The 57,671-nt window shown below is 38.6% G+C and carries 43 protein-coding genes (1 of these 43 running past the window's edge); 4 read left to right on the top strand and 39 right to left on the bottom strand.

Translation table 11 applies throughout. From position 1 onward, the window contains the following. The 39 genes from ACXJY6_RS14715 to ACXJY6_RS14525 all read right to left on the bottom strand — a co-directional run. On the bottom strand, positions 1-947 hold the 5' portion of the coding sequence (locus ACXJY6_RS14715) for a glycosyltransferase family 2 protein (protein ID WP_458768783.1). The gene continues 76 nt to the left of window position 1, outside the view; 947 of the gene's 1,023 nt are visible here — the first part of the coding sequence; the start codon lies at positions 945-947; its stop codon lies beyond the left edge, outside the window. A gap of 349 nt (positions 948-1,296) precedes the next feature. After that, the gene (locus ACXJY6_RS14710) at positions 1,297-2,700 is read right to left on the bottom strand and encodes an undecaprenyl-phosphate glucose phosphotransferase (RefSeq protein ID WP_458768782.1); all 1,404 of its coding nucleotides are present in this window, start codon (positions 2,698-2,700) and stop codon (positions 1,297-1,299) included. 564 nt (positions 2,701-3,264) lie between these two features. Further along, positions 3,265-3,732 carry a GDP-mannose mannosyl hydrolase gene (locus ACXJY6_RS14705; protein ID WP_458768781.1) on the bottom strand — a complete coding sequence of 156 codons (468 nt, stop codon included), beginning with the start codon at positions 3,730-3,732 and terminating at the stop codon, positions 3,265-3,267. 2 nt (positions 3,733-3,734) lie between these two features. After that, positions 3,735-5,858, bottom strand: a complete 2,124-nt coding sequence (locus tag ACXJY6_RS14700) for a right-handed parallel beta-helix repeat-containing protein (RefSeq protein WP_458768780.1) — start codon at positions 5,856-5,858, stop codon at positions 3,735-3,737. 249 nt (positions 5,859-6,107) lie between these two features. Next, positions 6,108-7,073, bottom strand: coding sequence for a GDP-L-fucose synthase (gene fcl, locus ACXJY6_RS14695; RefSeq protein ID WP_458768779.1), 966 nt, complete (start codon positions 7,071-7,073; stop codon positions 6,108-6,110). 127 nt (positions 7,074-7,200) lie between these two features. After that, positions 7,201-8,325, bottom strand: coding sequence for a GDP-mannose 4,6-dehydratase (gene gmd / locus ACXJY6_RS14690; protein WP_458768778.1), 1,125 nt, complete (start codon positions 8,323-8,325; stop codon positions 7,201-7,203). A gap of 59 nt (positions 8,326-8,384) precedes the next feature. Next, positions 8,385-9,629, bottom strand: coding sequence for a WcaI family glycosyltransferase (locus ACXJY6_RS14685; protein WP_458768777.1), 1,245 nt, complete (start codon positions 9,627-9,629; stop codon positions 8,385-8,387). After that, positions 9,626-10,177 (bottom strand): putative colanic acid biosynthesis acetyltransferase, encoded by a 552-nt coding sequence (locus tag ACXJY6_RS14680; RefSeq protein WP_458768776.1) that lies wholly within the window; start codon positions 10,175-10,177, stop codon positions 9,626-9,628. Before ACXJY6_RS14680 ends, ACXJY6_RS14685 begins: the two co-directional genes overlap by 4 nt. Positions 10,178-10,191: 14 nt before the next feature. After that, a complete protein-coding gene (locus ACXJY6_RS14675; RefSeq protein WP_458768775.1) occupies positions 10,192-11,103 on the bottom strand; it encodes a glycosyltransferase family 2 protein in 912 nt (303 codons plus the stop codon). Positions 11,104-11,136: 33 nt separating this feature from the next. After that, complete coding sequence (locus ACXJY6_RS14670) at positions 11,137-11,679, bottom strand: CatB-related O-acetyltransferase (RefSeq protein WP_458768774.1); 543 nt, start codon at positions 11,677-11,679, stop codon at positions 11,137-11,139. Continuing rightward, positions 11,669-12,793: a glycosyltransferase gene (locus ACXJY6_RS14665; protein WP_458768773.1), complete on the bottom strand. Its 1,125-nt coding sequence runs from the start codon at positions 12,791-12,793 to the stop codon at positions 11,669-11,671. The genes ACXJY6_RS14670 and ACXJY6_RS14665 overlap by 11 nt, the downstream gene beginning before the upstream one ends. A gap of 92 nt (positions 12,794-12,885) precedes the next feature. Continuing rightward, on the bottom strand, positions 12,886-14,004 hold the full coding sequence (locus ACXJY6_RS14660) for an acyltransferase family protein (RefSeq protein ID WP_458768772.1): 1,119 nt from the start codon (positions 14,002-14,004) through the stop codon (positions 12,886-12,888). A gap of 153 nt (positions 14,005-14,157) precedes the next feature. Further along, positions 14,158-15,345, bottom strand: coding sequence for a hypothetical protein (locus tag ACXJY6_RS14655; RefSeq protein WP_458768771.1), 1,188 nt, complete (start codon positions 15,343-15,345; stop codon positions 14,158-14,160). 70 nt (positions 15,346-15,415) lie between these two features. After that, entirely contained in the window at positions 15,416-16,369 is a 954-nt protein-coding gene (locus tag ACXJY6_RS14650) for a hypothetical protein (RefSeq protein ID WP_458768770.1), read from the bottom strand. 40 nt (positions 16,370-16,409) lie between these two features. Continuing rightward, positions 16,410-17,111, bottom strand: coding sequence for a CatB-related O-acetyltransferase (locus tag ACXJY6_RS14645; protein ID WP_458768769.1), 702 nt, complete (start codon positions 17,109-17,111; stop codon positions 16,410-16,412). Continuing rightward, on the bottom strand, positions 17,108-18,454 hold the full coding sequence (locus ACXJY6_RS14640; RefSeq protein ID WP_458768768.1) for a lipopolysaccharide biosynthesis protein: 1,347 nt from the start codon (positions 18,452-18,454) through the stop codon (positions 17,108-17,110). Before ACXJY6_RS14640 ends, ACXJY6_RS14645 begins: the two co-directional genes overlap by 4 nt. A gap of 136 nt (positions 18,455-18,590) precedes the next feature. Next, the gene (locus ACXJY6_RS14635) at positions 18,591-20,789 is read right to left on the bottom strand and encodes a GumC family protein (RefSeq protein WP_458768767.1); all 2,199 of its coding nucleotides are present in this window, start codon (positions 20,787-20,789) and stop codon (positions 18,591-18,593) included. Positions 20,790-20,891: 102 nt separating this feature from the next. After that, positions 20,892-21,461 carry a polysaccharide biosynthesis/export family protein gene (locus ACXJY6_RS14630; protein ID WP_458768766.1) on the bottom strand — a complete coding sequence of 190 codons (570 nt, stop codon included), beginning with the start codon at positions 21,459-21,461 and terminating at the stop codon, positions 20,892-20,894. Positions 21,462-21,546: 85 nt separating this feature from the next. Next, on the bottom strand, positions 21,547-22,950 hold the full coding sequence (locus ACXJY6_RS14625) for an undecaprenyl-phosphate glucose phosphotransferase (protein WP_458768765.1): 1,404 nt from the start codon (positions 22,948-22,950) through the stop codon (positions 21,547-21,549). 612 nt (positions 22,951-23,562) lie between these two features. After that, a complete protein-coding gene (locus ACXJY6_RS14620; protein ID WP_458768764.1) occupies positions 23,563-24,654 on the bottom strand; it encodes a right-handed parallel beta-helix repeat-containing protein in 1,092 nt (363 codons plus the stop codon). Further along, positions 24,623-26,056, bottom strand: a complete 1,434-nt coding sequence (locus ACXJY6_RS14615) for an oligosaccharide flippase family protein (RefSeq protein ID WP_458768763.1) — start codon at positions 26,054-26,056, stop codon at positions 24,623-24,625. Before ACXJY6_RS14615 ends, ACXJY6_RS14620 begins: the two co-directional genes overlap by 32 nt. Positions 26,057-26,129: 73 nt before the next feature. Beyond that, positions 26,130-27,125 (bottom strand): glycosyltransferase, encoded by a 996-nt coding sequence (locus tag ACXJY6_RS14610; protein WP_458768762.1) that lies wholly within the window; start codon positions 27,123-27,125, stop codon positions 26,130-26,132. A gap of 170 nt (positions 27,126-27,295) precedes the next feature. Next, positions 27,296-28,300 carry a glycosyltransferase gene (locus ACXJY6_RS14605; RefSeq protein ID WP_458768761.1) on the bottom strand — a complete coding sequence of 335 codons (1,005 nt, stop codon included), beginning with the start codon at positions 28,298-28,300 and terminating at the stop codon, positions 27,296-27,298. Then, positions 28,290-29,516: an O-antigen ligase family protein gene (locus tag ACXJY6_RS14600; protein ID WP_458768760.1), complete on the bottom strand. Its 1,227-nt coding sequence runs from the start codon at positions 29,514-29,516 to the stop codon at positions 28,290-28,292. The genes ACXJY6_RS14605 and ACXJY6_RS14600 overlap by 11 nt, the downstream gene beginning before the upstream one ends. A 1-nt stretch (position 29,517) precedes the next feature. Continuing rightward, entirely contained in the window at positions 29,518-30,414 is an 897-nt protein-coding gene (locus ACXJY6_RS14595) for a glycosyltransferase (protein WP_458768759.1), read from the bottom strand. Beyond that, positions 30,407-31,624, bottom strand: a complete 1,218-nt coding sequence (locus tag ACXJY6_RS14590; protein ID WP_458768758.1) for a polysaccharide biosynthesis protein — start codon at positions 31,622-31,624, stop codon at positions 30,407-30,409. The genes ACXJY6_RS14595 and ACXJY6_RS14590 overlap by 8 nt, the downstream gene beginning before the upstream one ends. Positions 31,625-31,758: 134 nt before the next feature. Further along, on the bottom strand, positions 31,759-33,972 hold the full coding sequence (locus ACXJY6_RS14585) for a GumC family protein (protein WP_458768757.1): 2,214 nt from the start codon (positions 33,970-33,972) through the stop codon (positions 31,759-31,761). A gap of 49 nt (positions 33,973-34,021) precedes the next feature. Beyond that, a complete protein-coding gene (locus ACXJY6_RS14580; protein ID WP_458768756.1) occupies positions 34,022-34,591 on the bottom strand; it encodes a polysaccharide biosynthesis/export family protein in 570 nt (189 codons plus the stop codon). A 463-nt stretch (positions 34,592-35,054) separates the two neighbouring features. Then, entirely contained in the window at positions 35,055-36,203 is a 1,149-nt protein-coding gene (locus ACXJY6_RS14575; protein WP_458768755.1) for a hypothetical protein, read from the bottom strand. A gap of 455 nt (positions 36,204-36,658) precedes the next feature. Continuing rightward, on the bottom strand, positions 36,659-37,396 hold the full coding sequence (locus ACXJY6_RS14570; RefSeq protein WP_458768754.1) for a WecB/TagA/CpsF family glycosyltransferase: 738 nt from the start codon (positions 37,394-37,396) through the stop codon (positions 36,659-36,661). Positions 37,397-37,566: 170 nt separating this feature from the next. Then, positions 37,567-38,832, bottom strand: coding sequence for an MATE family efflux transporter (locus tag ACXJY6_RS14565; RefSeq protein WP_458768753.1), 1,266 nt, complete (start codon positions 38,830-38,832; stop codon positions 37,567-37,569). Between the two features lie 15 nt (positions 38,833-38,847). Then, positions 38,848-41,043, bottom strand: a complete 2,196-nt coding sequence (locus tag ACXJY6_RS14560) for a GumC family protein (RefSeq protein WP_458768752.1) — start codon at positions 41,041-41,043, stop codon at positions 38,848-38,850. Positions 41,044-41,126: 83 nt separating this feature from the next. Continuing rightward, positions 41,127-41,696: a polysaccharide biosynthesis/export family protein gene (locus tag ACXJY6_RS14555; protein WP_456052076.1), complete on the bottom strand. Its 570-nt coding sequence runs from the start codon at positions 41,694-41,696 to the stop codon at positions 41,127-41,129. 45 nt (positions 41,697-41,741) lie between these two features. Then, positions 41,742-43,145: an undecaprenyl-phosphate glucose phosphotransferase gene (locus tag ACXJY6_RS14550; protein WP_458768751.1), complete on the bottom strand. Its 1,404-nt coding sequence runs from the start codon at positions 43,143-43,145 to the stop codon at positions 41,742-41,744. Positions 43,146-43,738: 593 nt separating this feature from the next. Continuing rightward, positions 43,739-45,145, bottom strand: a complete 1,407-nt coding sequence (locus ACXJY6_RS14545) for a phosphomannomutase (RefSeq protein WP_458768750.1) — start codon at positions 45,143-45,145, stop codon at positions 43,739-43,741. A 240-nt stretch (positions 45,146-45,385) separates the two neighbouring features. Then, a complete protein-coding gene (hldE, locus tag ACXJY6_RS14540; protein ID WP_458768749.1) occupies positions 45,386-46,816 on the bottom strand; it encodes a bifunctional D-glycero-beta-D-manno-heptose-7-phosphate kinase/D-glycero-beta-D-manno-heptose 1-phosphate adenylyltransferase HldE in 1,431 nt (476 codons plus the stop codon). A 63-nt stretch (positions 46,817-46,879) separates the two neighbouring features. Continuing rightward, positions 46,880-49,744, bottom strand: coding sequence for a bifunctional [glutamate--ammonia ligase]-adenylyl-L-tyrosine phosphorylase/[glutamate--ammonia-ligase] adenylyltransferase (gene glnE / locus ACXJY6_RS14535; RefSeq protein WP_458768748.1), 2,865 nt, complete (start codon positions 49,742-49,744; stop codon positions 46,880-46,882). Positions 49,745-49,849: 105 nt separating this feature from the next. Continuing rightward, the gene (locus ACXJY6_RS14530; protein WP_456052081.1) at positions 49,850-51,106 is read right to left on the bottom strand and encodes a methyl-accepting chemotaxis protein; all 1,257 of its coding nucleotides are present in this window, start codon (positions 51,104-51,106) and stop codon (positions 49,850-49,852) included. 339 nt (positions 51,107-51,445) lie between these two features. After that, entirely contained in the window at positions 51,446-52,960 is a 1,515-nt protein-coding gene (locus ACXJY6_RS14525) for a CYTH and CHAD domain-containing protein (RefSeq protein ID WP_458768747.1), read from the bottom strand. A 205-nt stretch (positions 52,961-53,165) separates the two neighbouring features. On the opposite strand from ACXJY6_RS14525, the gene ACXJY6_RS14520 reads away from it, so the two are divergent. From ACXJY6_RS14520 to ACXJY6_RS14505, 4 genes are all read left to right on the top strand, one after another. Beyond that, complete coding sequence (locus tag ACXJY6_RS14520; protein ID WP_456052083.1) at positions 53,166-53,846, top strand: TIGR00153 family protein; 681 nt, start codon at positions 53,166-53,168, stop codon at positions 53,844-53,846. A gap of 101 nt (positions 53,847-53,947) precedes the next feature. Then, positions 53,948-55,207 (top strand): inorganic phosphate transporter, encoded by a 1,260-nt coding sequence (locus ACXJY6_RS14515; RefSeq protein WP_456052084.1) that lies wholly within the window; start codon positions 53,948-53,950, stop codon positions 55,205-55,207. Between the two features lie 164 nt (positions 55,208-55,371). Beyond that, positions 55,372-55,980 (top strand): TIGR04211 family SH3 domain-containing protein, encoded by a 609-nt coding sequence (locus tag ACXJY6_RS14510; RefSeq protein ID WP_456052085.1) that lies wholly within the window; start codon positions 55,372-55,374, stop codon positions 55,978-55,980. A gap of 135 nt (positions 55,981-56,115) precedes the next feature. After that, complete coding sequence (locus tag ACXJY6_RS14505; protein WP_458768746.1) at positions 56,116-57,339, top strand: multifunctional CCA addition/repair protein; 1,224 nt, start codon at positions 56,116-56,118, stop codon at positions 57,337-57,339. Positions 57,340-57,671: the final 332 nt, after the last annotated feature.

Here is a 57,671-nt window from a genome sequence, read left to right as displayed (position 1 = left end):
AACAGAGCTTTAACGCCTCCAGCAATGCCATACACATGAAAGGGTAATAATGCCTTCATCATCCACTTTTTCATCAAGGTATTCGAAAAATTCTTATCGATAAAATATTGCAACGACCCATATTTCAAATCAGCTACGACTTTATTAAATCGATTCACCGTTCCCCAGCCATGCACATGAGTCACGGGATCACTGTTAATCACCCCAACTAAATAACCACGAGATTTCGCCATAATGCAAAGGTCTTCGTCTTCACCGTATAGAAAAATATTCTCATCGAATAAGCCATATTTTTCAATGTAACTCTGGCTAACAATCATCGCTGCACCGCTGATCCAGCCCACAGTTTCAACACTATAGTCATTGACCACCGCTTGGTGATTATCTAAATATGAACGGCAAATCTCAGAATAGGAAAACAGCCCCTTCACAAACCGCGACTTCGCTATTCCAGCTTTGACAACGTAATTCGCGCCAGCTAATAGCATCGCCCACTTCAGAGCACTAGAATGGCTAAATGATGAGGTTTGTGTGCTTTTATCGGGATATTGAAGTCGGGTGCCCATGATGGCGTAGCGCTCTTCATTTTCAACACAGCGATCGACCACTTTATCTAATGAAAAGTTATCCTCAATATACGCATCAACATTGAAAATAAAGTAAAAATCAGCCTTATGACTAAAACAACCAATGTTGTTCGCCTTGCCATAACCAAGGTTCTTACCATTGGCAATCACCTTAATTTTCTCGCCATATTGCGCTAATAATTCTAGCGTCTGATCCTTAGAACCATTATCAACGACGACAATATCAACCAGATGTTTACTCTGCACTCGGAGTAAAGAATCAATGCATTTTTCAATATGAGGGGCAGAGTTAAAGGTAACCAAAACAAAATTAACACGCTTCCCCTCAATGGGATGATCAAGTTTTAATTCTGCATTCATAAACTGCTACTCCATATTCCTACTCGAACTTTACGCTGAGTACCAAAGGACGTTGTTAAAATAAGGTCCGGATTTTTATAAATCAACCGATGACCTTTGTAAGCATAGAGTCAGGCTACAGTAAAACCTCTGACTTAAAAATAACAATTATAGCAGTTAATGAAAATGTCTTAGCATTTAGACGCGGTTTTCTGCTTCACTATTGTGAAACATCAGCTAGATGTTTCAGAACAGCGAGAGACAAGATAGAAGTGAGTGATAAATATAAAAAGGACAGTTTCGTTTGGGTCGATAAAACCCGAACAAAAACTGCCCTCACTTGTTACGCTAGACTGTGTTAGTGGCTGTGTTAGTAGGCTGTTTTACCAACAAAGCCTTTAAATACCGTTAAGAAGATGATTTTTATATCGAGCCACAAACTCCAGTTCTGAATATACACCAGATCAAATTCAACCCGTTTTTGCATCTTATCCAATGTTTCTGTTTCACCGCGTAAACCATTAATCTGAGCCCAACCGGTGATCCCAGGTTTTACATGGTGGCGCAGCATGTATTTGTTAATCAAGCTGCGGTACTCTTCATTGTGTGCCACTGCATGAGGACGCGGCCCAACAATCGACATTTGCCCGGTAATCACGTTAATGAACTGAGGTAATTCATCCAGTGATGTGCGACGAATAAAAGCCCCAAATTTGGTAATACGTGGGTCGCCCTTGGTTGCTTGCTTGACTACATCGCCATTGTCCATCACTTTCATTGAGCGAAACTTCCACACCAAAATCGGCTTGCCATCCAAGCCATAACGCTCTTGTTTAAAAATAATCGGCCCTGGTGACGACAGTTTTACGCCAAGTGCTACCGCACAAAGTACTGGGCTGATCATAACAGTAATGATAGAAGCAAACACCACATCTTCAATTCGCTTCACCATCGAGGTAAAACCATAAAATGGAGAATCGTAGACCGAGAGTGTCACCATATTACCGACATTCTTTAATCGCGATTGCATTAAGTCGAAGGTGAAAAAGTCAGGGACAACGTGAACGCGCGCATTGGCATCGGCGAACGCATTTAAAATCTGTTTGATACGCTTCGAAGCTTCCATTGGCAAAGCAATATACACCTCTTGTACCGCATGGCTTTTTGCTAACTCTAGGGCATCGTCAATACGGCCCCGAATCGGTGCTGGCAGACCAACTAAGCCAATTCGGTCTAAACCACGGTCGTCATAAAACCCGATTAAGGTTTCGGTTTGGCGGCCACGCAACTTAAGTTCATGTGCAAGTTGAATACCTGAATGCGTCGCTCCAATCACAATAACCTTACGCTTTCCCATTTCGGCAGGGAATAATAAACGGAGGATATAACCCACCCCTAAGCGCCAGGTAATTAATAATACAGGTGTTGCAGCAAACCAAGCCGCAACCACCACACGGAAGTAATTATCTAATACGTTAAAGACAACGCTAGCACCTAATGTGATAGTAATGCATATCGCCCAAGAAATAAGAATGGCGACAAATATGTCTCGTTGGGTAGAAAAGCGAAAGGTAAAGTAAACCCCTGCAACCTCAGCAATCAAATAAAAGAGAACCACAACAACCGCTAAGGTTAATTCGTAAATAGTTTCAAATTCACCGAGATAATAAATACACAATCCATAAAGAAGAGAAGTAATAATCGCAAGGTCAAAAAACTTAAAGGCTATGGCTGATTCTTCACCATGGTATTTAATACGACTTCCATGTTTCATAATTGTGGAATTTACCTATTTTTTATGGGTTTGGTTCGATTTTTAAGATTCAATTCAAAGCGTCTTCACGCAAGCGCCACTAGGTTACATTAACGCTCTAGGTGCTTCAATCCTAAACACTATTTACGCTATTGAAGATGTGGTTCAATATTCACGATCTTCAAACTTCCCGGTAAGATGCGTCACTTTTGAGCAATGCTTATCGATAAGTGCCTGTTCAATCACGTTATTATATTGGAAATATTCAGTCCATTAACATCGGATCTGGCAAATATAATACAAAATGATTTATCAAAAATTAGACGAACGAGCATTATTCACATCTAAAGCCATCAACACAATAGTAATATCATCGAAATCGACGTCATTATTTGCCCATCTTATGAATAAAACTAAAAATAACACTCGCTTTAATTGGCATATACCATGACTAAACGCAACGCTGAACATTACAAGGGAATGAACTCAGTATGTCATTTACAGGTTATGAAAGAGAAAGGAAAGCAGAAAAAGGTTAGAAAGTGTGAATGCGCTACAAAACCGACGCATCCCCGGCTTTGTAACTCAGTCACTAGATTTAGTCTCAAAATACCATTTAGTATGAAGGTGAACCTCGCTTGAAGAGAGCAAGTGTTGCACATCGAACCACTGATACGCTCCATGTTGCTGCTGCAGCGGTAAGTTTAGTTCTTCGCGATTGACCTTTAAAATATACGCAATCGCCACATAGTGAGTACCAAATTCTTCTCCAAACACATGGTCATCGTACAGATGTGTAAATGGGCCCAATAGCCTTGCTTGGTCAATAGTAAATGCCGTCCCCAACTCTTCTTGCGTCAAGCGTTGAAATGCACTTTCTAACGTCTCGTTCTTTTGAATTCGACCACCGGGCACAAACCAGTAATCTTTCGCTGGGCGGTTTAGTCGTTGTCCAAGCAGTGCTTGCCCATTTTGGTCAAGTACGACGAGATCAATCGACACCAAGGGGGTACTTTCTATTACGGTTGAAAATGTGGGTTGGTCTAGGTACATGTTTACCTTATGCTTCTAAATTCATCTTCAAAGTTCCCTATGTTTTTCAGATCGGGAACCTTAATATCATATTGAAGTTGTATACTCTCATCGACCATTAGCTGACCGTCAAAAACTTCAATAAAATTATCTTCCGGCAATACTATATCTCTTGGGTTTAGATATTCGCCTTCCCTCTGAAAAACAATATTGTCGTGTACATCGACAATATTCAAATCAAGGCCATCTTTTAAATCTAACCAATTATCACTCGTTGAAAGATTATTAAATATACGATTATTTTTGGCGATTGCGGGGTCATCACCATACAAATCTAGGAGTTCTGGGTATTTAACGCTATATGGTGGCTTGTCATAGTTCATCGCATCCATCCGATCAAAAAGAATTTTATTCGTACCATCAAAAAAGTACTTCCCCCAACCAATTCCACGAGAGTCAACCTGTATAGATGGATTTGAATCAATAAAAAAATTATCCCTTACAATATTATCTCTTCCACCACCAACCTTTATTCCGCGTCCAGCCTTAAAAAACACATTCCCATAAATATTTGTAGCACTGCTCCAATCATCCAAATAAATAGCATTAACGCCAAACACTCCACTAGCCGTCAATTCATGAAAATAGTTATGGCGAATGACATTCCCTCGCTGCGTCCAGTCACGCCCCATATAAAACGCCCCGACATCCCCAGTCTCTTTTGCAACACGGTAAATATCATTATATTCAACAATATGCTCATTACCAGATAAAACTATCCCCGCGTGCGGTGCATCATGTATTGCGTTGTGAGCAATTCGATTACCAACACCTTTAACTTTTATCGCTGGTTGATAGGTTCGAATCCACGAGCTGTAATTATAGATATGGTTGTTAACCGCAAAGTTATGAGCAGGAGTTAGAGAGCTTCGATCACCGCCAAATAAATTAATCGCACTCGACGACACATCGTATATATCACAAGAAGTTATACCGTTATGATCACCACCATTAATTTTAATAGCCGTTTCACCTATATTACGAATCGTGCATCCTGCAATATGATTATCCGAACCACCATTTATCACAACAGCTGAACCACGAGAAAACTCAAATGTAAGACCAGTGATGGAAATATTATGCGTATTATTTAAGACAAACAAAGGTTTTGATAACAAAGAAATATAAGATCGGCTTTGTGATATCACGTGCGGAGGCCAAAAATATAGCATCCCAGTTTTACGGTCCAGATACCACTCACTCGCATGATCCAGCTCTTCTAGAATATTCAGAGCATAGTAACGCTGCCCTTCACACAACCCGTAGAGCGAATGAGGTGAAGCTATATGGATCTCGCGGTTCTCTTTATCGATGGATTTGACTTGTAAGAATTCATCGTACCAATCCCAACACCAATATCCATGGAGAACGATATTGTTGGTATTACTCCAGTTAAGTGGCCTTTCTTCTGAAAAACTAAAGCGACCGAAATGCTTCCCACTTTTTGAATTATTTAAGTTACCTTTATGAATTAAAGTCCCTGTTTGCGGTACCCCTGCAATCATTGTCCAACCTTCATTTGGCCAACGTGCTAGTTGCATTCGTTTATCATTAAAAAACAACTCAAAACCAGGGCTACCTCTTGAAGTTACCTTTCCATAATCCGTAACTCCGAGAGATTTTAAATCGAGTTGAAGTACATTCGCTTTTGCTGCTTTAGATAGTTTATTTAAAACCGCCTTATCTGAAATAGCATTAAACCCACTAACTTCAACACCACCAATAATTTGTACGTTTTCGTTGTTGTAATTACGCCATAGAATAGGAGCGTTTTTAGTTCCAGAGTCTTTTATTCCCAAAACAAATGGTTTTGTACGAACATAAATCCCTTGACGTATGTAAACGGTGATCGTAGCAGAACTGTTATTCTTTTTTAAACGTCGGACAATATCTCGAGCTTTCTCTAATGTCCTTACGGGCCCATCAGTTACTGAAGTATTTGGATTAGCAAATTGCCCTGACCACTTGTCGTTACCATTCGGCGAGACGTAGATTTCAACCGATTGTGGGTTTGCCATTGACATCGGAGAGAAAAAAAAGAATGTAATCAGCAACAGACCAACGAAAAAGAGGTGCTTTATAGTCATAAGACATCCATGTTTAACAGAATAGTGGTAGCAAAAAAGTGAGTCTATGAGTATCGCATGATAAGCCGTTTCTCAAGGCTAATGGTGATGAGTGTGTAAAGAAGAAGTTAGCCTAACATTAGACTTAACTTTAAATTTAGTGCGTTAGCAACATCGTTAGTAGAGAATTACGCTAGATAAAGCAAGTGATGACCAAAAAACCGCTCGGTAAAGATCATCACTGACAAAACGCTTGATCTATGCTCTGCTCTATTTGCGGAATGTATCCTGATTGTCTAAGAACCACTGATACGTAGTCGCTAATCCTTGTTCTAATGACACTTGTGCTTTCCAACCTAGATTAGCTAAACGTGACACATCCATCAGTTTACGTGGTGTGCCATCCGGCTTGGTAGTATCAAAGACAATTTTACCTTGATAACCCACCACTTTTGCCACGGTTTCGACCAGCTCTCGAATGGTGCAATCGATACCCGTCCCAACATTAATATGGCTTAACATGGGTTCAGTATTGGCTTGATAGGTTTCTTCGTCCAAATTCATCACATAGATAGACGCCGCCGCCATTTCATCGACATATAAGAATTCGCGCATCGGTTTACCCGTACCCCACGCTACAACTTCCGCTTGGTTGGCTAATTTCGCTTCATGGAAACGACGCAGCAGTGCAGGAATCACATGGGAGTTTTCTGGATGAAAGTTATCATTCATACCATACAAGTTGGTTGGCATTACCGAACGATAATTACGGCCATATTGACGATTGTATGACTCACACATTTTAATACCAGCAATCTTAGCAATTGCATACGGTTCGTTAGTCTCTTCTAATGTTCCCGTTAGTAATGCATCTTCTCGCATTGGCTGCTCAGCCAGTTTTGGGTAAATGCACGAAGAGCCTAAAAACAATAATTCTTGAACACCGGCTTCGTGAGCACTGTGAATAATATTGTTTTGAATGGTTAAGTTTTCATAAATAAACTCAGCAGGATAAGTATTATTCGCCACAATACCGCCCACTTTTGCCGCCGCCAAATAGACCTGCTCTATCTGCTGTTCTTGAAAAAACTTTCTGACTTCAAGTTGATCAAGTAAGTTTAACTCGCTGCGATCACGGGTAATAATGTCAACCAAACCTTCTTGGCTAAGTTGACGAACAATCGCCGAGCCGACCATTCCTTTATGACCCGCAACAAATACACGTTTTTTACTCATAATGCCTTCATTCCTACAATAGCTGAATTCCATAATAAATCCGCATGCTATAAAAAAAGCCAGTGAATCACATAGGTGGTCTCACTGGCTTTTATTTCTAACAATCGAACATAAATGAAAAAATTAATTAAGATTCAATCGATACGTTGACATCGAAACCACTCGCTTTTAATAAAGCGTGCTGTTGAGATTGTTTTAAATCTTCACGTACCATTTCGGCACACATCTCTTCTACTGTGATTTCTGGTACCCAACCTAGCTTCTCTTTTGCTTTTGCGGGGTCACCTAATAAGGTTTCGACTTCTGCTGGGCGGTAGTATTTTGGATCGACTCTCACAATCACATCACCCACACTCAATGCCGCTGCATTATCACCTTCAATGGCAACAACGGTCGCGATTTCTTGCTCTTCTTTACCAGAGAACTCAAGAGTGATACCAAGTTCAAGTGCTGACAAGCGGACAAACTCACGAACCGAGATTTGCTTACCGGTCGCGATAACAAAATCTTCTGCTTTATCTTGTTGCAACATCATCCATTGCATACGAACGTAATCTTTTGCATGACCCCAGTCGCGCAGCGAATCCATGTTACCTAAGTATAGACATTTCTCTAAACCTTGCGAAATATTGGCTAATGCACGCGTGATCTTGCGGGTCACAAAGGTTTCGCCACGGCGGGGTGATTCGTGGTTAAACAAAATACCGTTACACGCATACATTCCATAGGCTTCACGGTAGTTAACAGTAATCCAGTAAGCGTACATTTTAGCCACAGCATAAGGCGAACGTGGGTGAAATGGCGTGGTCTCTTTTTGCGGTATTTCTTGCACTAAACCGTATAGTTCAGAAGTGGATGCTTGATAGAAACGGGTTTTCTTTTCTAAGCCTAAAAAGCGAATCGCTTCTAATAAACGCAGTGTGCCCATTGCGTCGACATCTGCAGTGTATTCTGGTGATTCAAACGATACGGCAACGTGTGATTGTGCACCAAGGTTATACACTTCATCCGGTTGAACTTCTTTGATAATACGGATCAGGTTTGAACTGTCGCTCAAGTCGCCATAATGCAAAAACAGATTTGCTTTAGTCTCATGAGGATCTTGGTAGATATGATCGATACGAGAGGTATTGAACGATGAAGCACGGCGTTTAATACCATGGACCTCATAACCTTTTTCTAATAATAGTTCAGCAAGGTATGAACCATCTTGGCCCGTAATACCCGTAATTAAAGCCACTTTCTTTGACATTGTAATTTCCTATAAATAAATATTGGTATTCTAATTATTTAAGCGTAAATAATAACCTACTAAACTAATTGATACTGCTCTGATAATGCAAGCATATCTTGATGAAAACGTTCAAGTATTACCGATTTATCAAGATACTGCTCCGCGTAACGCCTTGCAATTAAATTTGGTTGAGTTAAATCATTTTCTAAAAGATTTTCAATACCTTTAACAAAGGCATCTAGATTTTCCGGTTCTACCAATTGATAAATATCAGGATGCTTGTCTGCCAATATCCCAAGCTCTGTGTGTGCTTCAGCAGTAACTAAAGCGTGCCCTCCAACAGAAAGAATATTAGTCAATTTAGAAGGTAATACCGCGTCCGCGGCACCTTTACGTTGCACGACGAGGTGGATATCTGCCATTGCAAGCATTTCTGGTACTCTATCCCAAGGTTGCAAAGGTTTGAAAAATACGTTGCTTAGCGCTTTGTCATTAACAATGGCTTGCAGTTTGTCTAAAACCGAACCAGTACCGACAAAGACAAACTTGACATTCGGATTGATTTGAAAATGATGAGCTGCATCAAGCACCATTTCTAAGCCTTGCTTAGCTCCCATGTTGCCTGCGTATAATACAATTTTGTCACTTTTATCGAAGCCAAACTCTTCACGAAGTTTACTACTGTCAACGCGAGGATTAACAAATTGCGTATCTGACCAATTAGGGAAGAACAATAACTTGTCTTCAGATACTCCTTTGTTTTTTACATTATCCAACATGGTGTAAGAGATACTAGAAACTGCATCGAAACGTTTCAGCCAAAAAGATTCAACACTGCGAGCCAGCTTAGACAGTCTTCCTTCGCCCATCATGCCTAAGCCAAACATCGCATCAAGTTCGAAATCTTGAATGTGCATAACAGCCTTAGCGCGAGTTAGCTTTGCCAATAATAAAGCAGCAGGAGCACAAAAAAAGGTGGGTTGAACGACAAAGATAACATCTGGAGACTTAAAAATTTGCCCTAACATGGCAAGTCCAGAACTAAGTGCAAAACTCGATAAGTGCAACAAGCGCTTAAGCGTAGAGACTTTCTTTGGAATGTAAATAGGGCAACGTAATACGTTCACGCCATCGATATTTTCGGCTTTATAGCTAAGTGGTGAGTGTCCTTCTCCAACTTGCCATTCTGGGTAATAAGGAGGGGCAACCACTGCTGTTACTTCAGCACCAGCTTCCACAAGTACAGGAGCCATTTCACCATTGTATTTGCCAATTCCCGTGAGTTCAGGAGAGTAATTAAGACTATGCAATATTATCTTCATAATTCTACTCGAGGTTTAATTGGTTTAGCGGGGTTACCCATGCAAATCATTCCTTCAGGCATATCTTTATACACAGAGCTTCTTGCACCAATAACAGCTCCCTTACCAATAGTCACTCCAGGGGCAACAAAGACATCGGTAGCGATCCAAGTTTGTTCTTCGATCACTACTTTTTGGGAGTAAATATCGAAAGATGGAGTGGTATAATCATGACTCGCAGCACAAATGTAAGAACGCTGAGAAATAACGGCATTTTTGCCAACTTCTATTTCACCCAAGCTATACAACTCTGCATGATCCCCTATCCAAGCATTGTCACCAATCTTAACTTTCCACGGATAGGTGATTTTCACACTTGGTCGAATTATTACATTTTTGCCAACTTGAGCACCAAAACAACGGAGTAAAAAATTTCTCCATTTATAGGCAAATTGGGGAGAGCAAGCAAAAAAGGATCCTTGAATAATCCACCATAATTGAACGCAGATTGCACCACGCCCTCTGAAATTAGCAGGAAGTGAGAATCTGTTTAGTTGTTGATAGATCATATATAACATCCTTATTAGTGGTCAATATTAACACCATACAAGCGGTAAATTATTTGCTTAATTTCAGCCTCAGGCATGATATCAATTTGAGCTTCAACTTCAGATACTTTTACATCGACTAACAATCGGTACCAAAAAGCTTGTAGAAAATGAAAAACAAAACCCTTACCTCCATCAAGAAAGCCTAAACGAACGAAGTATCTATAAATAAAATATAATAAAGGTCTTAAACCTAAAGGTAATTTAGAATAAACTTTCTCTTTGAGAATCCGCTTAATCTTCGCTTGTGGGTCATTTGTTTTATTAAGAGATTTATCTATTTCCATAAATTTATATTTATGATTCAATAAATCTATCATCTCTCTTGTGGAGTAACTATTGTGCTTATTTGTCCACCACTCGATGTTATTTAAATTATCATCTACAATATCGTGATCGAGAATTATTGTATTAGGTTTTTCAATTACAATATGTTCATCCATCCAACGTTGTTCAATGTGACCAATACCCGTATGCCACAACCTTAATAACACGTGAGGATAGAAACCGCCAAAGCGAATCCATTTACCTTTGAAAAATACCTTCCTCTTCAAATAAAGACCATTAACTCCCGGATTCATTGTTGGCAGTTTTAACTTCAACTCAGCAATTAATTCTGGCTCTAAATATTCATCAGCATCCATTCTCATAGTCCATTGGGTATCAATAGCTGAATTATCGAGCCCCCATTGGAATTGATCCGAATAATTTACCCATTCATGTTGATATACAGTTGCACCAAGAAATTGACAAAGTTCAACAGTGTTATCAGTAGAATATGAGTCGATTACAACTACTCGACTAACAACACCCAACAAACTGTTTATACAACGTTCTATATGCTTACTTTCATTAAAAGTAAGAATAACTACAGTAATATCTAACATTATTTATGTGTCTCGCGATTAAAGTTAATATCATTATTTGGACTTTGATGATGTAGACCTTGAAAACGTCTGATTTTTCAATATATCTAAATGGCGGAGTTTTTCATCATTATTGAATCTATCTTTAATTTTACTTGCAGGTATACCACCATGAATTTCACAAGCTCCAACATCTCGCGTAACTACACTACCAGCAGCTATAATTGCGCCATCGCCTATTTTACAACCAGCCATAATTATGCATCGATGACCGATCCAAACGTCATTGCCAATGCGCGTAGGCGTTGATTCTTCCCGACCGGAGTAAACAATTGGAGTCCCCACTACGTCAAAGCAATGATCGCCGCCAACAATAGAAACCTGAGTTGCTAGCATTGTATAATTCCCGACAAACACATAAGGTGGGATAGTTGCACCTGATCCAATATAAGAAAATTCACCAACTTCTATGTCTCGGCTAATATCGGAAAAAAGGTGCACATGAGATGTGTAGTGAACATTTCTCCTAAATGTTAACAAGTTTTGAAGTCTATTTCTTATAAAGCGCAAATGAAGTTTAAACTGGTTAATTATCATACTTCAAAGCCTTGTTAATTCGTCTTAATTGACTTTCAGGAGAATAATACTTTTCTATAACTTCTATACATTTTTCATCAACATTTAATATTGGGTTATTTATATACTGCACAACTGTATTAACTAGAGAATCAATGCTTCCTTCTTCGAATAAGATGCCTGTTTTATTTTCAATTATCGCTTCATATTCAGGCATTTGTAACTCAAAATTATCATGAGTTATCACTGGAATACCGTACCCCATAACATGCATTGCCGTTAAACCTATTTCACCAGGCGATATACAAAGATCACTGCTCAATAATAATTCACATAACTCGCTTTCGTCATACGTCTTACCATAAAAATTAACTTGTTCTAGCAGCGATGGTTTATTAGCCACCATTTTCTCTAAAGTTGTTCTAGCTTCTCCGTCTCCGATCAATAACAAATTTACGTATATCTGATTACCCTTGAGTCTATCTACTAATTCAATCAACATATCCAGCTTTTTATGGAAAGTTAGTCGGCCAACAAAAACCAATTGAAAATGGTTAGATTTAAACAAGCTATTCTTTCTTTCTAAGATCTGACTCTTATTGATCTTACTCTTTAGAGATTTTTGATTAGAAAAGTCTAATGAATTATATATAACGTGGAGTTTTTCTTCAGAGATACCGCGTTCAATTAACTTATTTTTAGAATTGTTTCCGTAAAGTAGTAACCCATCTGATAATCGGTACATGATTATCTTTAATTTAGTACTAAGGGTAGGTTTATGAACAAATCCATGGGTCCATAGATAAGAACGTGTTTTCATGAACTTATTTAATATCAGGCAAATCCAAGTTGTTATAAAATTTGGGTCCCCTAAATATATTATTGAATCATACTTTCCGGTAATCACATGAGATATTAACCCCAATTGCCACAACACTTTCTTTCCTAGCCAAGTATTTTTTAAGGCGATAAACTTATCATTAGGAAAATCAATATTTGTAAGTTCAATATCATTATTAGATACGACATCAGAAGCAATAAAAAAATTACCAGAATTTACGAGTTCGCTAAAAATAGGCTTTCTATATTTAGCTATATAATGATATACAATTAAGGTTTTAGGTGAATTTGACATTTTATAACTCTAATGAAATGTTAGCATAGATGTTCTACTGGTACTGATGAATAAGAATCTTGCCAAGATTAATGATAAGTAAATTAAAAAACCTAATTAATGCGAGTAATTTTCTTATACATCTTTAAAGATTTTAGATATTCCCTAAAAGTAGGTTCTAAATAAGATGATATTAATGAGGCAATGGCAATGACTATGGCAATAGAGCATATCAAACGTTGTGAATTAGTTAAGTCAGTATATTCATATAATTTAACATAAATTCCACGGCCAACCAAATAGTGAATCAAATATAACGGATAAGTCATTAACCCTACCTTCCTAGCCACCAATTTAAAATATTCACTTCCGTTACCAAGGGTTGAGCGAATCAAAAAGCAGGATACTACCCAAATAAAAAAAGGGAACAAGGCTGATTCAGAAGCACCGTAATCGCCATAAATTTTGAATATATACTCAACAGAACCTGATATATTAACAAATGATACTATTAGTCCTATAATAACTAAAGGCACAATACACTTAAAACCAGCTAACTTCTTATATCTGGCCAATAAAATACCAATAGCAAAAAAACTACCATGCTCCAACACCAACCTACGAGCCAGTTGCCCAGCCAATTTGATTTCATTTAACACTAAAATGTCTAAAACGTGATAAAATAACGAACCGAAAAGCAAAATGTATATTAGTATTCCAATATATTTCTTGCCAAAAAAATATAAAATTAGAAAAACATAAAAATAGAATACTAGCTCAACAATCAGAGTCCAAACAACTCCGTCGATATGTGGCCCCATTGGAAATAGTGTTACACTTTTTAAAAAGCTACCAAATAACTCGCCCCATAACAAATCTGGCTTCATGTTTATTAAAAAAACAAACGATATTAGTGTGCAAATCCATAACCCTGGAAATATCCTTAGAGCACGGTCAACCAAAAATTGTACCGCTGACGTACTCCGATCCGCGCTAATTGAGATAACAAAACCTGATATCGTAAAGAAAATCGGTACGCCAATCCAACCATAATATATAAATGAAGGCACATTACTATAAAAAAATTGATATGCTTCGACCTCACCTTGATAGATTCGATGCACAGGGACTAGCAAATTGCCAATTAGATGTAAACTAACAACATATAAAGCACAAAAAAATCTTAAAAAATCCATCATTACATAATGATTTTTTAAACTACACTTATTCATAATTTATCTACTTAATCTGTACTCGAAATTTAATTTTCTGATTTGTCCATTTGAGAAAAATTATTCTAAATAAATATAGTGATAATAATTACCAGTCTTTATTGTAATATCACCTTAAGTTATATAATCTAATTACTCTTCTAACACTACAAATCAAATTCGACTTTCATCATAGTTCCAAGAAAAGATTAACCAACTAAACCAAACAGCGATAGCCGCAGGTTCCATAACGATAGGTTGAGCGGTCATACATATTAATATAAATGGGATACATCCGGAAAAAAATAAAAAACTATGGAATATTGAAAAAGACAATATTAAAATAAGTAGAATTAAATAAATAAACCCATAAGTTCGGGAAGCTGAAAGTATATTTATTGCGTTAGTATGATAAATACTCCAACCTGAACCATCGCCAAAAAATACGTTCTCAATATCGAAAAATGCCCAAAATTGATCATAACGCTCGGCAAAAGAGCCACTACCGGAATCCATTTTAGCTTGAATACCAATTCCATCTAGCGAATAAAATACCGGCCATAAAATTAAGGTAAATGCAATTATAATAAATAGTGAATTACGTAACTTCATACCAAAGTAATCACCTGCGATTAATACAGCTGGTAATAAAGCAATAAAGCCAAGGCTAGATAGAGAACACAATGATCCTGTTATAAAGCATATTGTTGTCCACATAGGCCAACGCCGTAAATAGGAATAGGTTGCTCCCCAACATGCAAAAGCCGGCACGACTCCAGGTTCTCTATAAAATCCACTTAATCTTGGTATATGACCAAATCCTACATCAACCAAATTGAAAGTTAACGTCCAAGGGAAAATGACATAGCCATTAGCTTCATACGTATAACTATAATCATAAACATGCAGTGCTTCATAGGTAATGCCCAACGATAATAAAACAAAACTTATTGTGATACTAAAACAACTGATAAAAATGGCAAAAGCAAATCCATCAAAAAAACCCCTAATCCTATTTTTTTCCTGGCTAGAGTAGAAGATTGCAATAACAGGGAGAATTGCCAATAGCACTCCTTTAAACACGAAGCTAGCATCAACTAATCCGATAACTGCTGAGTGCCAAAGCATATAAACACTAAATAAGGCAACAAAACTGCTTTGAACAATGAGCGGCTGTTTATATCTAAAATTATAATGAACGCTTCTATTTCTCGTAATGTATATCAATAAAATGATTGCCGTTATGAGAAATGATAGGTGAAATGAGTAAACTTCTCCTAATGCATGTGGGCGCATCAAACCGACTAGACACCCTAAAATAGTCGCTAGTATTACTTCTAATTTTTGTTTAGATAGAACCATAAATATAAAACTGCCACTACATTAAGCAAATAAAAGATCGAAGGTTAATTTTAGTTATTTCTTCAACATATCAAAAACATATATCAAGAAAGGTACTTGATTGTTTATTTTCAAAGAAATGTTGATGAGTGCTCAAAGAGTTTACACCTGAAGCCAAATTAGTATTTATTATTTCATTATATTCTAATGAAATATGGTCTAACTTCTCTGCTAATGCTATTTTTTCCAAAACAGACCCTTTTCTAATAATTGGTTTATTTTTATATTGTAACGTGCGCCCAAAAACACCAGAAGACTGATCGTATTGTGGGCTATATAAGTTCCAGATGAAATCGCTAGATCGATATAATGCAACTAATTGATTATTTGAAATAAAACTATCGATAAAAAGAATATTTTTATCATCAATATCATTAATAAAATGTCTACAATTATCAGAAATTTTTCCTGCCGATATAAATAGTAATTTTTCGTTGTTTTTCTTTGACATTTCAATAAACTTGTCAAAACCTTTATTTACATCCTGTTTACCAATAGCGGATACTATTTTTCGTCCTGCTGCAATACGCTTAATTTCATGTTCATGCCTACTAACTTCTAATTTATTACATTGACTTTCCAAGTACTCTTTATCCCAAAATTGAAAGTCATAGATCCAATCATCACATATATCACTCAAATTCCTATCTAAATAAAAAGGAATAATAGAAATAGTTTTAGAATTTTCAAAGTACTTAAGTAGTATTAATACGTTTTTCTTTATTTTCAATCTTAGTGAATTACCTCTAGTGCATTCGACACCTCTAAATAATAAACCTGAAGTTTTTCGCTTTAATAAAATTCTAAATAATGAAATAAGAACATATAAAAAAAAATTTTCTTCTATCATTAAAAAAAGAAGTGGTTCTTTTCTTGTTAGCATATTTTTAAAGCTAACTCTCTCACCGTTCATGTATTGACTACAAAAATTTATATAATCTAATCGATGACCAGATTCGTATCGAGAATAAAAATTAAATTCCATTAAATGTGCCATATTTATCGTTATTAAGTGAGATTATAAATTAATCCAAATATTTTTTTGCATCGTCTTGAATCTGTCTAAATTTTTCAATTGTAAGAGAGGTATCTCTATCGAAATTATCCGAAATAACTTGGAGTGCCGCTACAGGCCAATTCCACCACTGTGATTCAATAAGAGCGGCTCTCAACTCTTTATCTTCATGACGATATTTAATCACTTTAGCTGGCACTCCCCCTACAATAGCGTAAGGCGGGACATCTTTAGTAACAATAGACCCCGAGGCAACTACAGCACCATCACCGATCGTAACACCATGTTTAATGAAGGCATCAGACCCTACCCAAACATCATTTCCGATAATAACTCTTTTTAAAGCATTAGGATATTTGTCGATAGTACTTAAAGTTAAATTCGGATGTTGTTTTTTATCAGGCATATAGAATAATGAGTGATATGATACTTGATCCAACGGATGATCCCCCCCCCCACCAACAACGCTACGGCGTGTTACGGTGGTAAATGCTCCGATGGTAGCATTGCTTAAAGTAGCACCATTAATTCTCGAGAACCTACCAATTGATGAATTAGAAATCGTTGCACCATCTAAAATATGTGCATACTCAGAGAAACTTGAATTAGGTGAAACATCAGTATTCCAGTGAGCATGAAAGCCTTCCACCAACTTTATCATTTTTTTTCGTTTATAAAGCAACCAAATCAAGCTTTGCTTATTAAGCTTCATGATATTTTCCTAATCATTTTAATGGACTGAATGTGAAAAAATGGGATACGAATTAGCTCTGCGATAATAAACGTCGTAAATATTACGCCAACAGTACCTAGCTCTAGAACATAAGCCTTATTTATAATTACCATTGCGCCTACACATATGAACGAAAATACCGCTTGATTTTTAAAATGTCCGGTACCATTAAGCAGCATGGCGTAACAAATATTAATATTCGATGCGATCATCCATAATGAGAACCCCAGTATAAGCATTTGAGAAGGAATTAACTGACCACCCAACCAAAAAGTGATGAGAAACTCACCTACAAACTGAAATGCGACGGCGGCGATCACGCTAAGCAAAACCACTAATTTTATCGATTTTTTAAGTGTGCTCTGTACCCAGAGTTTATCGCCACGATGAAATGCTTCACCATAAACCACCCACAACGGCTGAAGTGCCATACCAATCATAGAGGCAGCTAATCCAATTAATTTTTGAGCTACGGTATATTCCGCGACAGCGACCATGCCTAATGTTGAAGATATAATCATTGTTGGTATGTTCATTTTTACAGAATAAATCAATTGCACCATCACTGTCCAAGCCCCAGCTGACATTAGAGGAGACAAATACACCTTTGATGGCTTCACGAACCGAGGTCTTAAATCTTCATTTTTGCTATAAAAATAGATTCCATATAAAAGCCGAATTAATGATGGTGAGACTATAAATAGAACTGTTAAACCCGTTAATCCTAAGTCAAAATGAACAGATAAGAATATGGACAATAAACTTGCGATACTCCCAACCACATTTACATTATTTGCAATATATGTTTTCTGGATGCCTCCGAGCACTCGTAAAACTAATGCTATCGGCATATTAATTAGGAATGCATAGATACTGTACTGTAAAGTAATAACTGCAATTTGAAGAAACTTTTGATCTTCTATTTTAAATAACATTTCTACTTGTAAAAAGCTAAAAACTAAATATGAAAGCACAGCAACACAAAATGCTAATCCTGAAATCAACAAATATGCATTCGAAATATAGTACTTAGGTGAGTCTTTATCTTCGCGACCGCAGCACTTACTTAGTGCATTCTGCAGCCCCATTCCAATACCTAAATCAGAGAAACCTAAAAAGGCTACAAACCCTGAGATCACCATCCATACAGCAAAGCCTTCAGCTCCCAAATAACCGAGTGTCAGTGGAGTAGTTATAAGTGTTGAACCGATAGAGATAAACTTTGCTAAGACAGATGTCCCAATTGAAATAAGCAGACGAAAGTTTCTTGTTCGAATATGTGTATCCCTTGAATTACTTAATTTTGAAATTAACTTTGACATTAATACCGGTATCCTGATGTTTTCTAAAAGGAAGAATAAGTCTGAGCTATTTCATTTTAGAACACTCAAATTTTACAAAATGTTAAGTCCTCAATGACTCACTACAAATTACATTTAAAATAATAATCAATGACTACTATTTTTCTTCCACATTAGACTCATACATGGCATATTCGCCATAACCATATTCCACATTTGCTAGTTTACGATTAATTTGATTAACAACCACACCTTGGATGTTGACTTCATGCTGAATTAACTTAGCAAACGCTTTTTTCACTGAATCTTGCTTAGTCTCATTCGCCTTAACTACCAATAATGCATTTTGCGTTAATTGACCAATGATTAGTGAATCACTTACCGGTAAGCTGGGTGGTGTATCGATGATCATGTGAGCAAACTGTTGCTCAAGTGTATCTAGAACCTGAGCAAACTTAGGTGAACTAAGTAGTTCTTGTGGATTTGTCACCAACATCCCAGCCGGCAAGATTGTCAAACCAGATCTTTCATCTTTGTATAAGCAGTCCGCAAGTTCGGTACCCATAAGCAAATGATTACTCAGTCCCTGTTGAAACTTTTTAAAACCAAAACGTTCTGCTACTGACGATTTACGCAGGTCACAGTCAATCAAAATCGTATTTTCTAAGCTTGCGTAAGCCATCGCAATATTGATTGCAACGGTCGTTTTTCCTTCGGATGGCAAAGAAGACGTAATGGCCAGACGCTTATTGTCCCGATTATTAAGCATTAATGAGGTTCGAATCGAACGAATCGATTCTCCAAATGCGACTTCATTCGCTTCAAATAAAACCGAGTTATCAAGAGGTTTTTTCTTAAAGCGATTAGCCTTGATTTGAGGTATCGAACCAAGTGGGATAAGACCAAAACGGTCTTCAAAATCTTTACTGGATTCAATCGTGTGCTTCATCACATCACCAATAAGCACAAGTACGATTGCTAGTCCTAAACTAGTAATAAAAGCCAAAACAACGATAAGGCTTTTTCGCGGTGCACTGGCAACTTGTGGAATTTCAGCTTCGGCAGCAAAACGGGCAACGGTTGAATTGAAATCTTGTGTTGCACTGGTTTCTTTTTGACGAGTTAAAAAGACATTCAATACATCACGGTTGGTGGCTACATCACGTTTGAGTGAGGCGTAACGATTCTTTTTTACTGACAATGATTGAAATTCATCACGACGCTGAGTGATAGTGGCTTGAAGTGATGCTTCCTGTCTACGTAACGCCTGAACCTCTTTATTAAAGCCACTGACGAGATTGCTAATGGTTGTTACAGCCCGCTCTTCTACTGCATCTAATCTGGCTTGAGCGGCTATCATTTTGTCGTGTCGATCTCCATAACGCTTACGTAGCTCATTAACTTCATTCTGTGCTTCCAATTCGGCCTTGCGAATGGCCACTACTTGTGGGTGGGTAGAAATAGAGGGAATCGAGGTAATTGATGCCACATCCTGAGTATTGGCATTTCTAAGTGCAGAATATGCCGACTCAACCTCGATACGGCGATCACGAACTTCAGACAAGCTCTGTGTTAAATTAGCCAACTCTTGACTGGCCAAGGCATCAATACCACTGTCGTCGATCAATTTTTCTTGTACTAGGTAGTCTGATAAGGCTTTTTCTGAGCTAGCCAATTGACCTTGTAGCTCCGCTAGGCGCCCTGCAATCCAACCTGAAGCATATTTGGTCACTTCTAAGCGAGCCTCTAGGTTTTGTTCGATATAAGAACGCCCCACTTCGTTGGCAATTTTGGTCGCCAACTTCGGGTCTTGCGAGGTAAAGCTAATTTTTACCAACTGAGTATTTCGAATTGGGCCAATAGATAATTTTTTTGTAAAGTTATTGATAACTGCTTGCTTTATAGCTTCATCAATGTCTTCTTGCAATGGTTTAGGGCCATCGTGTTTAAGCAAAGAAGAGACTAATGGAAGTTCTTTTATACTTTCCATAAGCGTTTTTTTATGGTCAAGGTGATGATTAAACTCTGGATTTTTAGCCAAGTTAAGCTTTTCGATCACACGCTTAGCAATGGGAATCGACTTTAGAATTTCAAATTGAGTTTGGTAGTACTCTTTTTGGCTCGAATCAATCCCAACCACTTCTTGAATTGAGATCACTTTGTTCTCTTGTGCCTCAATCAGCAAAGTCGCCGTCGCTGTATATTTCGGAGTCATTTGTAGAACGAGTAATACGGTAAGCCCTGTCACCATGATAGTAAACAGGGTGATTTTCAACCAATTTTGCTTTAAGAGTTTGAAGTAATAAGAAAGATCGATGATATCTTTTGAATTTGAGTCTTGTAGTATTTGATGCATGCAATAAACCTAACCTATTTGTAGACTTCTGTACGTGATTTTACTTTAATCAAAAAGCGCTAATATTAAATACCGATAAAAATATAGGTGGAAACAACTCGATTACCAAAAAGAGCTCACCACATAAATGGTATCGCCAGGGCCGACGGGATCATTTAAGTCCGATCTTTTTTTGTTATCTAATAGGTCTTCAATTTGATCTTGGGTTAAACCTTGCGTTTCATTTGCTTTGGTTAAGTAAATACCCTTAGTCTTACGGTATTTCGCTAAAAAGCCACCGGCGAGTGCAATCGCTTTTTGTACGGTTAAATCGGGCTGGTATTCATAACCACCGGGGTTATTTACAACGCCATTAATATAGACATTGCGATATTTAACAATGTTAACCGTGACTTTTGGATCCATCAGGTAGTTACCATCCAAACCTGCTGCAATGGCTTCTTGCAATGCTTTAGGCGATTTTCCTTTAAGATCGATGACACCCACATATGGATAATCGAGTGCTTCACCACTGTCGATAAGGTACTCTTCAAATGAGAGTTCTTCTTCTCCGTAAACTGAGATTCGAATCGTATCCCCTGCACCCAACGTATATGCTGCCTGCGCAGAGCTTATAAAGAAACAACAGGCACTTAACACCAACAGTGCGCATTTCATTATTTTGTTCAACATCATCTACCCTTTTATGTGTGTACATCTATTAGAAAGCTATAAGAAAAAGTGCTATGTAAAAGCTTTATGTGAAAACAGCGTACGGTTAATACGCTGTTTTACCTATAAACCCTTTAAATGCGGTCAAAAATATTATTTTTATATCGAGCCATAGGCTCCAGTTCTGGATATAAACTAAATCGAATTCAACTCGCTTTTCCATTTTATCCAGAGTCTCTGTTTCGCCACGTAAACCATTCACTTGTGCCCACCCGGTAATGCCCGGTTTGACATGGTGACGCAGCATGTATTTGTTTATTAGGCTACGGTACTCTTCATTATGTGCCACTGCATGTGGACGAGGCCCCACGATGGACATTTGCCCAGTAATGACATTAATAAACTGAGGTAATTCGTCTAACGAGGTGCGACGAATAAACGCGCCAAACTTAGTGATACGTGGGTCACCTTTGGTTGCCTGCTTCACCACTGCGCCATTATCCATCGCTTTCATTGAGCGGAACTTCCACACCAGAATCGGTTTACCGTCTAGACCGTACCGTTCTTGCTTAAAGATAATCGGCCCAGGAGACGAAAGTTTTACGCCAATCGCAACCGCGCAAAGCACTGGACTTATGAGAATTGTTATTATGGATGCAAATACGACATCTTCAATCCGTTTTACTATCGAGGTTAATCCATAAAAAGGAGAATCGTAGACTGAAAGTGTCACCATATTGCCGACGTTCTTGAGGCGCGATTGCATGAGGTCGAATGTGAAGAAATCGGGAACAACATGAACTCGGGCATTGGCATCGGCGAACGCATTTAAAATCTGTTTAATTCGCTTAGAGGCTTCCATTGGCAGTGCAATGTAGACTTCTTGCACTGAATGGCTTTTGGCTAATTCTAAGGCATCATCAATCCTGCCGAGAATGGGCGCAGGCAAGCCAACTAAACCAATTCGATCTACACCGCGATCGTCGTAAAATCCAACTAATGCCTCACTCTGGCGACCACGCTGCTTAAGTTCTTGAGCAAGCTGAATTCCAGAACGTGTCGCACCTATGACAATGACTTTACGCTTGCCCATTTCAGCTGGAAACAGGAGGCGAACTACATAGACAAATGCGAAACGCCAGCCGATAAGCAAGAGTGGTGTGAAAACAAACCAAGATCCCATCACCACACGAGAATAATCTTCAGAGATTTTTAAAAAGAAGCTTACGCCTAACGTGATCGCCATGCACACCGTCCAGGAAGCAAGGATGGCAATAAATATGTCACGTAGGGTAGAAAATCGGAAGGTTAAATAGACGCCAGCTATCTCAGCGACCAAATAAAATAACACCACCACGGCTGCCAGTGTTAATTCATAAATGATGTCGAACGAACCAAGATAATAAATGGACAGTCCATAGAAAAGAGAGGTAATAATCGTGAGGTCAAAAATCTTGAAGGCTACTGCGGATTCTTCGCCCTGATATTTAATACGACTTCCATGTTTCATAACTGTGGAATTTACCTATTTTTTATATATTTTTATGAATTGAGCTGTGAGTTTTTCATGAATTAAGTACGCTACCGCCCTTAGGTTATAGCTCCCCACTTGCTCAATCTAACCAACCATTTTACCGTTAAGATTGTCTCAATCGGTAGACGTATACACTTGTTTTCAATACTTATTTATTCTTATTATGAGCTTTTTTCTATCTCATCAACGTTCTAACTAGCACGTCGATACTGTATTATTTCGAGCGTTTTTTGCCACAGATCACTTAATCTAGTCCATTTATATATCAAAAATTAGACATACGACTATTATTCACTTGTTAGTCGGTCAACACAACGAGAAATAGAATGACTAATGACAACATTATTCACTCATCTCAGGTTTAAGACACTCTGTTTCAATATGTCACATTGATTAACATGGCACATAAAAACCCACACCAATATTTATCTGAGTTATATTAGTGTGTTGTTTTAAACATATTTCTGTTAAATCAGAGTGGTAAATTTAAATGAAGCGAAGAGAACCGCTAGAATTGCTTATTTATTATTAGTACTATCAATTGCAAATAGAACTCACTTCAGAATCAACGTTATTTGGAAATAAGCCTTAGTTGTAAACTACGTTGGCTGCTTCGTTCATGTTTTCCATGCCACCATTGGCGCATTTCTCGACTACTTTGTCACCAGAAGTAATGATATTGTTGTTTTCAACCGTCACAGTATTCGCATTTCGATTAACAAATGTTGTGTATACACAGACGCCAATGAAGTTATCACTTTTCTCAATGAGGACATTATCTTTAATCACCACGTTTCCATGACCAACGGCAATACCGTTTGCTCGATAACCGTTGATATTTGTCACACCTGAAATGTTATTGTGCTCAATTCTAACGTTAGAATCTTCACCGTATCTCGCCGCAGTCGCAACAGTGATCGCCCCATTAAAGTGAAGCTGAGTATCGGTAATGGTATTCGACTTAATTAGGACATTTTTGGCGTTAATTTTTACGTCGATCGCTTCATTGCCCGAATTGAAAATGTGGTTACCAACAACTTCAATATCGTAGAGCTCTTCGTTATAGTTATCTCTACCATCACCAAGATAAATACCCTCTCCATATTGAGAGTTTTTCTTACCGATATTGCTGATGACATTATTGCGAACAACAAAATTTGATAGTGGCTGTTGAGAGATTTCTGACTTGATGACGATACCTTCTTGGCCGATATCGTAAATGTTATTACCGGTGAAAGTCATATCCGATGAACCCGTGGAATATATCCCGTACAAGCCACCCGTGATTTTCAAACCCGATACCACAATATTCTTCGAATTTTTGATAGCAACGCCCGTCCCAGAATAGTTGTGGCTAAGAATCACAACCTCTTCACCTGGTACTGAACGTATCGTTATATAATCCGATCCGCCATCAATGTCACTGATACCAAATGCGGAATAAATCCCTTGCTTAAAACAAATGGTGTCGCCCGATACGCTATTTTGCAACGCCTTTTCAATGTCGAAAAAGAGATCATCTTCAGCTGGTTCTTCATCAGAATCTACCGAAGAAACCCCATTAGTAACATAAATGGAGCAGGCCTCGGCATCGCGGTGTGGCCAAGAAAACAACAATATTGTAAAAACTAAACTGGCTATAAATGCTTTACTTCCAATAAAACTTTTGAAGTAACACATAACATACTCCTGTAAAAACCAAACTCATCCCTGATAGTACACATAGATAGATAAACGCATCTAAATAAACCAGTCCATCTTTGACCAGTGTAGTTGCATTAAAAAACAACAGATTTAGATATGGAACTAAAATTAGAACAAAAATAAGCAATAGGTTCGTACGTGACAAACTTTTGAATATACGTTTGTGCATAAGCCAGAAGCATTGAATGAAATTGATCACGTAGCCGGCTACCAATAACTGACATAACAAAACTAAATCGGTTAATAAAACGCCCGAAATGATCATCGCTACGTTAACAATTGAGCTAAATACCCCACAGTAGAACTGCAACTTGGATGCACCCACTGCTTGATAAATCCCACCTGTCGAGCTCAAAACCATTTGTAATGGAATACTTATTGAGAAAATCGCTAAGTAGACGCCTGCTTCTGCCCATTGAGAACCAAACATAATAAAGACAATTTCTTCACTTCCCCAGAATAAAACTGATGATACGAAGATCCCTAACATCGCGAGTTTAAACGCTATCGGGTAATACTCTTTCTCGATCACATCGGGCTGATCTTTATATTTGGTTAAGACCGGTTGCAATGCAGGTGTTATTGCGAAGGTAAACAATTGAAGTGGGTAACGCATCACTTGATACGACTTCTCATAAAAACCGACCGTTGCCACACCAAAATATTTGGTGATCAACAAGGTATCTAAGTTTCTTGAAAAGTAGTTCAAAACGTTAAATAGAACTTGGAATTTAGCGAAAGCATAGAGAGAGGAAATAGCGGAGACGTTGCGCCCAAAACTGGCTTGTCCAATTTCAGTATCGGCCGATTGCAGATAGTAAAATACAAATCTAAACACCGGCACGAAGAGTAATTTACTTGCCAATGCTTCAACACCGTAACCAAAGTAAAACAGTATTAGGGTAATCCCCAATGAAATTAATTCTGCATAGACTTCAGCTCGTGCCAAAATCATAAACTTGGCGTCTTTTTGCAACGATGCCATTGGCAGCATTGACAGTGCTGAGAACAACACATTAATTGCCAATACCCATGAGAGTACTTCTACGTACTCCAACCCTAACCAAACGACTAAATATGGCGTCGCGAATAGAAAGACGATTGAGCAAACAATTCCGATCAACAATGTTGCCGAAAAAATCCCATTTCGTTCTTTTGTCGTTAGAGTACCTTTGTATACGACCGCAGGCGCTAAACCTGAGTTTGCGATCAATTGGAAGAAAAGTATGAAAACTTGAAATGCCGCTACAACACCAAACATTTCAGGCGTAAACAAGCGAGATAATATGGCTAATGATACGATTTGGAATATATAGAGAAAATACTTTCCAAGCAGGCTCGATAAAATGGCTTTATTCAGCTCTTTTTTAATTTTCACAACTTTCCCTTGTCGTCACTGCATATTAAAAAAGGGCGGCATACTACCACCCTAAAAGAAAGAAATATACCATCTAACTTGTTAGAATGTCCTTGAATTTAAGGGCAAAATCTTGGTTTATGATGTCACGTTCTTCATCATAAATGCGATACTGACACAGTTCTTCATAAGTAATGTCGGTAAACTCATCCTCAGGGAAAATAACATCAAAGTTTACATTGCGGATTTCGTTAGCAATTTGCAATTGATGATCATCTGAAAACTCGTTGTGCTCTGCCACTCTTGGGAAGAACATCGTCTTCTTACTGTAAGAGAGTACTAGGTGAATACTGCCAATACCACAATGACTGACCACTAATGACGCATCTTTGACAATACCACCGACTTGGTCTCGAGGTAAAAGATCATAAACCTCATAGTTTGCAGGAGGATTTGTCAGCGTTGATTTCCCAGTTTGAATGATCCATTTAACACGTTCGTCTTGATAGATACTCAGTTTGGAGATCCTTTCAAGAAGACGATCAAATTTATAGTCATTTGTTCCAAGGGTCACAAATACCGTTGGCGTATCCGTCGTATGGTATGACGCACTGTCATCAACATTTTCATTCAATATATCAAAACATTTTCCGATATATTTGAGATTCTTTTCCTTTGCCATCGCTTCCCACTGGCAATACATGTCATCAGCCAGCTTATGTTTGTGAATAAATGAAGCGGTATTAGATAACTCTTGAACCCGAGACAAAGTATCGAGATAAACAAAGTTAGTACGCAATATTCTTGATGCAACACCGAACCCTAGTGCAATCGGCCCACCAGTTGAAATAATACTTTTTGGTTTATATTTCAGTATGTAATACATAGCAATGAAAACATTCAGAAAGTGATAAAAGTAGTTAAACTGGGTATCGATAATCCCAAGTATTTTCTTAACTCTATGGTCAGAAAAGTCCTTAGAGTTAGTACACAAAATGACTTTTTCACACTGACTGATTGCACATAATGCTTGAGTTAAATGTCCCCCAGCAGACGCAATAAGCAGGATATTGTTATTCGACTTATTCATTTCACTTCCTCTATGTTTACGCTACTTATAACCCTATTAGTCATATATTTTACCTTTATAGACATCGACGATACGACCACTACCCTAACGATAGCCCATCATAAGTTAAGCCTCACATGGAGGCTTAACTTCTGCGAACTGATATTTTTAACTAATACAGTGAAACTAAATTAAGACAGCTGTTTATTCAGTAAACCAGAGATTATTCTCAAGCTATCTTTCTCATACTCGTAAATAATACTATCAAAATCGACATTACTTTGATTGTTAGCTACTGAGGCCAAACATGCGTTTGAAATTGACTGAGCGTCGTTAGCACAAAATACGGAGAAGTCAGAAAATAGCTCTCGCGTTAATGAGCTGTCTGAGATGATTAGCGATTTTCGTGCAGCCATAGCTTCAATAGCACCACTAGGTTGAGTGCCTTCTCTTGTTGACAACACCAATATTGAGTTGCATTGGTTTAGAATTTGGTTAAATACTTCTTCAGAGACAAAACCCAAAAACAGCAAATTACTTGGCAATTCATAACTCGTATCATTGATGAACTTTAGCACTTGCTCTTTGCTCTTTGTTATTACGAAGCTAATATCTGGGGTCATTTTTATCGCGTCGAGCATTTCAATAACTGGCTCGTCATGACCTAGACCACATGGGATAAATATATAGTCAGTAGGTAACTCATATTTTTCTAAAAGAGTTAGATCAGGAGTTAACTCTATTACTTCGGGTACCAAATCCTTTACAACTTCAACATTACTAAGAGATTTAAAATCATCGCCCACGTAGTTAAATACTTGTCCATTATGTGCAAACACCTTAACTTGCTTAGCGAGTATCTGCGTTAGAAATGGGAAGCGGCTCCAGCTTGATTCGTAAAATAAATTATTATGTCCATCTACGACAATCGATAACTTAGAGTTGAAAAATTTAGCTAAATAAGCTGAATATAATAGAAAGACGCTTGGGACCTGCAAAAATGCTATGCCATCATGACGAAGTAACTTAATAAAACTCAAAAATGATTTTAAAAGTGTGCCTAAAATTCTGAACAGCACATTGCGTTTTTCAAATGAAAATGAAAGATTATATTCTTCCATATTAAATCGTTCTTGAATAGTTTTCGTTCTGCGTTGATATTTAACCCAACTAATAAATAAGCTACTACTTATCATCTTTAACCCCATTTACCAAGTATTCACGAGCCAATGTAAAATATGACACGACAAAAATTATCCATATAAAACTCTGACGATTAAAAATAGTAGACTCCGTAATATTCCCTATAACAAGGAAAAGAACTAAATATATTGAAATAATACTATACCTATAGCCTTTCAATATTTTACATAGTTGCATATAACGGAAAATCAATACGGTAGTTAACATCAGCAAAACGATTCCGCCAGATACCATGAGATCCAAATACCCATTGTGAGCTTGGTTTATCAATGATAAGTAGCCTTCTCCGTATAATACATTGTAGGCGTTATCACCTACTCCCCAGAAAGATCCATACCCCATACCAAGAAGGATATCATTACCAATATAAGTACGAACAAACTCCCAAATAGCGCCTCGTCCTGTAATTAATAATGGGTCGACGTCAAAAGCAGACAACACATAAAGCATCGTAAGTATTGTTGATGTAATCAAAGCAAACGCGGCTAGCTTAATTAATTTATCTTCGCCGAATAGTCTATAAAGAAGTATAAAGCCAAATGTCATTGTCATTGATGTCTTTGACATAGTAAGAATAAGCATAACTATTGAACATAGGAGAAAAACTCTAACTATTCTTGCTTTTGACAGAAATAATAAATTATAAAAATATATTGTAAATATCGAATATGTCATGCCCGCAATATTTTTTTGGCCATGAATGCCTCTTAAACTATCGCTTAAATCTATCCCGTTATAAAACATTACAGCAACAAGATCGAGCACAAGAATTGGAACAAAGGCTAAAAAGTATATATTCCAAATATCAAAATCATCATCTCTAGACATTATTATCATCCCAATAGAAGTCATTGAAACAATAAAGAATAGCGAGCGTTTTAAACTAGTCATTGGGTAATCGGCAATAACACTACCAAATAGTAGAAACGCAAAGATAGCAAAAATAATAAATAGATCGACCTTAATTCTTAATGCATGATCACTAGAAAAATTTTGCCTTGAATAAATCAAAAGCAAAAACCCGCTAATAAAGCATACAGGCCATATAAGTTGATTAAATAATGAGCCGGTGGATAATTTCTCTACTTCATCAGCCAAATCTAATTCAATCAAGTCTACCGCACCAAACTTGGGCGCAAAAACACTCTGAACCAGTAATAGCAAAAATAAAATAAGAGTATAGGATACTATCTTTTTGTCTATATACATACTATTCATACATTTTTAAATAAGAATTTTTAATCCAGAATGACCACTGACCTAGCTCTCGCATCACAGTAACTTTTTCTGAACACTTAATATATTCATCTGAAGATGTCCGATATTTAACGTAAGCAATTATAACCAATGGAACCTTGATCAATCTTTTGAACAACCATGTAATTTTATTCACAATTGAAGTATTTGGTAGAAATGTTCTTGCATAACATTGACCATCTCTAAATGCTCGGCTTTGAATATATTCTGCATTCAATCTATTGCTTTCAACAATCTCATCTACCCAAATACGATCATTCCATGCCATTTTTACTCCATGTGTAAATAGTGTTCTAAATAACATTGAGTCTTCTCCACCTGTTTTAGAGAAGTTATGGTCAAATAATATATTATACTTACTAAATAATTCATGCTTTATAAAAACATTACCAGAGCCACTAGCATCTATCAGCTTTCCATGTTGATGACTTCCATAAGTAAAAGGATCAAGTTTAACTATCCACTCTGGTGTCTTATCATCATAGATTGTTTTTGCCCCACCGAACATAACTTCACAAGGCTGCTCGTCTAAAAATACTAAGGCATTTTTTATCCAGTCTTCGTTAACTATTTCATCATCATCTATAAATACCAGATATTCGTGCTTACATTCTTTAATCGCACGATTTCTAGCATTCACTAAACCTTTTTGAGGCTCAGAAATATATTCGAATTCAGGATATTTTAAATTTATCATTTCACATATTTCATTACTATCTTCATTGTCAATTATTGAAACCGATAATAAATCTCTATAATTAGGATAAATACTCATAAACGAATCAAGACACCTTTTTAAGTGTTCTTTACGATTATAAGTACATATGAATACATGAAATTTCTTATTCATAGATATCACTCTCACTGGTCTTTTTATATCTCAACAACATTCTTGAATTCCTTAGCAACATAATAAATTCTGAAACAACTAATAATAATGGCAAATAATAATAACTTAGCGAAAATCCATATATTATTGTAAGACCTATAGCTATAATACATGCTGCAAACTGAGAAGTTCTTAATATAAACCTAAACTTTTTCATAACTTGTAATATAGAAGAAGTAAACATGTTTGCCACTTGTATAAACAGAACACCAGACCAAACATAGAACATCAGCATTACGTTATCTTTATCAAAATTACTAAATACAAAATCTAACATATAGTCTTTCAGAAGATAAATACATGCTAATAATGCTAAAATAACAAATATTAATATCCCATAACTTTTAAAAGTTACATCTATTGCTTTCTTTGTATTACCACTGTTTATTTGAGCCGCTATCTTAGGCTTAAGAAATCGTACATAGGCATAACTGACTGAATTTATTGGGTTGGTAAATAACCTTGGCGCATTAATTAATGCCAATATTTCTTTTCCAAAAAATACTGAAATGAAATATATATAACCCCTACTGTTAATTTCAGTTACAAACACACCAAATAAAGAATCTTTTATATTTCTCCACTCATCTTTATAAGAATAGTCGCTCGGGCTTGTACTATATATCTTATTTTTAAAGAGAATAGCATAAGGTATTATAGACACAATATGTGACGCACATATTATAAAGTATATATATACTATATCATTCAGTCCCAAGAAGTAGCCAATTGTGCAAAATACTGTAATCATAACCAAATAAAAGATATCCATAAATGCATATCTTTTATTATCTGATTTCCAGATAGTGACTGTTTTAAAAAATTCTTTAGTTATCACTATAAGTATTAAAAAAGGAGGGACTAAATAAAAATAAGGGATATTTAAATAATATAAAAGAATAAGTATTGGTACTTGAACCAGTCCTATATAAACCATGGTAAATTTAAAAAACTGACTAATAATGCCGTCACCAAACTTACCTTTTTCAATAAGTAATGGGGTGGATATTAGAGCATTAAAAATAGATATTGAGAAAAAAAACAAGCTTATTATTATTGTATAATTCCCGAAATCCTCAGAGGTACATAATTTTAATATATATATGCTAAGTAGAAAGCTACTTAGTGAACTCGATATTTGGCTAATTATTATAAATAAATTATTTTTCACTTTTCACTTTTCGCTTTTTATAAATTAACGATATAAACTAAAGCCCTAGGTATATCAAACGAAGTAAATGTATCATATATACGATTTTTCTCTCCGATATACCTAAGGCTAAATTTTGATCATTTTAGGTTATATTAACTTCCTTCAGTTCCATATTGTCCATAGCCATACTCTAAGCTAGCTTGCTGTGAACTGATCTGGTTAATCACCACACCAGCGATACTAATCTCATGATGTAGTAATTTATTGAAGGTTTTTTCAACTGCATCTTGCTTAGTCTCATTTGCCTTCACAACCACAAGCGCATTCTTAGTCAACTGACCAATTATCAATGAGTCACTCACTGGTAAGCTTGGTGGTGTATCAATCACAATTCGGTCGAACTGAGCTTCTAGCTTATCCAATAACTCGGCAAATTTATCTGAGCTTAAAAGCTCTTGCGGGCTTGAGGCTAACATACCGGCTGGTAAAATCGTCAACCCTGACTTCTCATCTTTGTATAAACAATCAGCCAAATCCATTCCCATCATCAGATGATTGCTCAAGCCTTGTTGGTATTTATTTAGGCCAAAGCGCTCTGCGACTGACGATTTACGCAAGTCACAATCGATCAATACAGTATTTTCCAGCTTAGCAAACGCCATCGCGATATTAATCGATACGGTTGTTTTCCCTTCTGACGGCAGTGAAGATGTTACAGCCAATCGTTTATGCCCATTACTATTTAGTACCAATGAGGTTCGAATCGAGCGAATCGATTCACTGAAGGGCAACTCTGAGTTATCAAACAATACGCTGTTATCGAGTGGTTTTTTCTTAAAGCGTTTTGATTGAATGCTTGGTATTCCACCCAATGGAATAAGTCCAAATCGGTCTTCGAAGTTCTTAACGGACTCAATCGTTGTTTTCATCATCGCACTGAGTAAAACAAGTATCACCCCTAAGCCCAAACTAGCAACAAATGTCATCAAAACAATCAAATTTTTCTTCGGAGATTCAGGAAGCTGAGGCACTAATGCTCGGTCTGTAAAGCGTGCATTCGACGCTTTGAAATCCTGAGTCGCGCTGGTCTCTTTCTGACGTGTTAAGAATACATTTAACACATCACGGTTGGTTTCAACGTCACGCTTTAATGATTCATAACGAGTCTTCTTCACCGATAAACCCTGGAATTCATCACGACGCTTATTGATCGTTGCTTGAATCAAAGATTCCTGTCTACGTAGAGCTTGGACTTCTTTTTCAAAACCTGTAATTAATTGCCCTACGGTTTTCGCTGCACGTGCTTCAACTGCATCCAAACGCGCTATGGCGGCAATCATTCGGTCATGTTTTGCACCATAACGCTTTTTCAACTCATTGACTTCGTTTTGAGCTTCAAGCTCTGCTGCTCGAATCGCAATCACTTGTGGGTGATTTGAAATGGCTGGGATCGATGAAATCGCAGCGATATCGCTTGCACTGGTGGATTTCAACGCTGAGTACGCAGACGACACTTCAATACGACGATCGCGCACTTCTAATAAACGCTCTGTTAAACTCTCTAGCTCTTTACTGGCTAAAGAATCAATGCCACTATCATCGATGAGCTTTTCTTGGACTAAATAGTCCGATAGTGCTTTCTCAGATGCCATTAGAGTCTCTTGTAAGCCTGCGAGACGACTGTTTATCCAGTTAGTGGTGTAAGTTGTTAGCTCTAATCGCGCATCGAGGTTCTGTTCGATATACGCAATACCGATGGCATTCGCTATCTCAGCGGCTAACTCCGGATCTTCCGAAGTAAAGCTAATATTCACCAACTGAGTATTCTTTACCGGATCAATCATCACTTTTTTATGAAAAGCAATTAGCACCTTTTGGTGGATGGCTTCATCTTTCGCCTCTTGTGAGCGTACATCCGCATCACTTTCGAACAACGACGATAATAGTGGAAGCGATTTTATACTGCTAATCACCCCCTCTTGTTGCTCTAGCTCTGGATTAAATTCCAGTAACTCTTCCAACTTCAACTTATCAATAACGCGATTAGCAATCTGATTCGACTTTAAGATTTCAAACTGAGTTTGATAATATTCTTTTTGAGTAGAATCGATACCGGGTAAACTCTGAATAGAAACCGCTTGAGCTTCTTGGGCTTCAATCAATAGCGTCGCCGTTGCAGTATACTTGGGCGTTATTTGTATCAGTATCAAAACTGAAAGGGCTGTCGTCATTACAGACAATAAAATAATCTTCATCCAGCTTTGCTTGAGTGCTGTCAAGTAATGCGAAATGTCAATTACGTTGTTAGAATTGCCACCAGAATGATCGCTATCTTTAGAATTTAAATCTTTGAACAACTGCTTCATGCAATAAACCTAATATTTAATGTCACCTAGTTCGGGAACAAAATTGTACTTACCAAAAAGAACTCACCACGTAAATGGTGTCACCAGGACCTACTGGATCGTTTAAATCTGACCTTTTCTTATTGTCCAACAGATCTTCTATTTCATCTTGAGTTAGACCTTTAATTTCATCCGCTTTGGTTAAATAAATACCTTTAGTCTTACGATATTTTGCAAGAAAACCACCGGCTAAAGCAATAGCTTTCTGCACGGTTAAATCTGGTTGGTATTCATAACCACCAGGTTGATTAACCACACCATTAATATAAATATTACGATATTTCACAATATTTACCGTTACTTTAGGATCGGTAAGGTATCCACCTTTTAACCCAGCAGCAATCGCGCCCTGAACATCTTTGGGTGATTTATCTTTCAATTCAATGACACCGACATAAGGGTAATCAAGAGTCTCACTACTATCGATTAGATACCCATCAAAAGACAGCTCTTCCTCTCCATATACCGAAATACGTATCGTATCTCCGGCACCTAATGTATAGGCAGCCTGAACAGAAGAGACAAATAAACACCCTACTCCCAACACGATCATTACATGCTTAAATATTTTGTACAACATCATATACCCTATGTATTTAACTCTTGCTATGCGTTAGGAAGCGAACAAATTAACGTCAATTTACTCACAACATTTGCTTTCTAGCACTAATAACAACAGTCCCTAAACGAAAAAAAGATACTACTTAAGGCAAGATACGTCTTAAAAAGTTCAGCATATACACTGATGATAAGCAGGACATACTCACGAGATAAAATAGTTAAACCATGAATATATTGTTACATTACCTGTAGTTGCATCAATAAACTCTATGTCAAAATTTATCAATTTTATGTAACTTTATAAGTCAGAAAATTAATAAACACCGATGGAGTTATACTGATAAGGTGTAGTGAAGTTCTATATGCACAGATCTATTGCATAAATAAAAACCAGCCTTGCTCTAGTTACAGAGCATGGCTGAAAGTATGTTTAAGGTAAGCTTGGAAACGACCTCATTTGATAAAGAGGAGTCGTTTCAATACTAACTATTTTCTAACACATTTGACTCAATGGATTTCCATGCTTTAACCGCAAGGCTATCTGGTATCTCAATGTCATCAAACGTAATTTGTTGTCCAGCTTTAATCTCTCGTTTAATAGTCACATCTGCCATTAAACCAATCGGAACATGTCCTGGGTTTTCTGCGATTTTAACCACGATCCCCCTAACATCAAAGCTGCCGATGCCTTTTTTAATCTGGTCACCCGGTTTTAAATCTCGTTTTGCAATCGTAGTAGTACTTAAAGTCGGCGTTTTACTGTTATCAAGTAATACACCACCGCCGTTGAGTACTCTATCTACGGTTTTAAACATTTCCATATGACATAGATGATAAGGTCGATCTAACACATAATATGGCCCATCACCCATTTTATAATAACTTAGACTCGCCTGCTGGTGTGCACTATGTTCACAAGCGATAAATACGCCAGGTTTCAATGTGCGAGACAATAGATAATCAGTGATCGGTTGACCGAGTTTCTTCGCTTCTTCAGCTAAAAACTTGCCACCCTCTAACGTGTCATCATAAGAAGGGCCTAACAAATCATCTTTGGCAATAGTACATCCATACATGTTACCGACTAACGTTTGTTCCAATTGAACTTTTGTACCATCGGTAAAAGACGTCACCATATCCAAACTAATACCGGACTTTTTACCCCAGTAGGTCATATCTTCTAACGTTGGATTGTGATTTAAGAACCCTTTGATATTCGAATACGCAACAGGCTTGAAGCCCATTGAAACAGCTTCTTCATGCAGTATGGCTAAAGCACCTGGTTGGTCACCTTCAGCTTCGGTCACTAACCCTTTATCAATGAAATACGAACCAACGGTCACGTGGAACTCTGTATTCATAGTGACAACAGGAATCGCTGCTTTAAGAATTCTATCGATAGTACTGCAGGCGTAAATCGCATCACCACTGCATTCAACGACCAGATCTGAGTTTTGAATAACCTCATCCAAGTCATCAGTAATATTAGGAAGAAAGTTATTCAACTCTTCTCGTTGACTGACATCACTTCTCGTCAGGATTTTACCTAGTTCATGCCTTGGATGGTCTATCAATAGATTTATAAACCCTCTAGCTATAAATCCGGTACCAATTACACTTATTTTCGCCATTTAACTTTTCTCCATCCTAAGTACACTTATTGGTGGCTACTATGTTAACTATAAAAGTTATTGTTCTGAACTTAGCCGTACCAATACTCCCAATTTACATAAAAAAGGGACGTACCATCTGCCAAACTAACGCTTAATAGTACAAGTTTAAATCAACTACTAGCCTATAATTATTTGCGGTGATTCTATAGTAGAACGGTATTGCTAAGAACTGCCACAAGCAGAAATATCAAACCATTCTCATATAATAGACATAATATATTTTAATCAAAACTCATCATAATTCTAAACAAATGAATTATAGTCCATTTACAAACTATTAATGTTTTATTAATGAAAATTTCAACATTATTAGCATATTGAAATGCGACTAATTTTATATGCAATCAAACTACAACAAACTTATTCAGTTAAATAATCAGAATAAATTCCAAATGTATGATGAATAATTCTAATTAACCCCAAAATGCTCGTTTAAAAAATAGCGCGCTACCTAACAAATAGCGTTTCCATAATCTTTTGGGTTCCAACAGTAAACGATACAGCCACTCACCTCTTAAATCTCTCAAGGTTTTTGGGGCTCGTTTAATCATTCCTGAATGAAAATCAAAAAAAGCTCCCACACCAATCGCTACTCTTACATTTGTTGGATTACAGTGCTGTGCTATCCACTTTTCTTGAATTGGATTACCAAAAGCAACCAATAGAATATCAATTGAGCTATTTTTCAAGTGAGCATTTATTACAATCTCATCATGAGATCTATCATAACCATTTAAGTAACCAACAAAGTTTAAGTGAGGATGTTCTCGCTTCAGCCGCTCAAAACATACCGACACACTTGCTTCTCTCGCTCCATAGAGAAAGACGTTACCGCGCTTCATATTCTTTAAAATTAAAGGGAGTAAATCCGTACCATTTAAGTTCTCTGGAAACACTTCACCATATTTTATTTTTGATACAACATCGACTCCGGCACCATCATTCAGTAAATGAAAGCTTTTCAGTGCCCTTTTTAGTTCAATGTCCTCATAAACCATATTAAGTAGATTCGCATTAGCAAAAGCTAACTTAAGGTGTGATTTTTTATCTATTGCATCATTAATGTCATTAAATATCTGTTTCGATGATTTGACTTTGACCTCTGTACCAAGAATACACCTAGACTTTTTTTCTAGAATATTTTTAATCACGTATTATGTTCTTCTAGTTGATGTTCTTAAGAGATGCTTGAGTCTGATTTACTACTGCAGTGAATAAAATAGCATTGCCCCAAATATATTCTATGGAAGGAGATTAAAAATTACTTATATTTTTCATAATAAGGAAAAAATCACTTTTACTTTTCATAATAGAAAAAAAATTACCTATATTTTTCAAAATAAGGAAACGAAGATAAAATTGACAAGTGAATTTTTAAGACCATACCTTTATTGAAAAAGTAGTTAAAAATAGTGAGGTTTAGTAATTCCGTTAGCATAAAGGCCCACCCCGCCCCAACAAAGCCATGAAGATTAATAAGTTGATAACTAAGCCCGATAAGGATTGGTGAAGAAATCAATGCTTTCTTAAACAAATAATTTCGGCCACCACTCACTGAATTGACCATTCGATTAGTTACAAAGCCTAGTGTACTTAAGATAACCGCTACAGATACAACAAAGAGCAACTGTGAAGCAGCCTCATATTGAACACCATAAGTTAGATTTATCACCATATCGGGGATGTAATAGGTAACGCACAGTATTGGAATTACACTCAAAAAAGTAACCAATGAAACAAAAGAGTACCCTTTAATCATCTCTTCTTCTGTTTCTTCTTGCATTGGTTTTGAAAGCAAAGAAATGCCAATTGAACTCGGAATAAAGTTCCATGCATAATTAAGAGCAATGCTAATACTAAACATACCCACTGCAGTATAAGACACAACATTCGCTAACATAACCTCATACATCCTTGCATAAATGGTCACGCTAGCAACCGTAAATACCAGTGGGATTCCTGTTACAAAATAGCTGTTCCGATAATGCATTGAACGTGATAATTGAACCTTATCAAAGCACTTTCTTCTAATATAAAAAATCAACCATCCTTCAATGACAAATGGGATAAAAAAGTATATGACATTCACATCATTGAAAACAAATAACGCTCTTGCCCCCATTGCCAACACTTTGGCAAACATCGCCGATTTAGCATTGATTTTGGATTTTAATATCGCGTTATAGTGAAATTGGTAGATATCTAGCGCCAAGAATACTTGGGATAAGACAACAAGTGCAATCAGATTATAGTCATCAGTTTCATAGTTTCCTGATAGTAATAACCAGATATTGATTATGGCAAAAACTGCAATATAGAGAGCGAATCGATACTTTTCAGTACTGTAAATATAAAAAGCACTTCGTTTAGGTTTTGTTGCGGCAGTATTAAAGATTGTGTAATCAGCACCCCATTGGGAAATAGCAATAGCAAAAGCCCCGAGTGCGACACCATATGAAATCAAGCCAAGTTGTTCAGGGCCAAGATACCTCGCTACCATGACGGTAACGATAAAGCCACCGAGTAAGAGAAATGCTCTTTCTACAAACATCCATAGGATATTGAGAACATGAGCATTTCTTAACATAGGTTGGCTACACTTCTATTGTGTTGCCCCATAGCTTCCGTATTGTCCATAGCCATATTCTAAACTAGCTTGCTGTGGACTAATTTGGTTAATCACCACACCAGCGATACTAATCTCATGCTGCAGTAACTTGCTAAAGGTTTTCTTAACCGCATCTTGTTTGGTGCCATTAGCTTTCACAACTACGAGCGCATTCTTAGTCAACTGACCGATAATCAATGAATCACTCACTGGTAAGCTTGGTGGTGTATCAATCACAATTCGGTCGAACTGAGCTTCTAGCTTATCCAATAACTCGGCAAATTTATCTGAGCTTAAAAGCTCTTGCGGGCTTGAGGCTAACATACCGGCTGGTAAAATCGTCAAACCTGACTGCTCATCTTTGTATAAACAATCCGTCAAATCCATTCCCATCATCAGATGATTGCTCAAACCTTGCTGATACTTCTTCAACCCAAAACGCTCTGCGACTGACGATTTACGCAAGTCACAATCGATCAATACAGTATTTTCCAGCTTAGCAAACGCCATCGCGATATTAATCGATACGGTTGTTTTACCTTCTGACGGCAGTGAAGATGTTACAGCCAATCGTTTATGCCCATTACTATTCAGTACCAATGAGGTTCGAATCGAGCGAATCGATTCACTGAAGGGCAACTCTGAGTTATCAAACAATACGCTGTTATCGAGTGGTTTTTTCTTAAAGCGTTTTGATTGAATGCTTGGTATTCCACCCAATGGAATAAGTCCAAATCGGTCTTCGAAGTTCTTAACGGACTCAATCGTTGTTTTCATCATCGCACTGAGTAAAACAAGTATCACCCCTAAGCCCAAACTAGCAACAAATGTCATCAAAACAATCAAATTTTTCTTAGGGTATTCAGGAAGCTGAGGCACCATTGCTCGATCTGTAAAGCGTGCATTCGACGCTTTGAAATCCTGAGTCGCGCTGGTCTCTTTCTGACGTGTTAAGAATACATTTAACACATCACGGTTGGTTTCAACGTCACGCTTTAATGATTCATAACGAGTCTTCTTCACCGATAAACCCTGGAATTCATCACGACGCTGATTGATCGTTGCTTGAATCAAAGATTCCTGTCTACGTAGAGCTTGGACTTCTTTTTCAAAACCTGTAATTAATTGCCCTACGGTTTTCGCTGCACGTGCTTCAACTGCATCGAGACGTGCGATGGCGGCAATCATTCGGTCGTGTTTTGCACCATAACGCTTTTTCAACTCATTCACTTCGTTTTGAGCTTCAAGCTCTGCTGCTCGAATCGCAATCACTTGTGGGTGATTTGAAATGGCTGGGATCGATGAAATCGCAGCGATATCGCTTGCACTGGTGGATTTCAACGCTGAGTACGCAGACGACACTTCAATACGACGATCGCGCACTTCTAATAAACGCTCTGTTAAACTCTCTAGCTCTTTACTGGCTAAAGAATCAATTCCGCTATCATCGATGAGCTTTTCTTGGACTAAATAGTCTGATAGTGCTTTCTCAGAGGCCATTAGAGTCTCTTGTAAGCCTGCGAGACGACTGTTTATCCAGTTAGTGGTGTAAGTTGTTAGCTCTAATCGCGCATCGAGGTTCTGTTCGATATACGCAATACCGATGGCATTCGCTATCTCAGCGGCTAACTCCGGATCTTCCGAAGTAAAGCTAATATTCACCAACTGAGTATTCTTTACCGGATCAATCACCACTTTTTTATGAAAAGCAATTAGCACCTTTTGGTGGATGGCTTCATCTATCGCCTCTTGTGAGCGTACATCCGCATCACTTTCGAACAACGACGATAATAGTGGAAGCGATTTTATACTGCTAATCAGCCCCTCTTGTTGCTCTAGTTCCGGATTAAATTCCAGTAACTCTTCCAACTTCAACTTATCAATAACGCGATTAGCAATCTGATTCGACTTTAAGATTTCAAACTGAGTTTGATAATATTCTTTTTGAGTAGAATCGATACCGGGTAAACTCTGAATAGAAACCGCTTGAGCTTCTTGGGCTTCAATCAATAGCGTCGCCGTTGCAGTATACTTGGGCGTTATTTGCAGCATGATTAAAACAGTAAGAACGGTAACCATTACCGAAAACAAAACAATTTTAAGCCAATTTTGCCTTAATATATTGATACTATTCCAGATATCGAAAATATCACCGGAACCCGCCTTTGACGCTTGAAATGTATGCTGCATGCAATAACCCTAATATCTAATGTACGCTGAGCCAATAACTTGTTAAAAATCAACTTTGTTATTTATTAAATAAAACTCGATTCTTACCAAAAAGAACTCACCACATAAATGGTATCACCAGGACCTACTGGGTCATTTAAATCCGCTTTCTTTTTGTCATCTAATAAATCTTCAATTTGATCTTGAGTTAAGCCTTTAATCTCGTCAGCTTTAGTCAAATAAATGCCTTTAGTTTTACGATACTTGGCCAAAAAACCACCGGCGAGTGCGATCGCTTTCTGTACGGTCAAGTCTGGCTGATATTCGTAACCACCAGGATGGTTCACCACACCGTTAATGTAGATATTGCGATATTTCACAATATTTACCGTCACTTTAGGATCTAATAAATAGCCATCTTTTAAGCCCCGCGTGATTTTCTCTTGCAGGTTTTTAATCGTTTGTTTACTAACATCGATATTTCCAATATATGGGTAATCGAGTGTTTCACTGCTATCGATCAAATATTCATCGAAACTGAGCTCTTCTTCACCATATACCGAAATTCGAATTGTATCCCCAGCACTAAGCGTATATGCCGCTTGCGCTGATGCCATAAATAAACAACAAGCACTAACTGTTGCGAGTGCATATTTCATTATTCTATTCAACATCTTCTACCTTTATGGGTTATTTTCACCATCAAAAAAATTCAAGCCTTAGTACGCGGTTTTCCCGACGAAGCCCTTAAAAACAGTAAGGAATACTATTTTTATATCGAGCCAAAGAGACCAATTTTGAATATATACTAAATCAAATTCAACTCGTTTTTCCATTTTATCGAGCGTTTCTGTTTCACCACGCAACCCGTTTATCTGAGCCCAACCTGTAATTCCCGGTTTTACATGATGACGTAGCATGTATTTATCAATCAGTCCTCGGTACTCTTCATTATGAGCCACCGCATGTGGGCGAGGTCCAACTATCGACATTTGGCCAGTTATGACATTAAAAAACTGAGGGAGTTCATCTAAAGATGTTCGGCGGATGAATGCACCAAATTTTGTAATACGAGGATCGTCTTTGGTCGCCTGCTTTACGACCGCACCATTATCCATCGCCTTCATTGAGCGAAATTTCCACACTCGAATTGACTTACCATCAAGTCCGTATCGAGCTTGTTTAAAGATAATGGGGCCTGGAGAAGACAACTTAACACCAATTGCGACAGCAATAAGTACCGGGCTAATTAGAAGAAGAATTATCGAAGCAAGTACAATATCTTCAATTCGTTTAACTAATGATGTTAAACCATAGAATGGCGAGTCATAGACGGAAAGTGTTACGACCCTACCTACATTTTTTAATCGTGATTGCATCAAATCAAATGTAAAGAAATCGGGAACCACGTGGACTCTAGCATTGGCATCGGCAAATGCATTGAGAATCTGTTTAATCCGTTTTGACGCTTCCATCGGCAACGCGATATAGACTTCTTGTACAGAATGAATTTTAGCTAATTCCAGCGCATCATCAATTCGACCTCGTAATGGTGCTGGCAGTCCAGCTAACCCAACACGTTCTACATTTCGATCATCATAGAAACCCACTAGGGTTTCATTTTGTTTCCCGCGTTGTTTTAATTCATGGGCTAATTGAATTCCAGACCGCGTCGCGCCGATGATAATGACCTTTCGCTTTCCGGTTTCAGGTGGACGAATCATTTTCACCACCATCGAAAAACTCCAGCGCCAACCAACGAGTATTACTGGCGTGAGTACAAACCAGATGCCAAAAACAATACGAGAGTAGTCTTCAGTAACTTTTAAGAAAAAACCAAAACAGAGTGTGATTGCTGCGCAGATCGCCCATGCTGATAGAATTGAGAGAAATGTTTCTCTCATCGAATCAAAACGATAAGGTTGGTATACACCTGCAAAATCGGCGATAAGGTAAAAGGAAATAACAACAACACTGAGGGTTAATTGATATATCGTAGAGAAAGAGCCAACATATGATAAGCACACCGTATACAAAAGTAACGCAATGACAATGAGGTCAAAAAGTTTGAATGCTACGGTTGATTCTTCACCGTAGTATTTAATTCTGCTTCCATATCTCATAGTTAGTTCACACCTATTTTTTATTATTAATTCTAATTATTTCGCCAATCTGAATTTTAATTTTACTCATCAAGGAAGTATGCTACCGCCCTTAGGTTTTTTCAGCGCCCTACATGCTTGCTACCATCAACTATCTCTATCGTTAAACTTTTTTGTCTCAATCGACATAACAAACTCAATTTCTATACTTAGTTATAGTTTATTTTTAAGAAAATGATCTGTTTTTTTTATGTTTTATAATCAAAAAACTCAACAACATCATTCAGAGAGATAGGTCACATAATAACAATATGATGACATAGAACTAACTATAGAAAAACAATTAGTGCGTTGAGTATCGGATCTTCTAAGAATTGATACTGCCAACAATATCAATACAAATAAAATGGATATTATTCAATCTAATGCATCTCAAATCAGACAACGACTAGCAACCTTACCGACTAAGATAAAGGTATCGTAATAAGTGAATACCGCCTGAATAGTAACTACTCTTTATAACGGCTGATAATTCAATCTCTTTAGCTCAATATAAAAAAGGCAATCAAACTTGATTGCCTTTTTTATAATAGAAATTGTCAAGACATCGGTATTTATTGTTCTAAAGCACCCAATACCTGCTTAACCAATTTTGTTGCCTTTTCCGCACTTTCAGCTTCAATATAGCAGCGCAGTTCTGGCGCATTACCTGAAGGGCGTAAATGAACAATACTGTCATCATCAAGAGTCAAACGTAGTCCATCAGTTTGATCTTGTTGAATGACGTTAGATTCGGTTATTCCAACATTCGCTAAGAAGCTCTCTGGGGCTGCAATGGCTTGTTCAATAATATTGAGACTCTTCTCTCGAGCAAAGTTTTGCAAACGGTCACTGGCGGTAAACCGAGCCGGTAACTCATTACATAAAGCTGAAATAGGTTTACTTTTTGCGGCTGCAAGAACAGCAATAACCGGTAGAACGGCGTCTCGAGTCAATAGGGCCGTCAATTCGCCACCATTAACTTGAATATCACTCCCTAATAAAAAGCCGCCATTAGCTTCAAAACCAGCGACAGCCGGGTAATTTTTGTCCATTGGTTCCAATGCTTCAATAACATAAGGAGAACCAATTTTAGTGAGAACGACTTCTTTAAAGGCGCCGCATTTAGCGACTGCTGTATTGCAACTCACTGGAATCGCTAGAGCATCAATGTTCAGGGCTTTCGCTGCTAAAAGACAAAGAATGTCACCACGTAAATACGTGCCCGTTTCATCACTTAATAATGGACGATCGCCATCACCATCGGTGGAAAATACCGCATCAAGATTGTGTTCTTTTTGCCACGCTTGCGCCATTTCAATATCAGATTCGGCCACGGCTTCCGTATCAATCGGAACAAATTGATCGCTTCGACCTAGTGACACAACTTCAGCACCTAAATCGGTGTAAAGTTTAGCGTAAAGATCTCTTCCTGCGCTTGAGTGCTCATAGATACCAATGCGCTTTCCTTGTAAAAGATCGTTCGGGAATAAGCGAGTGTAACGATCAATATACGTCGTCGCGGCTCGAGACAATGCAACAGGCAAATCAATAAGATCAAGTTCTGGCACTTCAATATCAGCATTGAGAATAGATTGCTCATCTGTTTTGCTAATTTCACCATCAGCTCGATAGAACTTGAGCCCATTGCGGTCAAATGGTATGTGGCTCCCAGTTACCATAATAGCGGGGATGTCATCGGCAATTGACGTAACTGCCAGCGCAGGGGTTGGAATTACCCCATAATAATCCACTTCAGCGCCATAATATTTGGCTGCCGTAATGCATGCCTGAGCAATATCAGGGCTACTTGGTCGATTATCTATTGCAATTGCGATTCTCTTAACTTCACCTTGGCTTTGCATAAACGACAACGCAAATGCCATACAAGCTTGCGGAGTGAAATCAGTCACTAAGCCACGTGCGCCTGACGTTCCAAACGCGATGCCACTTTGGGCGATAACCTGAGCTGCTGTACTCATTTTTTATATCCATAGTTACTGCAAAATACTGTTAATACTTACACCATAGTCAAAGATTGAAGCCTTATGAAGCTATGATTTAAATAAACGTTTTGCTAAAGGTTAATTGTAATTTTTTTTAATTCGTTGCATTGTAAGTGAGCTTTATTTACAGCTTAGACGATATGCAATGTTATCGATAAAATTTCAGTTATTACTCACAGTTTAGTTTAATTCTGACAAATCGGCTTCGTTTCGAAATTAGCCTTTTCCGCCACGAATTGCATCAATAATACTGCTGGTCGAACATCCATCTTCAAAATTCAACACTTTTACTTGCCCACCCGCTTCGATCACTTCTTCACCACCAGCAATCTCTTCCGGTTTATAATCGCCTCCTTTAACAAGAAGGTCTGGCAAAATATGAGCTATCAAACGCTGCGGCGTTTCTTCATTAAATGGTACAACCCAATCAACGGCGCCCAATCCCGCTAAAACAGCCATGCGACGATCCGTTGGATTAACTGGGCGACCAGGGCCTTTTAAAATCTTAACCGACTCATCACTATTCACCGCTACGATAAGGCGATCGCCAAGTTGTGCCGCATGATTTAAATAGGAGACATGACCGGCATGAAGAATGTCAAAACAACCATTGGTCATCACGACTCTTTCTCCGCGAGCTTGGGCTTTTCTTACTGCTTTGGTTAGTTGATCTTCACCAACCACACCAAAATCGGTATCTTGGCTACCGTGAACGGCTTCAGCCAACTCAATCGTTGAAATGGTTGCGGTACCGACTTTACCTACGACCACGCCAGCTGCAGCGTTCGCTAACGCACACGCTTCATCAAGTTCTTTACCTGCCGAAACAGAAGCGGCAAGTACAGAAATCACGGTATCACCCGCCCCTGTTACGTCGTACACTTCTTTCGCTAATGTCGGTAAGTGGAACGGCTTTTTACCTTTGCGTAGCAATGTCATACCATGTTCACTGCGTGTGACCAACAAAGCTTCAAAATCGTATTTTTCTATCAGATCAAGTCCCTTTTCTACCAACATATCGTCATCTTTTATCTTACCGACCACGGCTTCAAACTCAGATAGATTAGGGGTTAGTAGTGTCGCACCACGGTAACGTTCAAATTCTGCACCTTTTGGATCGATAAACACAGGAACTCCGTGTTGCTTCGCTAATTGAATGTAGTTTTGAACATGTTCAAGTGTCCCTTTGGCATAATCAGAAAGGATCACCGCTTTTACTTTAGGCAAAGATTGACGCATCTGATTTTCAATTAAAGCGGGTTCAAGATCTTCCACTTTATCTTCAAAATCGAGCCGGATGAGCTGCTGTCCTCGGCTTAGTACTCTCAGTTTAGTGATAGTAGGAAAGTCGTCGAGTTCGACGAAATTGCAGTTTACTTTGAGTGACGTTAGTTTTTGATTTAATACTTGAGCAGGTTCATCATTACCAACAAACCCTACTAGATAGGAAGAACCACCGAGCGACGAAATATTCATTGCAACGTTGGCAGCTCCGCCTGGACGTTCTTCATTTTTCTCAACTTTAACCACAGGAACCGGCGCTTCTGGAGAAATTCGTCCTGTTGGTCCATACCAATAGCGATCTAACATAACGTCGCCAACAATTAACACACCAGCTTGCTGATAATCAGGCAAAATGGGCTTCATTTTTTATTCTCCAATTTATATTTTACGGCAGAGTTTATCACAGTGACAAATAAGCAAAAGGCATTAACCAAGCCAAGATTGCCAAATATCCATAACATGTTGACGCTCATTAACGAACTTAGTTTCATCAACGTCTCCATCAAGATTTAATAAATTACGGCGATGGAATTGATTGCGCATCGATGTATAAGCAGTAATTAACTGCTGAGCTTCGCATTCAGTAATAACTTGTTCTTGCACCAAGGATTCAAAGATACGGATATTATCAGACCAATGTGTCAAATTCGGATAAGTTTGACTAAAGCGTAGCACCAAATACTGAGCTATAAACTCGATATCTGTAATGCCGCCTCTGTCCTGCTTTAGCATAAAGCGTCCCGGTTTTTTGTTCCCAAGGTGGCCAAGCATCTTTTGCCTCATATCTCTCACTTGTTGCGTTAGCGTTCGGCTTTCACGCTGAGTGGTTAGAATCTGATGACGCATATTCGAATATGCTTGCTGTAGTGGTTCATCACCAAACACCATACGCGTTCTGACCAATGCTTGATGTTCCCACGTCCACGCTTCATTACGTTGATAATCGGTAAATGCTTCAACTGATGAAACCAATAATCCCGACGAGCCTGATGGACGAAGCCGAGTATCAATTTCGTATAAAATTCCTGATGGGGTTCGTGTTGAGAAAAGATGAACAACTCGTTGAGCCAAACGTAAATAAAACTGACGCCCATCTATCTCTTTTTTACCGTCGGTGTACACATCACTAGGGCAATCATGAATAAACACAATATCAAGATCTGAGTTATACCCCAACTCCCAACCACCAAGCTTCCCATAACCAACAACAGCAAACCCTAAGCCATCACGTTGATGAATATGGGTCGGCTCGCCATATTTTTCGCTTAATTGAATCCATGCCTGTTTCACCACAACTTCGATGATGGCTTCCGCAAGATAGGTAAGGTGATCGCTTACCCGTCTAACAGGCAAAACATCCGTCACATCGGCTGCGGCAATTTTTAAAATACAAATTTGCTTAAACTGACGTAACCCCTCCATCTGTTGTTCCATATCATCTTCTGGAATTCGGGCAAGGTAATCACGTAATTCATTACGATATGAATCTAGTTCTATCGGGTTATACAGATGCTTAATATCGATAAGCTCATCAAGCAAAATAGGATAACGAGCAAGCTGCTCAGATATCATTGGACTTGCCGTACACAATCTAACTAATTGCGTCAGCGCAGCCGGGTGCTCATCGAGTAACTCTAGATACGTAGTCCGAGTCGCGATGTTCTGCAATAAGTGCAAAACTCGTGAAAATCCGAAACGCCCCTTAGGGTGAGAAAATACTGCTTGGAAAACTTTTGGCATCAAGCGGTTTAGTACTTCTCGACCACGTGGACCGAGGGTTTTCTTTGCAAGCTCTTGTTTAAATTGAATCAGAGCCTTTGCAATGCCCGACTCTTGGGTTAACCCAATATCTTGTTCAATTATTTGCTCAACGACATCGGCTTTGTTAGCAAAGTCCCATAGTTCGCTATAACAGCGTTCAATATCACTTTCGTCATTATGCTGGTCGTCCCCGATTAAAGCGTCAAATACAGTATGAACATCAGCCATGTGTTCTAACGTCTGCTTGAGCAAGGTTTCCCAATCTTCATATCCCATTGCACAAGCAAGTTTAATTTGATCATCCTCGTTATCGGGTAGAGTTTGGGTCTGTTTATCTTCCATTGCTTGCAAAAGGTTTTCTAAACGACGTAAGAATAGATAACTAGTACGTAGAATAGTGACTTCGCCTAATTTGAGAAGAGACAACTCCTCTATCGCATCAAGGGTGCCTATAAGCCCTCTTCGACGCAAACACGGTTCTCTTCCCCCACGAATTAGCTGAAACACTTGAACAATAAATTCAATTTCTCGAATGCCACCGGCACCGAGTTTAATGTTGTTTTCTAAGCCTCGACGACGAACTTCGGTTTGTATCATGGACTTCATTCGTCGCAGCGATTGAATCGCACTAAAGTCGATATAGCGACGAAAAACAAACGGACGCAAGGTTTGACGCAGTTCTTGATAATGAGAGTACATTTCACGTCCCATTACGCGAGCCTTAACCATCGCGTAGCGTTCCCAGTCACGCCCTTGTTCTTGGTAATAATCTTCCATTGCTGTAAAGCTCATCACCAACGGGCCACTTTCCCCGAAAGGTCGAAGACGCATATCAACTCGATAACAAAACCCGTCTACTGTCCATTTATCCAAACTTTTAATAATTCGTTGACCAAGGCGAGTAAAGAACTGCGGGTTTGAGATACTACGTCGGGCACCCTGAGTTTCTCCATTTTCGGGATACGCAAAAATTAAATCGATATCAGAAGAGAAGTTCAGCTCCCCACCACCCAGCTTGCCCATTCCAATAATCAGCATGGGTTGCGCCTCACCTTGTTGGCTACAAGGAGTCCCGTATTCATTACAACATAAGCGGTATTGCCATTGGTAAGTTTCGAAAATCATCGCCTCTGCCAATTCGCTAATATGATTCAAACTGATTTCTAATGACCAATGTTCTAATTCATTGGCTGATGAAACAAAGTCATTCCAAGCGATATACAACATTTCTCGATTTCGGTATCGGCGCAGAAATGCCATCCCACTATCTTCGTTATCCTGTTGACTGAGTTGCACTTGTAACTCTTCTCGATAACAACAACTGCGATCCTGACTCGCCATCAAAGTCGGTAAGTTTTTACACAACTCCTCATCACGCATTAAGGTATCGTGGCAAAACTTACTTAATCCGATAACGTAATAGAGCTGTTGAGTTAATTCCTCATCCCAACTCAAGATAAATGGATAACGCTCAACCAATAATTGGTACTGGTTTTGAGTATGGGATTTAAGTTCTAGCGGAAGTTGCATGTAAGCTCCTTACAAACCAAGGATGTCGCTTAGTTATAACAAATTTTCATCAATAAAAAACGCCCACCCTAAAAGAGTGGACGTTATATCTAATCCTTAATCATATTACACTTGAAACGAACTAATTTTCTGATCTAATTCAGTAACATTGCTTTCCATCATCTCTGCTGTTTCAAGTAGCTCTGTCACGACCTCGACCGATGCTTCTACCAACTCTTTAACCGTGCTCAGATTAGTATTCATATCTTGTGCAACGGTGGTTTGCTCTCCAGCAGCATCTGCAATTTCGTAATTCATTTCATTGATTTGTTTAACCTGCCCAACAATACCGCTCAGTTCATCACCGGCGCTACTCACCAAACTAACCCCTTCAGCGGCTTCCACCACACTTTTTTCCATCAAGTCTACGGCTGAATTAGCGCTAGCTTGTAAATGGCCAATCATATCTTGAATTTCAACCGTCGCTTTCTGCGTGCTTTGAGCTAAGTTTCTCACTTCATCGGCAACCACTGCAAAACCACGTCCAGCTTCACCTGCTCGGGCCGCTTCAATAGCAGCGTTTAATGCAAGCAAGTTGGTCTGTTCCGAAATACCTTGAATGGTGCCAACCATGCTACTAATGGCCGCAACACGATCTTCGACTTCAGTTATCGCTTCAGCGGATTTTGAAATATCATCCGACAAGTCACTCATTTTCAATACAGTACCATTGACGAAGTCTTGTCCCGTTTGTGCTTTTTCAGACGCTGCCTCTGTAAGTGTCGAAGCGGCTTGTGCATTCTCTGCCACGGTAGAAACCGCCGAGCTCATTTCACTCATTGCCGTCGAAAGCTGGTCAATTTCAATAAATTCTTCCTTAGCGGAATCCCGTGTCTCAGACATCGCTATGGTCATCACTTCACTCAATGTTGCAAGCTCTTGTGAACTTCCGACTTGGAGCTTAATCACATCTTGCAATTGGCTGCGCGTTTTCTCGAGCTCTCGAGCTAAGTCACCATATTCGTCTTTGCACTCAAGCTCAATTGGCGCACTTAAATCACGGTTCGCTAATGATTGAATCGCTTCACTAATGTAGTTAGTTTGACGCAACATAATTCGAGCAGTGAAAAGCAGCAAGCCAATAAATATCGCAATCATTGCGATCGTTTGCCACACCATTGTCATTATATATTCGTCGTAGTGGGCTTGTGCTATCTCAGCGTGTTGAGTGGCATCCAGTAACGCTTGATAAAACGTGCTAGCGTCGCCTAACTGCTTAACGACGATAAGAACAGTACTGAATACCATTAAAATTATCATTTTTGGAATTAAGCGAACATCAGTAATCACTCTTTCCCACGGCTTAAAGCTTAGCTTTGCCATATTCAATCTCCGTTTACATCATTTATTGTTCTTTATATCGACTATCTGCTCACCATGACATCACCCAGTGTTGAGCTACGGTAAATCTAGGCTCAAATAAAGATACTCACATCACCTTTTGTCTCTCAAACAGAAGGCGATAGTAAGCATGGCGATCATATACCGACGAATAATGTTGATTTTATCGGCGTAAGCAGTGAGAACTTGAATGCGATAGCCGTACCGCATATGAAAAGTGTAGTTCTTAAAAAAGAAAATGATTGGAATTAATATAAAGAGTAATAACAAAGTTGAAATCCCTTGCGCTACGTCACGCTACACAAGGGAAATACGGAGAAGTTAAGAAGGATGCCAATAGGGTATCGCAGACATACCTTTCGCACGAGTCTGCTCCATTGCATATAGAATAGAAGCTTCTTGGCGCGACAGCCAACGAGTCAATTGGTCTTGATCTTCTAATTTATCAACTAAACCTCGCAAGATGGTCAGTGCCAATAAGTCATCAATCCCTTGCAGCAAATCAGCCCAAGGTAAGCGGAAGTTATTTCGAGCATCGGCATCATACAAACTGGCAAAGCCGATCCCTGTATACAATATTCGCGTCAAGTTGTACTTCTGAGCGATGCACATTTCTGACGATAAGGCCTCCTCTAATGGAAACGCGATACATAATTCATCCAATACATACTCAAGCTGTTGAACTGCAAATTCCGGTACCGGCTGTGCCATTGTTACTTTTGCTTTTTCATCAAGAAAGGGTTGCCAGCCTTTAGCTAAGATCCAACGACTCAAATCGATGATAACTCCCGCATAGCGGCCAGAGTGAAGCAGTTTGAGGTTGTCATCACGTGAAGGATGCTTCTCCTGCAATGCGTGTAAGTGTTGAACGATCGATTTGCGTTCGTCGAGTTTTCGTAGCACATGGCCTTTTTCTTTAAGCAAGTCATCGAGGTAATCATTCTCTTTTAACCACCCGATTTCTTGCTCAAGCCATTTAAGCTCTTGACGAATAATCGCACTTGCCCGTCGTGGCACGACACCACCATATACTGCTAACGTTTGACGAATAAAACAGATCGCGTGACGAATTTCATCAAGCGCTTCAATGCCTTCATGTTCTACATATATTTGCTCATGATAAGACCAGTGAGATAATCCATGCTCTAGCGACTTAATAAAGCACGACTCAACCGTGTCAGTTGAGTGTGTTTTCACCAATGAAAGCGGAGTAACCTCATCACTTTGATACCCAGAAGCAAGGCGATAACCACGCGCGGCTTTGCTTAAGTTGCCCAAACGAGCACCGCCACTTTCACTCAATGAACGAGCCAAAGTAAATAGTGCATCGGTTTGACCTGACTTAAGCTCTAATTCAACTTCACAGATGGTGTCTCGCTGATCACCTGAAATAACCTCTCCTTGATCAAAGGCAACTTCGACCTGGCTGCCATCCGGTGTCATAACTAACCACTGCTCTCGAGTAAAATCAGTCGCAAACATCGGAATTAAATCATGCTCCAATTGCGAAACAGATTTACCCTGCGGCCAAATATCTTCAGGGTGAAGTGATAGATTGGGAATATCTCCGTCATGTTCTGCATTGTATTCAGGGCGTTGGTGCAAACCGGCCACCACTCGACCAGAAGTTTTCACCGTTTGCACATAAACATCATCACAACGGCGAATCCGCATACCGATATCGTGTTGGCGTAACCAACTGTCAGAGGTGTCAAAATAGATATTGCCGAGCTGACGGCAACTATGCTGAAGAACTTTAAGTTCTTTAATTATAGTAAGTAAAGTATCTGAATAATCAGGAGAAACAAAAAACTTAAGCTCTATCTCAGTTTCCATAATGAACCCTTTAATCAATGGTCGTAACAGGATATTGCGGAATGGTCTACTGAGCAAGATGGAATTATCAACTTAGACATGATCTAAAACGGTTTTAAAGCACCATTGAATGAGTTAACATGCGCGCTTTATTACCTCTTAACAATTAGCCAGTCTTCGGCATTAGTTGCTTATTTCGGTTATGTTTTATTTGGGTTAAATAACCATGACAATGAATACTATTATGGGGTTGTTTGCAAAATCCCCGATCAAACCTCTACAAAAACACGTCATTTGTGTCAATGAATGTTGTTCTCATCTCGTTAACTTTTTTGAAGTGAGCTTTCAATCCGATTGGGAGAAAGCGTCTGAAATTCGTGCGCAGATATCTCATCTAGAGAAAGAAGCAGATGTACTAAAGCGTGAAATTCGCCTTAAGTTACCTCGCGGCTTATTTCTTCCTGTTGATCGCACCGATATGCTTGAGCTACTGACTCAGCAAGACAAATTAGCGAACTTAGCGAAAGATGTGTCTGGGCGTGTATTTGGACGTCAATTGGTCATTCCTGAAGTACTTCAAGATGATTTCATTGCCTATGTGAAGCGTTGTTTAGATGCAGCAAATCAAGCTCAAAAAGTTATCAATGAACTTGACGAACTTCTCGAAACCGGCTTTAAGGGACGCGAAGTAACCTTAGTTGCTGAGATGATCAACCAGCTCGATGAAATTGAAGATGATACCGATTTAATGCAGATTCATTTACGTCAAAATTTGATGGCCATTGAGTCTAAATACAATCCTATCGATGTCATGTTTATGTATAAGATTTTCGAATGGATTGGTGGTATCGCCGATCAAGCTCAACGCGTAGGCGCTCGACTAGAATTGATGCTCTCGCGTTCATAACCAACAAAAAATCGATGTTGCTCTCAAGACACTTTTCTCGCATATAAACCGCTAGAAACTAGAGTGCATTGTTTAGTTTAACTAATAAATTGGATATTTCAGTGGATATACTTGCAAACTACAGCACGATTATCATCCTTGTTGCGGCTTTCTTTGGACTTATGATGGCCGTCGGTATCGGTGCAAATGACGTTGCTAACGCAATGGGGACGTCAGTTGGTTCAAAAGCGCTGACTGTAAAGAATGCGATTATTATCGCAATGATTTTTGAATTTGCTGGTGCTTATTTAGCTGGCGGTGAAGTGACTGACACCATTCGAAAAGGCGTTATCGACACAAGCTTATTTACCGAGATTCCGGAAGTATTAGTGTTTGGTATGATGTCATCACTTTTAGCGGCCGGTACTTGGTTATTACTAGCTTCATACATGGGCTGGCCCGTATCGACGACTCACTCAATTATCGGTGCAATCATCGGTTTTGCCTGTGTCACTGTCGGAACTGATGCCATTCATTGGGGAGCGGTTCAAGGTATCGTTGGCAGTTGGATTGTGACACCGCTAATTTCTGGTGTGATTGCTTACATTATATTTAGCAGTGCTCAACGACTTATTTTCGATACAGAAAACCCGTTAATTAATGCCAAACGTTTTGTTCCGGTATACATGTTTATCACGACTATGGTCATCGCGTTAGTGACCATTAAAAAAGGCCTTAAACATGTAGGTTTACATTTAAGTGGAAGTGAAGCATGGCTCGCGTCAATGTCATTTTCTGCATTGGTAATGATTGGTGGTTACATCTATATTGCTCGACGCTTTTCAACCAAAGAAGATGATCATAGCTTTGCTGGCGTTGAAAGTATCTTTACCGTGTTAATGGTGATTACAGCCTGTGCTATGGCGTTTGCTCATGGTTCAAATGATGTCGCAAATGCTATTGGCCCACTCTCAGCGATTGTTGCAACAGTACAAAACTTGGGCAACATTACGGCAAAAATACAAATTGCTTGGTGGATATTGCCGCTTGGCGGGATTGGCATCGTCATTGGCTTGGCAACGTTAGGCCACAAAGTCATGGCAACCGTAGGTACTGGTATTACAGAGTTAACTCCGAGTCGTGGTTTCGCAGCTCAGCTTGCAACCGCCTCAACTGTAGTGCTTGCTTCTGGTACAGGATTACCGATTTCAACAACTCAAACTTTAGTTGGAGCTGTACTTGGTGTAGGTTTTGCTCGTGGTATTGCAGCCTTGAACTTAGGTGTAGTACGAAACATTGTTGCATCTTGGATTATTACCTTACCTGCTGGCGCGCTACTGTCTGTCGTGTTCTACTACGTGATAGAAATGATGTTTATCTAACGACCAAAGTCAGCTAACGGTTAAGTTAATGTAACAACGTGATAAAGTTTTGAGAATAGGGAGCTTTGGCTCCCTTCTTTGTTGCACCAGATAAAGAAACTTAATATTATCTGAAAATATTCAATACTGTTTGCCCTATCAATCTTATCTGTAAAGGATTCAACGTGAAAAAATTGATGATTATGGTACTGCTTGCTGTGTTCTCTGTACCATCATTTGCACAGCAATTTTATGTTGCTGATAAATTGTTTACCTACATGCATTCAGGGCCAAGTGCCCAATACCGAATTATGGGTAGCGTAAATGCTGGTGATAAAATTAAGTTGCTTCAATCTGATAAAGCGAGTGGCTATACGCAGATTGTTGATAGTAAAGGCCGTAAAGGCTGGGTACAGAGCAAATTTATTACGTCGAAAGAAAGTATGGCGGTTCGTCTACCTCGCTTAGAAAAAGAACTGTCTGAAGTAAGAGCTAAATTAGACAGTGCAGAAAGTGATGCCAATCGCGAAAAAGAAGGCTTAGTTGAATCTCTTGAAGTTCGCAGTCGTCAAGTAACAGAGTTAGAGCAAAACTATTCAGAGATGATGAGCAAGTTCTCAGCATCACAAGGCCAAATCCGTGAGTTAAGTGCAAAATTGGACACTCAAAAAGAAGACTTACTAATGAAATACTTCCTCTATGGTGGCGGTGTTATGCTAGGCGGAATCTTCTTCGGTATTATCTTGCCGCACATTATTCCTAAGCGTAAGAAAAACCGTTCAGATTGGGTATAAACCTAATACTGTAATATTTTAAGGTCGCCCATTCGTGGCGACCTTTTTTGTTTTGACTTTTGTTATTCTAAATTTTTAATAAAGACAGACTCGACCTATAATTTCAACTTATACAATTATGCAATGAGTAAACAGATGAAACGCTATTTAGTCGGCGGTGCAGTACGAGATCAACTGCTTGGCCTCGACGTTTATGACCAAGATTGGGTTGTCGTTGGTTCTTCCCCTGAAGAGATGCTTTCTCGTGGCTATCAAGCTGTTGGGAAAGACTTTCCTGTTTTTCTCCATCCAAAGACCAAACAAGAGCATGCACTCGCAAGAACTGAACGAAAGACTGGAGCTGGTTATAAAGGGTTTGCTTGCGACTTCGACGCGAGTGTTACGCTGGAAGACGATCTAAAGAGAAGAGATCTCACCATCAACGCCATCGCACAAGATGATAATGGCGATATTATTGATCCGTATCGCGGTCAGGAAGATCTCAATAACAAATTGCTACGACATGTCTCCGATGCATTTGTTGAGGATCCGCTACGTGTGCTAAGAGTCGCGCGTTTTGCGGCTAAACTTGCCCACCTTGGCTTCATCGTCGCTGAAGAAACCATGCAGTTAATGAAAGAGATTGTGGCGCAAAACGAATTAGAAAACTTAACCGCTGAACGAATCTGGCAAGAGTGGCATAAGTCACTATCAACGAAAACACCACATGTATTTCTTTCGACCTTACGTGAGTGTGGTGCTTTAGCGGTCATTCTCCCTGAGATCGACTTACTATTTGGTGTTCCTCAGCCTGCACAATGGCACCCTGAAATTGACACTGGGGTTCACACACTAATGGTTACGGAGCAAGCTGCTAAGCTAAGTGAAGACACAACTGTTCGTTTTGCTGCTAGCGTACACGATCTTGGTAAAGGAATTACACCAATAGCAGAGTGGCCCAGCCATAAGATACATTGCCATACCGGACAAAAACTCATCAAAAGTCTTTGTCTCCGCTTACGAGTACCTAATGCCTATCGAGACTTGGCCATAGCAGTGTGTGAGCAGCATTCTAATATCCATAGAGCTAATGAGCTGCGTCCCAGTACCTACGTAAAAATTTTCGATAAACTCTACGTATGGAGACAACCAGAGCGTTTAGATAAAGTATTACTCTGCTGTCAGGCGGATCATTGTGGGCGACTAGGAATGGAACACCTTCCCTACTCTCAAGCCGAGCGATTTAAACGAGCCTATCAAGCTGCGGTTTCAATCAATACTCAAGAAATCATTGCTGATGGCTTTCAAGGGAAAGCCATTCGAGATGAGCTATTTATTCGCCGCACCAAAGCCATCGAAAACCTTTTTAAGACGCTTTAGCACCTAGAGCTTCTTCGATACGAATTAATTGTGGCCACAACAGTTCATTGCTTTTACCAAATTACATACAAAAAAATACCCTGCCGTAGTCGGCAGGGTATTCAAAGTATTAAGTAAATAAGTCCCTAAGGATTACTGACCTTTAACTTCTTTTAGACCGCTTTCGTTGTAAAGAGAGGAGCTTTAGCACCTAGAGCTTCTGCGATACAGATTAGTTGCGGTCAGAACGGCTCATTGCGTTTACTAAATTACAGGCAAAAAAATACCCTGCCGTAGTCGGCAGGGTATTCAAAGTATTAAGTAAATAAGTCCCTAAGGATTACTGACCTTTA

This window comes from Vibrio phycocola, from assembly GCF_054404255.1.
This window is presented reverse-complemented; position numbering and strand designations above follow the sequence as displayed.

What these genes read in the sequence shown, in the direction of transcription:
- ACXJY6_RS14680 (WP_458768776.1), bottom strand. Translation starts at nt 10,177, where the DNA reads ATGATCTATCAACAACTAAACAGATTCTCACTTCCTGCTAATTTCAGA.
- ACXJY6_RS14710 (WP_458768782.1), bottom strand. Translation starts at nt 2,700, where the DNA reads ATGAAACATGGAAGTCGTATTAAATACCATGGTGAAGAATCAGCCATA.
- ACXJY6_RS14620 (WP_458768764.1), bottom strand. Translation starts at nt 24,654, where the DNA reads ATGTGTTACTTCAAAAGTTTTATTGGAAGTAAAGCATTTATAGCCAGT.
- ACXJY6_RS14650 (WP_458768770.1), bottom strand. Translation starts at nt 16,369, where the DNA reads ATGGAATTTAATTTTTATTCTCGATACGAATCTGGTCATCGATTAGAT.
- ACXJY6_RS14555 (WP_456052076.1), bottom strand. Translation starts at nt 41,696, where the DNA reads ATGTTGAATAGAATAATGAAATATGCACTCGCAACAGTTAGTGCTTGT.
- ACXJY6_RS14630 (WP_458768766.1), bottom strand. Translation starts at nt 21,461, where the DNA reads ATGTTGAACAAAATAATGAAATGCGCACTGTTGGTGTTAAGTGCCTGT.
- ACXJY6_RS14560 (WP_458768752.1), bottom strand. Translation starts at nt 41,043, where the DNA reads ATGCAGCATACATTTCAAGCGTCAAAGGCGGGTTCCGGTGATATTTTC.
- hldE (WP_458768749.1), bottom strand. Translation starts at nt 46,816, where the DNA reads ATGAAGCCCATTTTGCCTGATTATCAGCAAGCTGGTGTGTTAATTGTT.
- ACXJY6_RS14675 (WP_458768775.1), bottom strand. Translation starts at nt 11,103, where the DNA reads ATGTTAGATATTACTGTAGTTATTCTTACTTTTAATGAAAGTAAGCAT.
- ACXJY6_RS14610 (WP_458768762.1), bottom strand. Translation starts at nt 27,125, where the DNA reads ATGAATAAGTCGAATAACAATATCCTGCTTATTGCGTCTGCTGGGGGA.
- glnE (WP_458768748.1), bottom strand. Translation starts at nt 49,744, where the DNA reads ATGCAACTTCCGCTAGAACTTAAATCCCATACTCAAAACCAGTACCAA.
- ACXJY6_RS14595 (WP_458768759.1), bottom strand. Translation starts at nt 30,414, where the DNA reads ATGAATAAGAAATTTCATGTATTCATATGTACTTATAATCGTAAAGAA.
- ACXJY6_RS14700 (WP_458768780.1), bottom strand. Translation starts at nt 5,858, where the DNA reads ATGACTATAAAGCACCTCTTTTTCGTTGGTCTGTTGCTGATTACATTC.
- ACXJY6_RS14670 (WP_458768774.1), bottom strand. Translation starts at nt 11,679, where the DNA reads ATGATAATTAACCAGTTTAAACTTCATTTGCGCTTTATAAGAAATAGA.
- ACXJY6_RS14525 (WP_458768747.1), bottom strand. Translation starts at nt 52,960, where the DNA reads ATGGAAACTGAGATAGAGCTTAAGTTTTTTGTTTCTCCTGATTATTCA.
- ACXJY6_RS14685 (WP_458768777.1), bottom strand. Translation starts at nt 9,629, where the DNA reads ATGAAGATAATATTGCATAGTCTTAATTACTCTCCTGAACTCACGGGA.
- ACXJY6_RS14520 (WP_456052083.1), top strand. Translation starts at nt 53,166, where the DNA reads ATGACAATGAATACTATTATGGGGTTGTTTGCAAAATCCCCGATCAAA.
- ACXJY6_RS14575 (WP_458768755.1), bottom strand. Translation starts at nt 36,203, where the DNA reads ATGGCGAAAATAAGTGTAATTGGTACCGGATTTATAGCTAGAGGGTTT.
- gmd (WP_458768778.1), bottom strand. Translation starts at nt 8,325, where the DNA reads ATGTCAAAGAAAGTGGCTTTAATTACGGGTATTACGGGCCAAGATGGT.
- ACXJY6_RS14600 (WP_458768760.1), bottom strand. Translation starts at nt 29,516, where the DNA reads ATGTATATAGACAAAAAGATAGTATCCTATACTCTTATTTTATTTTTG.
- ACXJY6_RS14640 (WP_458768768.1), bottom strand. Translation starts at nt 18,454, where the DNA reads ATGTCAAAGTTAATTTCAAAATTAAGTAATTCAAGGGATACACATATT.
- ACXJY6_RS14545 (WP_458768750.1), bottom strand. Translation starts at nt 45,145, where the DNA reads ATGAGTACAGCAGCTCAGGTTATCGCCCAAAGTGGCATCGCGTTTGGA.
- ACXJY6_RS14655 (WP_458768771.1), bottom strand. Translation starts at nt 15,345, where the DNA reads ATGGTTCTATCTAAACAAAAATTAGAAGTAATACTAGCGACTATTTTA.
- ACXJY6_RS14660 (WP_458768772.1), bottom strand. Translation starts at nt 14,004, where the DNA reads ATGAATAAGTGTAGTTTAAAAAATCATTATGTAATGATGGATTTTTTA.
- ACXJY6_RS14505 (WP_458768746.1), top strand. Translation starts at nt 56,116, where the DNA reads ATGAAACGCTATTTAGTCGGCGGTGCAGTACGAGATCAACTGCTTGGC.
- ACXJY6_RS14605 (WP_458768761.1), bottom strand. Translation starts at nt 28,300, where the DNA reads ATGATAAGTAGTAGCTTATTTATTAGTTGGGTTAAATATCAACGCAGA.
- ACXJY6_RS14550 (WP_458768751.1), bottom strand. Translation starts at nt 43,145, where the DNA reads ATGAGATATGGAAGCAGAATTAAATACTACGGTGAAGAATCAACCGTA.
- ACXJY6_RS14625 (WP_458768765.1), bottom strand. Translation starts at nt 22,950, where the DNA reads ATGAAACATGGAAGTCGTATTAAATATCAGGGCGAAGAATCCGCAGTA.
- ACXJY6_RS14565 (WP_458768753.1), bottom strand. Translation starts at nt 38,832, where the DNA reads ATGTTAAGAAATGCTCATGTTCTCAATATCCTATGGATGTTTGTAGAA.
- ACXJY6_RS14580 (WP_458768756.1), bottom strand. Translation starts at nt 34,591, where the DNA reads ATGTTGTACAAAATATTTAAGCATGTAATGATCGTGTTGGGAGTAGGG.
- ACXJY6_RS14585 (WP_458768757.1), bottom strand. Translation starts at nt 33,972, where the DNA reads ATGAAGCAGTTGTTCAAAGATTTAAATTCTAAAGATAGCGATCATTCT.
- fcl (WP_458768779.1), bottom strand. Translation starts at nt 7,073, where the DNA reads ATGAGTAAAAAACGTGTATTTGTTGCGGGTCATAAAGGAATGGTCGGC.
- ACXJY6_RS14645 (WP_458768769.1), bottom strand. Translation starts at nt 17,111, where the DNA reads ATGAAGCTTAATAAGCAAAGCTTGATTTGGTTGCTTTATAAACGAAAA.
- ACXJY6_RS14530 (WP_456052081.1), bottom strand. Translation starts at nt 51,106, where the DNA reads ATGGCAAAGCTAAGCTTTAAGCCGTGGGAAAGAGTGATTACTGATGTT.
- ACXJY6_RS14705 (WP_458768781.1), bottom strand. Translation starts at nt 3,732, where the DNA reads ATGTACCTAGACCAACCCACATTTTCAACCGTAATAGAAAGTACCCCC.
- ACXJY6_RS14665 (WP_458768773.1), bottom strand. Translation starts at nt 12,793, where the DNA reads ATGTCAAATTCACCTAAAACCTTAATTGTATATCATTATATAGCTAAA.
- ACXJY6_RS14635 (WP_458768767.1), bottom strand. Translation starts at nt 20,789, where the DNA reads ATGCATCAAATACTACAAGACTCAAATTCAAAAGATATCATCGATCTT.